Genomic DNA, 57,015 nt, shown 5'->3' on the forward strand with positions numbered 1-57,015 from the left:
CCTGACTCGCAGGCTGGCCCTGCCAATTCTGCTGCTCTGCGCGGGCCCTGCCTTGGCGCACAATCCGATGTGCGAGTGCGCACCGGTTGATGCCGAGCAGATCAAATGCACCGGTGGCTTCTCCGATGGCAGCGGCGCACCCGGCGTGACCCTGGACGTGATCGGCTACGACGAGCAGGTGCTGGTTGGCAGCAAGCTGGGAGACGACTCGACGCTGACCTTCAAGCGCCCCGACGGTGAATTCTACGTGCTGTTCGACGCCGGCCCCGGGCACGTCGTTGAAATCGACCATGCCGATATAGGCGAGCCATGAGCCGCGCCCAGGTGATCCGCCCGGCCGGTGCCGGGCATGAGACGCTATATGTACTGCTGACAGCCCTGCTGATCCTGGCGCTGGCCGCCACGGTGGTAACGCTGCGCGGCGAGCGTGAGGACGAAGTCAGCATCGAGAGCCACCAGATCGACGCTCGTCGCGACCTGACAGCGGCCGAACAAGGGGTATTCACAGACCTGTTGGTGGCGTTCGACGAGATCCGCCAGTTGCGCGAAGAGACCGGTTCCATGCCTGAAGTGGCCAGCCTCGCCGAGGAAGGCCTGCCGCCGTTTGTCAGCGATGCCAGCAGCGTCAGCCGCGGTGGCCATCAATGGCAGTGGGTGGCTGCCGGCGCCTATCTGGGACGCAGCCAGGACAGCGCGGTCGCCGGCAGCTTCCTGCTGATCGTGCCCGCGCAGGCGGATGAACGGGCCGATGTCTGGCTGCGCCGCGACACCGCAGCCGTGATCCCGGACGACCTGCAGCCGGTGGCCCTGATCGCCGCTGGCTGGCAGCAAGTGGTCAGCCATTACGACGCCGGGGTTACCCGTCAACACCGTCACTGAATCCAAGGACTCCTCCATGCTTCGATCCGCCCTCGCCCGCCGCGCCCTCGCCCTGCTCATGGCCTGCGCCCTTCCGGCCCTGGCCCATGCCGAGGCCGGCAAGCCACTGCGCATCGGCATCACCCTGCATCCTTATTACAGCTACGTGAGCAACATCGTCGGCGACAAGGCCGAAGTGGTGCCGTTGATTCCTGCCGGTTTCAACCCGCACGCCTACGAGCCGCGCGCCGAAGACATCAAACGCATTGGCGGCCTGGATGTGATCGTGCTCAACGGCGTCGGCCATGATGACTTCGCCGACCGCATGATCGCCGCCAGCGAAACCCCTGATGTCAAAACCATCGAGGCCAATGCCAACGTGCCGCTGCTGGCAGCGACCGGGATTGCCGCCCGTGGTGCAGGCAAGGTGGTCAACCCGCACACCTTCCTGTCGATCAGCACCACCATCGCCCAGGTCAACAATATCGCCCGCGAGCTGGGCAAGCTCGACCCGGACAACGCCAAGTTCTATACCCAAAACGCCCGTGCCTATGCCAAGCGCCTGCGCAAGCTGCGCGCCGACGCCCTGGCCAAGGTCACCGAAGCGCCCCACGCGGATTTTCGCGTAGCGACCATTCATGCCGCCTACGACTATCTGGTGCGCGACTTCGGCCTGGAGGTCACCGCCGTGGTCGAGCCAGCTCACGGCATCGAGCCAAGCCCGGCGCAGCTGAAAAAGACCATCGACCAGCTAAAGGCACTCGACGTCAAAGTGATCTTCTCGGAGATGGACTTCCCTTCGGCCTACGTCGAAACCATCCAGCGTGAGTCTGGCGTGCGTATCTACCCGCTGACGCACATCTCCTACGGCGAATACACCAAGGAGAAGTACGAAGTCGAGATGCAGCGCAACCTCGATACCGTGGTCCGAGCGATTCAGGAGAACAACGCATGACTGCGGCCGCCAACCTCAGCGTGGCCATGGGCCCGCGCATCGAGTTCGCCGGCATCGACCTCACTCTCGGGCGGACTTCGATTCTGGAACAGGTCAGTTTCAGCGTGGCAGCCGGCAGCGTGCATGCCATCGTCGGCCCCAACGGCGGCGGCAAGAGCTCGCTGATCAAGACCCTGCTCGGGCAGATGCCGCATCAGGGTCAGCTTACCTTGCACTGGCCGGGCGAGCGCGAAGTGATCGGCTATGTGCCACAAGCGCTGGAGTTCGATCGTGGCCTACCTATGACTGTCGACGACTTCATGGCTGCCATGTGCCAGCGTCGACCGGCCTTTCTCGGCCTGTCGCGCCGGGTCCAACCTGCCATCGATGCAGCACTGGCCCGGGTGGGCATGCTCGACAAGCGCAAGCGGCGCATGGGCGCGCTGTCTGGTGGCGAGCGCCAGCGCGTGCTGCTGGCCCAAGGGCTGATCCCCGAGCCGCAACTGCTGGTGCTTGACGAACCCATGTCGGCCCTCGATGAAGCCGGTATCCAGGTGTTCGAGCAACTGCTGCACAGCTGGCGCCAGAGCGGCACCACCGTGCTGTGGATCGAGCATGACCTGGAAGCGGTGCTGCGCTTGGCCGACCGAGTGACCGGCCTCAGCCGCAAAGTACTGTTCGATGCGCCACCGGCCCAAGCCCTGACCCCCGAGCGGCTGCTTGGTCTGTTCTCCGTCCACCCTCGCAGCGAGAGCCTCGCCCGATGAGCTTTGAAGCCTTCCGCCAACTGATCCAGGAATGGGCCAGCGCTGGCTATCTGCCGGAGGCGCTGGCCTACGGCTTCGTCATCAATGCGCTGATTGCCGGGGTGATGATCGGGCCGGTGCTGGGTGGCCTCGGCACCCTGGTCGTGGTCAAACGCTTCGCCTTCTTCTCCGAAGCGGTCGGCCATGCCGCGCTGACCGGGGTTGCCATCGGCATCCTGCTCGGCGAGCCCTACACCGGGCCGTACGGCAGCCTGTTCGGCTACTGCCTGCTGTTCGGCATCCTGCTCAATTTCCTGCGCAACCGCACCGGGCTCTCGCCCGACACCTTGATCGGGGTGTTCCTGTCGGTGTCGCTGGCACTGGGCGCAAGCCTGCTGCTGATGCTCGCGGGCAAAATCAACGTGCACATCCTCGAGAACGTCTTGTTCGGCTCGGTGCTGACGGTCAGTGCTCAGGACCTGCTGGTGCTGGGCATCGTCGCAGTGCTGGTGCTGGCCCTGGCGTTGCCGCTGTACAACCGGATCATGCTGGCCAGCTTCAACCCGCAGCTGGCGGCGGTCCGCGGTGTAGCGGTGAAGACCCTGGACTATCTGTTCGTCGTGCTGGTGACGTTGGTGACCGTGGCTTCGGTCAAGGTCATCGGCGCGATTCTGGTCGGCGCCCTGCTGGTGATCCCGGCAGCGGCAGCACGCCTGGTCAGCCAGTCGCTGAAAGGCTTTTTCTTCATCTCGGTGCTGATCGCTACGGTGAGCACGCTGTGCGGCATTCTGCTGCCGATCGTCTTCGACCTGCCGGTGCCGTCTGGTGCGGCGATCATTCTGGTGGCCGGCGTCTGCTTCGCCCTTGCCGCCCTCGCCCGCGCTCTGGTACCTCGCCTGCAAGGAAACCCGGCATGACTTCTACCCTCAAGCAACTGACTCTGGCCTTGGCCCTGGCGGGCCTGCCCGCGCTGACGCTGGCGGCCAAACCGGCAACGGTCACCGTGCTGACCAGCCTGCCGGTCACCCACAGCCTGGCCACCGCGCTGCTCGAAGGCACGTCGGTACAGCTCAACAGCGCGGCGCCGGCGAACCTGCCAGCGACCCGCCAGCCGTCGTACTTCAGTGGCCGCGGTGGCGCCAGCCTGGACAAGGCCGCGCAGACGGCCGACGCCGCCATTGGCCTGCGTTCGATCTGGCGCGATGACCCGCTCTACCCAATGGCCCGACGCAGCAACATCCGCATCGTCGAGATCGATGCCGCACGCCCGGTAGACGGCGCGCTGCCAGGCATTGCGGTACAGGGAGACAACGCGTTTGCCGGCTATCCATGGCTCAACCCCACCAACATGGGGCGCATGGCCGACGTCGTGGCCAACGATCTCGAGCGTTTGTCGCCGAACGACAAGGCCAGGATCCAGGCCAATCTTGCAGGCCTGAAACGGCAGATGCTGGAACTCAACGCCAGCAGCCAGACACGCCTGGCCGAGGCCGACAACCTCAGTGTGGTGAACCTGTCCGAACGCCTCGGTTATCTGGTCAGCGGGCTCAATCTGGATGTGGTCGATCAGCCGCTGCCGGCGGATGACAAGTGGGATGCCGCGGCGCTCAAGGCCTTGGCCGACACGCTCAAAGGTCAGGACGTGGTTTTGGTGGTTCACCATCGCCAACCCGCTGCCGAAATCGCCGAGGTTATCAAGGCGGCCGGAGCAAAACTGGTCATAGTTGAAAGTGATCCACAAGACAGCGTTGCCGGGCTCAAAGCCAGTGTCGAACAGGTCATCGCCGCTCTGCTCGGCTAGACCTAGTTTCAGGGGCTGTCAACAGCCCCTGAAATGCTCATCCATCAGCGCTTCATACAGCGCTGATAACGCTCATCTACTCGACCTGCGAACCACGCCGTGGTCAGCTTGCGGGTGATCTTCGGGCTCTTCAGCTCGATCCCTGGCAACACCGCGCGCGGCAGCGACTTGCCGGCTTTGGCATCTGCCAGAGCAAATACCTCGCGATACAACTCGCTCTCCTCGAACGCAAGGCTGTCGCCCTCCTCCAGCTGGCTGCGTATTTGCGTGTTGCGCAAGCCCAGCTTCACCCCCAGCTTGCGTGCTGCCTGCTCGGTAGCGCCGGGCATGATCGAGCCCGGTGCAATCAGGTCACCATCGAGCGCCAGGCTGACGCCACTGGCGCGACTCAGCGCCGCCTGAAACGCCGCATTGCGGCTGGCGTACCAACCGGCATTGAAGTCGCCAAAACGGTACAGCTGGCGCGGGTAATGCGCCGGATACCCCAACAGGTGGGCGATGCCGAAGTACATGCCGCCGCGTCGGCTGAACACCTCCTGGCGAATGGCACCCTGATAGCTGTAGGGGTAATTGCTGGCATGACGCTGGGCAAAGTCGATACTGACCTGCATCGGCCCACCGGTGTGCACCGGGTTAAGCCCGCCGAGCAGCGTCTTGCCCAACGGCAAACGTTCGATGACCTCGTCGTACAGCGCGCTGAGCTGCTTCTCGCTGCGCACCGCCGCCAGCCGCTGCTGATACGACTTGCCGTTGCCGGAGGGCGTCAGCAACGCAGCGTCCACCAGCAGCTTGGGGATATGCAGCCGGCCGGCCCGGCGGTCGATCTCGGCGCGGGCGATGCGGCCCAGGTTGGGCACCTGCGGGTCGGCGGTAAAGGTTGATTCCTGCTCGGTCACGGCCAATACCGCGCACAGGTTGCTCTTGCTCGGATCAAGTTGCTGAGCTGTAAACGCCGTCTGGATGTCTTCGGCCCAGCCCTGACGGTCGTTGAGTTGGGCGGGCAGCAGCCGCAGCAGTTGCGCGCGAACCTTGGCCGGGTCTGCTTCGGGAGCACTCTCGCGCTGACCGGCACACCCTTGCAGCAGGGCCAGAATCACCACGCCGGCCCCGGCCAGACGGCGGCTCAGGGTTGTTCTCCGACCATGTAGGTTTTGCTGATATGGCGGAACTGCGGATGGGCAGCGCTGCACATTAGCTCGAACACGACCATCTCGCGGGTGACGATCTGCGCACCGGCAGCACGCATGCGCGCCAGCGCTGCAGCTTTATTCGCCACGGTACGGCTGTCGCAGGCATCCTCGACGACAAAGACCTGCTTGCCCAAACCGAGCAGGCCAAGCACGGTTTGCAGTACGCACACGTGGGTCTCCATGCCGCACACGATCACCTGCTCGCGCTCGAGCAAACTGGCCGGCAGACACTGCGCGGCCACGCAGGAAAAGTGCTGCTTGCTGACCACCTGCGCGGCCGGAGCCGCCGTTGTGAGCTCGGTCAGGGTTGACCCGAGGCCTTGCGGGTATTGTTCGGAGATTACCGTTGGCAGCTGCAGCTCGGCAGTTGCCGCGAGCAACCAGCGCGCTCGCGCCCGGGTACCGGCCGGGTCGCTCATGGCGCCAATCAGTTTTTCCTGGATATCGACGACCAGCAGCGTGGCCTTGAGCGGATCAATCAACATTGCCCATCCCTTGCAGAGGAAAACTCAAGCCTCTCGCAAGCAAGGGAGGACGTCAATCAGGCAGTCAGGCGCAGCGGCTCGAGGACCTCGGTCAGCACGCTCAGCACGCGGTCTTCGTGCTCATGAATGAAGAAGTGCCCACCCGGGAAGTGCTGCAGAGAAAACTCCCCAAGCGTTTCTCGGCTCCAGGCCTGCAACTGATCGGGGCTGGCGCGATCCGTCTCGCCACCGAGCACCCGCAACGGGCAGCGCAGTAATGGCCGCTGGCGATAGGCATAGCGGCCACACAGGAGAAAGTCAGCGCGCAGGATTGGCAAGGTCAGGCTCATCAGTTCCTGATTGTTCAACACCTCCTCAGGCGTACCTTGCAGACTGCGCAGCTCAGCGATCAACTCGGCGTCGCTGCGTGGCTCGCGCCAGCGGTTGCCGTCGTAGTCCTCGCGCCGAGTGGGCGCGGCGGTACCGCAGGCAAACAACGCCAACGGCGGCGGGCAACCCAGCGCCTGCAGCTCGTGGGCCAACTCAAACGCCAGCAGTGCGCCAAGGCTATGCCCAAGCAGCGCGTAAGGCGCGTTGGCTGCCAACCGTTGCTCAGCGGCCAGTTGCCTGGCCAGGCCCAGCAGGTCGGTGTGCAACGCCTCGCCCATGCGCGCACCGCGACCTGGCAACTCCACTGGACGCACCTGCAGCCAGGCAGGCAGCTTGCGCCGCCAGCGGCTATAGACCATTGCACTGGCGCCTGAGTAGGGAAGGCACAACAGGTTGACTACGCTCACCGGCAGACGCTCACTGCGCCGCCGCTGCTGCCATCTTCTGGCGCAGGCTCAGCGGTCGCATGTCGGTCCAGACCTCATCGATGTAGGCCAGGCATTCCTGCTTCAGGCCGCTTTTGCCCGCTGCGCGCCAGCCCGCCGGGATCGCTTTGTATTCAGGCCAGATCGAGTACTGCTCCTCATGGTTGAGCACCACCTGAAAAACGATATCGTCACGGTCGAAAACGGAAGTCATTGCCTGTCTCCTTGGAAGTTGCCCGCCCCAGCACGGTCGGCGCGGGGCGATGGTTGCGGCCGTCTCAACGGCACTGACTTCAAGAGAACGTAAAAGCCCCGGGCAAAATTAGTCACCCGTGGTCTTTGCAAGCGCCGCCAATGCTGTCATACATCCAGTTACATCTGCCCAGCGCTCAAGGAGAACAGCAATGCTCGGTGTGACCGACTACGGCGCCTTCGTCATCGCCTTTCTGATCCTGCTGGCCATCCCCGGTCCTGGCAACTTCGCGCTGATCACCGCTACCGGCAAGGCGGGCATCAAAGGTGGCCTGGCTGCCACGTGCGGGGTGATTCTCGGCGATCAGGTATTGATGTGGCTGGCGGTGGCTGGGGTTGCCACGCTGCTGGCGGCCTACCCCGCGGCGTTCCATGTGGTGCAGTGGGCCGGCGCGGCCTACCTCGCCTATCTGGGACTGCGCATGCTGCTCAGCAAGGCCGGCGGCGCACCGCGCGTCAGCCGCATGGACAGCGGCCATTACCTGCGCCAGACGATGATGATCACCCTGCTCAACCCCAAGGCGATCATGTTCTACATGGCGTTCTTTCCGCTGTTCATCGACCCGGTTCGGCACCAGGGCATGGTCACTTTCGCCTTCATGGCGGTAACCATCGCCGCGCTGACATTGCTTTACGGGCTGGTGGCCGTGCTGCTGACCCATCACCTGGCCGAACGCATGCGCGCCAGCCCCAAACTGTCGAATGTGCTCGAGCGCCTGGCGGGTGCTTGCCTGATTGGCTTCGGGATCAAACTGGCGGCGATGCGCTGACTCAGGCGTCGCGCAACAGGTCGTGCGCATCGAGCAGGCGGAAAGCAACTTCCGGGTTGCGCTCCAGCCCCCGGCGGATGGCTGCGGGGATGGCCTGGCGGGTCTTGCGGCACAGACCGGGCTGCTCGGCCAGTTCGATGAGGATACCGCGCATGGTGCGCACTTCGTTGAAACTGGGAGCAATGTGCACGCGGATGCCAAGCTGATCATGCATCAGCTGCTGCAAGCGGTGCAGATCTTCAAGGCCCTTGAGGTTTTCCAGGCGTTCGAGCAGACGTTTTTCTTCGTGACGGGTCAGGCGCAGGATACGCTGCGCTGCAGGCGATGCGGCTTGCAAGTCATCGCGCCCGCAGTCGCAGGCACCGGGCGGGCAAGGTTGACGTATCGGCTGGCTGGCTGTCATGTGCCTAGCATAGCCGTTGTCACCGAGCCGCAACCACCGCCGTCGCTGATCCGAGAGCGGGCAAATCGATACCCGTGCTCAGATCAGCCAGCAACCTGTCATTGCAACAGATCCTGGATCTTGTCACGCAGCGTATCCAGGTCGAACGGCTTGGCCAGGATCGGCGCCTTGCGCGCAATCGGGCTGCCGGATTCGAGGATCTCGGCTGGATAGCCGCTGATGAAAATCACCTTCAGATCAGGCCGCAGCTTGACCGCTGGCTCGGCGATCTGTACCCCGGAGATCCCACCCGGCAACCGGTAATCGGTGACGATCAGGTCCAGGTGAGGCTTGCGCGCGAGAATCTCGAACGCCTGCTGGCCGTCTTCGGCAACCAGCACGTGGTAGCCCTCACCTGAAAGATAGTCGCGCAAGATCATCCGAATGGCCGGTTCATCCTCGACTACCAGTACAACATCTTGTGCATCTTCGCTCATGACAACGCCTTGGAATTCAGCAAGTTGGCCATCTGACCCCGGGCTTAAGCAGAGGTTGCCTGCGCCTGGTCGGTTTGTTGTGACAGCGCCGTCAGTGGCAGCAGCACGCTGAATGTCGCGCCTTGGCCTACCTCGCTGTCGATCTGGATCTGCCCACCATGGGCCCTGACAATCTGCTCGGAGATATACAGACCCAAGCCCAGGCCTCCGATGGCCTGCTCTGCTGCAACACGCTCAAACTGCTGGAAGATCCGCTGCTGGTTGGCGGCGCTGACGCCGATACCGTGGTCCTGCACCTGCACCCAGGCCATCCCGGCCTGCTCGAACACCCGTACCTGCACCGGTTGCCGTTGACCGTAACGCAATGCATTGGACAACAGGTTGGCTACCACTTGTTCAATCCGAAACTCATCCCACTCACCTTCAACTGTATCGCAGCATTGCAGCTCGATGTGGGTGTTGGAGGCCAGCGCCTGCGCTTCGAAGTTCTCCACCAGGCCGCTGACCAGCTGCGCCAGGTCGAACTGGCGCGGCCGCAGCGACAATTTACCGGTGCGGATGCGCGATACGTCGAGCATGTCCTCGATCAGCCTGATCAGGCTGTTGATCTGCCGCTCGTCGCGCTCGACCATGGCCTGTAGCTTGTCTTCGCTGAATGCAGCTAGGTTGCCTCGCGACAGGTGCATCTTGCGCAGCTGGGTTTCCAGAATCAGCCCGTTCAGCGGCGTGCGCACTTCATGGGACACGATCGACATGAAGTCGTCGCGCATGCGCACCGCGCGCTCCAGCTCGCCCCGCGCCACCTGTAACTGACCGAGCAACACTTCCTGCTCCTGACGGCTGCGCTCCAGGTCCTGCAGCTGGCGGTCGAGCACCTTGCGCTGGCGGTACAGATCGACAAACACCGACACCTTGCTCTTCACCGCCATGGTGTCGAGGGGTTTGTGCAAAAAGTCGACTGCGCCACTTTCGTAGCCCTTGAACGCGTAGTTCATCTCGCGCCCGGCGGCGCTGACGAAGACGATCGGGATGTGCTTGGTTTTTTCCGTGCCGCGCATCAACTCCGCCAGCTCGAAGCCGTTCATGCCGGGCATCTGCACGTCCAGAATGGCCAAGGCAAATTCGTGTTCAAGCAACAGCCCCAACGCGTCTTCGGCAGACTGCGCCTGGTGCACTTCGCGGTCTTCGCCATGGATCAGCGCGGCGAGGGCCAGCAGGTTCTCTGGCAGATCGTCGACGATCAGCAGTTTGGCGGTAATCTGGCTTAACATGCGCTGGTTTCCAGGCTGCCGAGCAATTGCCCGATGCCGCTCAAAGTAAGGATGTAGTCAGGGCTGTGCAGGGCCAATGCGGCCTCCGGCATCAGCGCGACTTGTGCGTCCTGGGGGTCCTGGACCACTGTCCGGCCTCCGCATTGTTTGATGTAGGCGAGCCCGCGCGCGCCGTCTTCATTGGCACCGGTCAGGAGCACACCAAGCAGCCGCTGGCGATAGGCATCGGCTGCCGAGGTAAACAGAAAATCAATCGCCGGGCGAGAGAAATGCACCGGCTCTTCCTGGCTCAGCGACAGGCTGAAATCCTGCTCGACCGACAAATGATAGGCCGGCCCGGCCACGTAGATAAGCCCAGGCTCGATCAACGCCTTGTCACGCGCCTCCCGCACGGGTCGCTGCACCTTGCGCTGCAACACTTCGGCAAGCTGGCTGTGGCGGTCATCCGGCAGGTGCAGCACGCACAGCACCGGCACGGCGAAGCCCTGCGGCAGGCTGCCGAGTACGGTGAACAGGGCTGCGACGCCACCCGCCGAAGCGCCGATCACTACCGCATCGACGCCCGTCATGATTTACGGAAGATCCGTTCAGGTTTGACCAAGGGCTCGAACTGCTCGCTGTAAGCAGAAAAATCCACCGACTCCTTGCTGCCCAGCACCAGAAAGCCGCGGTGGCACAGCGACTCGTGGAACAGCCCAAAGGCGCGGTCCTGCAAACTCTTGTTGAAGTAGATCAGCACATTGCGGCACGACACCAACTGGGTTTCCGAGAACACACTGTCGGTGGCCAGGCTGTGGTCGGCAAAGGTCACGTTGTCTCGCAGGCTGCTGTCCATGATCGCGTTGCCGTAGGCGCTGGTGTAGTACTCGCTGAAGTCCCGGCGGCCACCGGCCTTGCGGTAGTTTTCTTCATAGCCCTGCATGTTCTGCATCGAATAGATGCCCTGCTTGGCTTTCTCCAGCGAATTCGGGTTGATATCGGTGGCGTAGATAATGGTGCGCTCGAGCAGGCCTTCCTCGCGCAGGAGGATGGCCATCGAGTACACCTCTTCACCGGTGCTGCAACCAGCGATCCAGATCTTCAGCGACGGCCAGGTGCGCAACAACGGCACGACTTCTTCGCGCAGTGCAAGAAAATGCCCAGGGTCGCGAAACATCTCGCTGACCGGGATCGTCAGGTACTGCAGCAACTGCATGAACATGCCCGGGTCATGCAGCACCCGCTCCTGCAGCGCCGACACCGTACGGCAGTCGAACTGACGCAGCGCGTGCAGGATGCGGCGCTTGATCGACGCCCCGGAGTAATCGCGGAAGTCGTAGCTGTACTTGAGATAGATCGCCTCGATCAGCAATCGGATCTCGATGTCGGTGTTGCGCTCGCTAGTCAAATTCGCTCCAGTTGCGGCAGCCAGACGCGGATCAGTGAGAACAGCCGGTCCAGATCAATCGGTTTGGCCAGATAATCATTGGCACCAGCCTGCAGACAGCGCTGCTGGTCGTCTTTCATCGCCTTGGCGGTCACGGCAATGATCGGCAGTTTGCGCCAGCGCGCTTGCTGGCGAATCAAGCGAGTAGCCTCGTAGCCGTCCATTTCCGGCATCATCACGTCCATCAGTACCAGGTCGATGTCGTCGTGAAGCTCCAGCTGCTCCAGCGCTTCGCGTCCGTTGCGGCCGATCTCGACGATGGCGCCCTTGTGTTCCAGGGCGCTGGTCAGGGCGAAGATGTTGCGCACGTCGTCGTCGACCAGAAGGATCTTGCGGCCCTCGAACACTTTGTCACGGCTGCGCGCCGTCTTCAGCATACGCTGACGCTCGTTGGACAACTGCGCCTCGACCTTGTGCAGGAACAACGTCACTTCATCGAGCAGACGCTCCGGCGAGCGCGCGCCCTTGATGATGATCGAGCGCGAGTACTTGAGCAGCTCGGTTTCTTCTTCGCGGGTGAGGTTGCGCCCGGTATAGACGATGACCGGCGGGAACGCGCGAATATCTTCAGCCGTCATTCGCTTGAGCAGCTCGTTGCCGAGCATGTCGGGCAGCTTGAGGTCGATGATCATACAGTCATAGATGTTCTCGCGCAGCAGCTCGAGTGCATCCTGAGCCAACGCCACCGCCGTGATTTCGATGTCGTCGTCCCCGATCAGGCGGGCAATGCTCTCGCGCTGCAGGTCGTCGTCTTCAACCAGCAGGATGCGTTTGAGCTTCTGGGTCAGCTTGGCTTCGAGCAGGCCGAACACCTCTTTGAGCTCTTCGCGACTGGTCGGCTTGACCGCGTAACCGACCGCGCCCATGTGCATGGCCGCTTCGACACGGTCTTCGACCGAGATGATATGCACAGGAATATGGCGCGTGCTGGCCTGCTCCTTGAGCCTCTGCAGCACGGTCAGGCCGGAATGGTCAGGCAGGCGCATATCGAGCAGGACCGCATCCGGCAGGTACTGCGCCGCCAGCCGGAAGCCCTCGTCGGCGCTCTGCGCGGCCAGGCAGTTGTAACCCAGCTCATGGGCCAGGTCGAAGAGAATACGGGCGAAGTTCGGCTCGTCCTCGATCACCAGAATGCAGCGCTTGCTGAACGGCGCCAGCTCGCGGTCATCGGCAAACGCGTGGCGCGGCAGCGGTACTGCTGCTGGCACCTGCGGCGCAGCCGGCAACTGATCGACAGCTGGGCGCAGGGTCTGCACCTCGACCGGCTCATCCGACTCATAGCGCTCGGGCATGATCAGGCTGAACACGCTGCCTTGGCCGGGGCTGCTGTCGAGGCTGATCTGGCCACCGAGCAGATGGGCCAGGTCGCGCGAAATCGACAGGCCCAGCCCGGTGCCACCGTAACGGCGATTGCTGGTGCCGTCGACCTGATGGAAGGCGCCGAAAATCGCCTGCTGTTGATCCGGCGCAATGCCGATACCACTGTCGCGCACGGCAAACACCAGGCCGACGCCGGCCTGCTTGCTGATGGTCATGCTGACCTGACCACGCTCGGTGAACTTGATCGCATTTGAAAGCAGATTCTTGAGGATCTGCTCCAGGCGCTGGCGGTCGGTGAACAGCGTCGCCGGCAGCGGGTGTTCGAGCACGACCTGGAAGTCCAGGCCTTTGTCTTTGGCCAGCGGCACGAACATGCTGCGCAGGCCTTCGACCAGGCGCTCGACCTGGGTCGTCTCGGGGCGCACTTCAAGCTTGCCCGCCTCGACCTTGGCGATGTCCAGAATGTCATTGATCAGGTTGAGCAGATCGTTGCCGGCCGAATAGATCGAATCGGCGAACTTGACCTGTTCGGCGGTGAGGTTACCCTCGTCGTTTTCGGCGAGCAGCTTGGCCAGGATCAGCGAGCTGTTCAGCGGCGTGCGCAGCTCGTGGGACATGTTGGCGAGGAATTCTGATTTGTACTTGCTCGAGCGCTGCAAGTCTTCGGCGCGGGCCTGCAGCTCTTGCTGGGCTTCATTGAGCTCGCTGTTCTTGCGATCGAGTGCCTCGGTGCGCTCGGACAAGCTCTCGTTGGTCTGCTCAAGCTCGGCCTGCTGCGTCTCAAGGTGCGCTTGCGATTCCTTCAGCACGCGGGACTGTTCTTCCAGCTCCTCGTTGGCAGTCTTGAGCTCTTCCTGTTGCACCTGCAGTTCTTCGTTGAGCTGCTGGGTTTCGGCCAGCACCTCTTGCAGGCGCTGACGGTAGCGGGCGCTCTCGATCGACATGCCGAGGTTTTCGGCAACGCGCTCGACGATCTCCTGGTCACGCTCGCTCAGCGGGCGCAGGAAGCCAAGTTCGACGACGCCATTGATCTGGCCATTGTCGCGAGTCGGCATCAACAGTGCGCTGCGCGGCAAGCCGCTGCCCAGACCCGAGCTCAGGCGGAAGTAATCTTCCGGCAGCTGATCGAGGCGCACCACGCGCGACTGGCGCACCGCTTCCGACACCAAGCCCTCGTCGACGCCCAGCGCCTGCGTACGCAGTTGCTCCTCGGCGCTCAGGCCGTAACTGGCGACACGGACCAGGCTGCCGTGCTCGTTACGCACATACAACGCGCCAACCACACTGCCCAGGTACGTCGCAAAAAACTGCAGGATGTTGTCGCCCAGCATCGGCAGGGTCAACTGCCCCAGCACTTGCTCGGCTAGCTGGGTCTGGCCATTACGCAGCCAGGCATTGTGTTCAAGGCGTTCATTGGCGCGCTGCTGCGCCTGCATGTTACCTACGTAGCTGTCCGACAACGCCAGCAAATCGCGGCGTCCCAGATACGCCAGCAGGCCGCTGAGCGCGACGATAAACAGTACGAAGGTGGTAATCGCCGTGACGGTAACCGTGTTGACGGTCTGGTTACGGACCTGGCGCAGTTGCTGTTCGTTGCCGATGAAGTCGTCAAACTCTTTGCGTACCTCGTCGGTGATACGCTTGCCGCGGCCGTTGGCGATCGCCTGCTGGAATCCGCCCTGAGTCCGGCGCAGGGTGATCATCTCCTGGCCAAAATCGTTCCAGGCATGCTGCAGCGCGCTCAGCCGATCAATCCGGTCGACCTGCGCCGGGTTGTCTGCCACCAGCTCGCGCAAGCTGTCCAGGCTTGCGAATATACGCGGCCTGGCCACCTCGTAAGGGTCCAGGAACCGCTCGTCACCGGTGATCAGAAACCCGCGCATGCCGGTTTCCATGTCGATCGAAAGTTTCAGCGTTTCGTTGGCATTGCCAATCACGCGGTCGGTGTGTTCGACCCATTGCATGGCCGAGAGCAGGTAGCTGATTACCGCGACAAACGCCACGGCGCCAAGCAGGCCCACGCCAAGTGGCAAGCCGACGTTGCGGCTTAACAGCTTGCGAAAGCTCTGCTGGTCCATAGAAGCTGCTTGAATCATCTGATAACGCCCGAGCGAATTAACCGTTGAATACCGAGGGTGCCGGCACCTGCAAGATGCTGCTGCAGTGTCCCACTGGCGGGTCTGACAGCGAAGTCTAACCAGCTTTGCCATTTATGGCAGGGGCATTTAGCCAGTATTTGAGAACGGGGTGCGCCAATCGTTCCATCTGATTGCAGTGAACGTTATATTGGGAACTTCTGGGCCTGATACGGGCACAGAGTAGAGACACTTATCTGGTACAGGACCGCGACATGCACCCCCTTCTAGTAGTCGAAGACGACGACATCGTACGTATGCTGATGGTCGAAGTGCTCGAGGATCTTGGCTATAAGGTGATCGAAGCAGCAGACGCCACCAGTGCCCTGGTTATCCTCAATGACTCTGCAACGCCGTTGGACCTGCTGATGACCGACGTCGGCTTGCCCGATATGAGCGGTCAGGATCTGGCGGGTAAAGCACGGGAAATTCGCCCGCTGCTACCCGTGCTGTTTGCCAGTGGTTATGCCGACAGCTTGAGCGTGCCGGAAGGCATGCACTCGATCGGCAAGCCGTTCAGTATCGACCAGTTGCGCGACAAGGTGGTGCAGATGATCGGGCCTGCAGACTCAACACAGGCCTGACTCACAGCTAAAAGTCACCTGTCACAACTTGGATGCAGCGGGCCGGGCGCCGTCGATCTGGCTCACTGTAATCAAGCGCTCGCTGGCCGGCACCGGCCTTCCATACAAGAATCCCTGGAAGTGCGAGCAACCCTCGGCGCGCAGCAGTTCCATCTGCTCGGGCGTCTCGACCCCTTCTGCAGTGGTCTTGATCATCAGGCTGCTGGACAGTTCAGTGATGGCGCGGATGATCGACATCGCTTCGCGACTGTCACACATGTCATTGACGAACGACTTGTCGATCTTGATTCGATCGAACGGGAACGAGCGCAGATACCCCAACGATGAATAGCCGGTGCCGAAATCGTCCAGCGAGATCGACGCACCGAGCCCCTTCAGCGCCCGCAGGGTATTGACGTTCTCCTCGCTGTTTCCCAACAGAACCGATTCGGTAATCTCCAGCTCCAGACGGTGAGCGGGTAAGCCCGAGTCCGCCAATGCCAAAGTCACGACGTGCAACAGGTTGCCGCTTTTGAACTGCACGGGCGAGAGGTTGACCGACACCACCTGATCGGTGCCCCAGGTGGCCGCCTCCTGGCAGGCAAGATTCAGCGCGCGGGCGCCTATCTCGTGAATCAGCCCGGTTTCTTCGGCGATCGGGATAAAGTCCATCGGCATGATCATGCCGCGAATGGGATGCTCCCAGCGCAGCAATGCTTCGTAACCCGTGACCGCATGGGTCTGCTGGTCGACGACCGGCTGGTAATGCAGTTGCAACTGGCCCAGGTGCAAGGCAGTGCGCAGGTCGGTTTCAACCAGACGGCGCTGACGGGCGGCATTGTCGAGTTCGAGATGGAAGCACTCATAACGATTGCGGCCGTTGCGCTTGGCCTCGTACAAAGCCATGTCGGCGTAGCCCAGCAGTTGCTCGGCGTGTTCATGGTCATTCGGCGCAATGGCGATGCCGATACTGACGCCAACGCTGAACTGATGGCCTTCGATACGAAATACCGGGGCCATCGCCTGGATCAGGCGACGGGCGGTGACACAGGCGGCTTGCGGGCTGTCCATGCCGTTGAGGACGACAGCGAACTCATCCCCGCCAAGCCGCGCCAAGGTGTCCTGATCGCGCAGTTCACCGCGCAGGCGAGTGCCCAGCGCACGCAGCAGCTTGTCGCCGAAGGCGTGGCCGAGGGAGTCGTTGATGTTCTTGAAGTTGTCCAGGTCCAGGCACAACGCGGCGGTGAGCTTGCCACTCTCCTCTGCGCGCAGCAGCGCCTGCTTCAGGCGTTCATGGAACAACGTGCGGTTAGGCAACCCGGTCAAGGCATCGTGGTGCGCCATATGATGGATCTGCGCATGCGCGGCCAGCTCTTCGGTCGCATCCTCAGCCACGAACAGCACATAGTCCGGCTGGCCATCGCGGTTTTCGCTGAGCGATGCTCGGCTGCGCAAGGTTCGCGGGCCACAGGCCGTATTCACCCGAGTTTCCGAGGCGTAGCCCTTGCTACTGCGCGAACCACGCGTCAACTGCTGCTGGAGGTAATCGGCCGCCTCTGGCTGCAGGCAGTCCTCTGGCAACTGGCCGATCATGCTCGCACCCTGGCCGCCAAACAGACGTTCGGCCTGCTGATTGGCCAACAGGATGCGATGGCTGTCGAGATCCTGGACGATCAGGCTGGCCGGAATGTTGGCGATCACCGAGTCGAGAAAACGCGACAGGTCGGCCATTTCCTGACTATGCTGCTCGGCTAGCTCCTTGGCCTTGAGCAACTCCTGCTCGTAGCGATGCCGCTCGGACACGTCGCGGGTGATCTTGGCAAAACCGAGCAGTTGCCCATCAGCATCGAGCACCGCATCGATGACCACATGCGCACGGAACGCGCTGCCGTCCTTGCGCAGTCGCCACCCCTGCTCTTCAAACCGTCCGGTGCTGCGGGCCAGTTCCAGATTGCGCTGCGGGATCCCGGCAGCGCGATCCTCATGGTCATAGAACAGCGAGTAGTGCTGCCCGACTATTTCCTCGGCGCTGTAGCCCTTGGCGCGTTGCGCCCCCGGATTCCAGTTGGCGACCACGCCTTCGGGCGTGAGCATGTAGATGGCGTAATCCACCACACTCTGAATCAACAGGCGATACATGACGTCGGGATTACTGACTAGCGACATGAGCTTCTCTGATCGGCAACACGCACAAGAAAAGGCCCGACGGGTAGGCCGGGCCGGAGCAGACAATGGCATTATGCCGCGCAGGAGAGTTCTTTGTGAACTTGATCAGAGCCTAGCGGCCGCTTGTGCCCTGCCCTGCGATAGCAGCGACTGCGTCAACCTCTATCAGCATCCCATCAAGCGCCAGACGTGGCACCGGAATTAGCGTGCAGGTGGGCTTCATGTGCTCGCCCCAGGCCTGATCTGCCGCCTGCACCCATTGGCGCAGACGCTCTTCGCTGTGATCAACGATAAGCAAGGTGAGTTTGAATACATCGCCCAGACCGGCACCTTTTGAAGCCAGCGCCAGCTGCAGGTTGAGCAACGCCTGGGCCACCTGCTCAGCAAACAGTGCTGAAAGGTTACCCTGAGCGTTTTCGCCGCCCTGCCCGGCTACATACAGCAGGCAGCTGTCGGAGCGGACCTGAGCAACATGCGAATAAGCATTGGCGCTGGGGTCATAAAGGCTGTCGGGATTGGACAATTGGAAAACGGGGGACATGCGGTCGCTCCATCGAGTGAAAGAACGACCGAGTATCAAACCTCAGGTTAACCCGAGGTCAAGAGGATTATTTTTCTTCCAGCACATGACGGCCTTTGACCGCCCGCGGGCCGCGCCACATCCAGAACAACAGCCCAGGCACTGGCGCGTAGACGACAAAGACGATCCAGAGCATTTTTCGCTCCGCTCGCCGTTCACTGCCGATGATGTTCCAGATCGCCCAGATTTCCAGGGCGATGACCACAGCGGCGACGATGATCCAGATCGTTCCGATTTCCATAAGCGTCCTCCCGTGAGCATGTAATGCTTTGGTCCCGCAGAGGGCGCAAGGGTTCATTCCGATTCGGCCCGTCTCAGGGCTTCGTCACCTGATCCAGCGCACTTTGCAGCGCCTTGGCATCGCTGAACTGCTGTTGTGCTACCACGCGACTGTGGTCCAGTTGCAACCAGAGCACCTGGCCTTCCTGCCCAGGGTAACGGCTGGCGACTTCACCTTGACGATCAAGCATGACCCGGTAGCTGTAGTCACGCATGGCTGGAATGGCGAACAGCTTGCTGATTATAGACGGCATACGCTGGATATCCGCGACGAACACTGCATGCCGCGCCTCCAGATACCCCTTGGGCCGCTCCGCGATGGCCGCCTTGACCAGCTTGGCGCCGTCCATGTCGCGGGCCACAAGCAGAATGCGCGTGTCGTCATCCAGAGTGTAGCTCTGGTCGTGCTGATCCTGCAGGGTCCAGGGCGCGAGTTGATCGCCAACTGCAACGGCATTGGCCACGAGCGGCAGGCAGGCAAGTAACAGGGCGGCGGCGAATTTCATCTGGATTACTCGGATTGACGGCCTGCCAGCATAGAGCATGTCGCCAATAACGACCTCAACTACCACCCCAGCGCCGCCTCTGTTGTCTTTGCCCGGTGCCCGCAGCACACTCACCGCGTCAGCCAGGAAGCGGAGCCGGCAGTGGCCACACCTCGTCAATTCAGCAAGAAGACCAGCACCAGCAACATGTTCCGGACCAAGTCCGCAGATGCCAGTGTGCACAAGCCCTACCAGGTCGATTTCGTCTTGCTCGAACACTTCTCGATGGCCAGTTTCACCGTGGCCATGGACGTACTGGTCACGGCCAACCTGCTGCGCGCCGACAGCTTCGGCTTCACCCCGTTGTCGCTGGATGGCGAACGCGTGCAAAGCGACCTGGGCCTTGAGCTGATCGCCACCGATCTGGATCCGGCAACCCTCAAGCAGGCTGATCTGTTGATCATCTGCGGCGGTTTGCGTACTCCACTCAAGTACCCGGCGCTGGATCGGCTACTGCAGGATTGCAACCATCATGGCCTGGCCTTGGGCGGGCTGTGGAACGGTGCGTGGTTTCTCGGGCGGGCCGGAGTTTTGAGTGACTATGGCTGCAGCGTTCACCCCGAACAGCGTGCCAGCCTGGCCGAGCGCAGCCCGCAAACGCGGATCACCCCGGCAAGCTTTACCCTTGACCGTGATCGGCTGACAGCAGCCAGCCCCAATGGCGCGATGGAATTGATGCTTGGGCTGGTACGGCGCTTGTACGGTGACGCCCTGGCTGAAGGCGTCGAGGAGATTCTATCGTTCTCCGGGGCGCGCTACCGCCAGGTCGGACCTGGCGCGAAAAAATCCATGAGCCTGCACCTGCGCACCATTGTCGAACTGATGGAAAACAACCTCGAAGAGACCCTCAGCCTGGACCAGCTGGCCGCTTACAGTGACCGCTCGCGGCGCCAGATCGACCGCCTGTTCCAGGCGCAACTGGGCACCTCACCGCGGCGCTACTACATGGAGCTGCGCATCACCAAGAGCCGGCGCCTGCTGCAGTACTCGGACCTGTCGGTGATGGAAGTCGCCGTCGCCTGCGGGTTTGTCTCGGTGTCGCACTTCAGCAAGTGCTATGCAGCCTACTTTGGCTATCCGCCGTCGCGCGAGCAACGCCTGGGCGAATAGCTCGGTTCAGGCACGGATATAGCGCAGCACGACGTCACCGATCATCTGTTTGTGGCGCTGCTTGACCTGGTCATCGGTCATGTCGATCTGGAAGATCTCGCTGAAGGTGTGCCGGTTGGAGACCCGGTAGAAGCAGAACGAGCTCATCAGCATATGCAGATCGATGACTTCGATACCCTCGCGGAACACGCCCTCGGCAACGCCGCGCTCGAGCGTGTGACCCAGTGTCTCCAGCACCACGCTGCTCATCTCGCGGATGACCGGTGATTGCTTGACGTATTCGCCATAGTGGATGTTTTCAGTCGAGACGATACGTACGAAGTCGACGTTGTGGTCGTGGTGGTCGAAGGTGAACTCCACCAGCCGGCGGATGGCCTGCTCTGGCGGCAAGGTCTCCAGATCGAGGCTGCGCTCGGTCTTGCGAATGTCGCCATAGAGCTTGACCAGGCACTCGACGTAGAGCTGCTCCTTACTGCCGAAGTAGTAATAGATCATGCGCTTGGAGGTGGCAGTACGCTCGGCGATGGCGTCGACGCGGGCGCCGGCCAGGCCTTGCTGAACGAATTCGCCAATGGCGGCCTGGAGGATGTCCTCGCGGGTCTTCTCCGGGTTGTTCTTGCGCGATTTGCGCACCCCTTCCAGGGCGGGCTCGCCGAGGCTGACTACGGAATCACTCATACCCACTCACAGGCTAATTATTGGAATTGGAGGGATTATCCGTGACTGCTGCGACGCAGGGAAGCACGCAGATGGTCGCATTGGTCAGGTTTCGTGACAGGTGCGCCGGCCGCTGGGCCGGCGCTTGCCTTACAACACAGGTTTGCGTGCTGCCCCGCTGCGGGCCTTGGCCATGGCCGCCAGGCGGACCGCGACGTTGGCTGCGCCGTAACCGGCATACCCACCCTTGCGCTGGATGATTTCGAAGAAGAAACGCTCTTCGAACGGCTCGGTGTACACGTGGAACAGCTCGCCGCCTTGGGCGTCACGGTCGTACAGCACGTTGTAGTAGGCCAGCTCACTGAGGAACTCGTCGTCGAAATCAAACCGCGCAGCGAGGTCGTCGTAGTAGTTCAGGGGGATTTCCAGCAGCGGCACACCGGCGTTTTTTGCCCGCGCCACTTCACTGAAGATGTCGGCACAGTCAAAGGCGATGTGGTGGACGCCCGAGCCACGATAGCTGGACAACGCGTGGGCAATCGCAGTGTTGCGGTTCTCCGAGATATTCAGCGGCAAGCGCAGGGTGCCACACTGGCTACGCAAGGCACGGCTCTTGACCAGGCCGTAGGGGTCGGGCAAGACCACCTCGTCGTCGGCCTCGAAGTCGAACAGGCTCTTGTAGAACAGCACCCAACTGTCCAGCGATTCGGCCGGCAGGGCCAGGGCCATGTGGTCGATACGTTGCAGGCCACCACTGGCGCCGCTGGCGGCATCCAGACGGAAGTCACTGTCGTAGATGGTATGCCCGGCACCGGCCTGCTCGACCAGGTAGATCAGGCTGCCATCCGGCGCACGCACGGCCGGGATCTCGCGCTCGTTGGGCCCGACCAGGCCACGGAATGGCTGGCCACGGTAGGCGGTGGCACGCTGCAAGGCAGCCTGGCCGTCCTTGACCCGCAGTGCGGTGGCGCACAACGAAGGGCCGTGGGCTTCGAAGAAGTTATGCGCGAATGAATAGGGCTCAGCGTTGAGCACGATGTTGATATCGCCTTGGCGCAGCAGCCGGACACCCTTGCTGCGGTGTGCACCCGCCTCGACAAAGCCCAGGCGCTTGAGCCAACCACTCAGACGTGCCCCTACCGCTTCATCGACGGCAAACTCAAGGAACTCGACACCGTCGTAGGTACTGGCTGGCGCCGGGTCAAACAGTACCTCAGGCTCGATCGGCTGGGCCTCACGCTGCAATTGCAGGCGGGTTTTTTCTTCCAGGTACAACAGCGAACGCAGGCCATCGGCAGCGTTCTGCCGGGTAGGTGCAGCGCGGAAGCCATCGTTGAAGATTTCCAGCGACAACGGCCCGCGGTAACCGGTCTGCAGAATCGGCGCGAGGAAGCCCGCCAGGTCCATTTCGCCTTGCCCCGGGAAGCAGCGGAAGTGCCGGCTCCACTCCAGCACGTCCATGGCCAGGATCGGCGCATCGGCCATTTGCACGAAGAAGATCTTGTCGCCCGGAATCTGCCGGATTGCACTCGGGTCGCCCTTGAGCGACAGGGTGTGGAAGCTGTCGAGGATCACCCCCAGCGCCGGGTGATCGGCTTGGCGTACCAGGTTCCAGACCTGCTGGTAGGTATTGACGTGACGGCCCCAGGCCAAGGCTTCGTAGCCAATACGCAGGCCGCGGGCACCAGCATGTTCGGCCAGCAGGCGCAGGTCGTCGACCAGGATCTGCTCATCGCTCAGCGCGTCCGCCTGCACGTTGCTGCACACCAGCACCAAATCCGTGCCCAGCTCCTGCATCAGGTCGAACTTGCGCTCGGCGCGGTCGAGGTTTTTCTGCAGACGGTCGCGGCGGCAGCCTTCGAAGTCACGAAATGGCTGGAACAGGGTGATGGCGATGCCCAGATCGGCGCACATCTGGCGGATCTCGCGCGGGCTGCCGGCGTAATAGAGCAGGTCATTTTCGAAAATCTCGACGCCGTCAAAGCCGGCTGCGGCGATGGCTTCGAGTTTTTCTGGCAGAGTGCCGCTCAAGGACACGGTGGCAATCGAACGCTGCATGCTGGAGTTCCTTGTTATTTGAGAAGCGTCAGCCAAAAAACCCTTGCAGGTGCTTGGCAGAATCGATTATTCGCGGGTAAAGTCCCGCCATCAATGACTTTTGTACGAAACAGTTAGTTTTTGTTCGATTACCGAACAAAAGCGAATTTGGCGAATTGATTCGGTGCTCGAGCCTGGGCAACCATGAATCCAGTTACAGACCATTCGAACTCCTCACTGCCCTGCGAACGTTCAGCGGACCCTGTACCGACAAGCCCAGCGTCACGACATAATAAGTTCAATAACAAGAACAACGGAGACAACAATGGCTCACTCCAGCTCTCAAGCCAAGAAAGCGACCGCCAGTGGGTGGATAGGCTCGGCCCTCGAGTACTACGACTTTTTCATCTACGCCCAAGCCGCAGCACTGATCTTCCCGCAGATCTTCTTCCCGTCGATGGACCCGAAAATGGCCATCATCGCCTCGCTGGCGACTTACGGTGTCGGTTACCTGGCCCGTCCGGTGGGTGCCGTTGTCCTCGGTCACTGGGGTGATACCCGCGGCCGCAAAAACGTTCTGCTGCTGTGCATGTTCCTCATGGGTATCTCGACCATGGCCGTTGGCCTGCTGCCGACCTACCATGACATTGGCATCATTGCCCCGATCATTCTTGTGCTGCTGCGCCTGGTTCAGGGCTTTGCGGTCGCCGGTGAGATCTCCGGTGCCAGCTCGATGATCATGGAGCATGCGCCGTTCGGACGCCGAGGTTACTTCGCCAGCTTCACCCTGCAAGGGGTTCAGGCAGGTCAGGTACTGGCTGCGGCGGTGTTCCTGCCACTGGCGTACTTCATGCCAAGCGAAGCCTTCAACGAGTGGGGCTGGCGCATTCCGTTCCTGCTCAGCGCATTCGTCCTGGTAGCCGGCTTCATCATCCGTAAGGAAGTCCACGAGACCCCGGCCTTCGTCAAGGAAGAGAAGCAGGACAAAATCGCCCGCTCGCCAGTCAAGGAAGCGTTCAAGTACAGCTGGAAGCACATGGTCCTGGTCATGTTCATGGCCCTGATGAACGTGATTCCAGTCGTTGCCACCGTGTTCGGTGCAGCCTATGCGGTGCAGCCGGCTTACGGCATCGGCTTCGACAAGAGCGTGTACCTGTGGATCCCGGTAGTCGGCAACATCGTCGCAGTGCTGGTGATCCCGTTCGTTGGCAACCTGTCTGACAAGATCGGCCGTCGTCCAACCATGATTGCCGGCTGCATGGGCTCGGGCCTGCTGGCTTTCGCTTACCTGTATGCGATCAGCATTCAGAACGTGCCGCTGGCCTTCTGCGCATCGATCCTGATGTGGGGTATGGTCTACCAAGGTTACAACGCGGTATTCCCAAGCTTCTTCCCGGAGCTGTTCAATACTCGCTACCGCGTCTCGGCCATGGCTATCGCGCAGAACATCGGCACCATGTTCACTGCCATGCTGCCAGCGGTATTCGCCGCCATCGCGCCGCCAGGCTCGGAAAACATCTGGCTGGTGGTAGGTGGCTCGGCGTTCTTCATCACCTGCATCTGCGCCCTGGCTGCCTACGTGGCTCCCGAGACGCACCGTCTGGCGATGGAAGACCTCGGCAACCCGAATGCCAAACCGATGGACAAAGATACCTACGAAGCCACCCGCAAAGGCAGCCTCAACACTGCTGCAACTCAGTAAAAACTGCCTGGGGCTGCATGCAGCCCCAGCCGTTTCAAGCGCTGACCACCGCCTGCAAGTTGGCCCACAAGCGTTCGACATGCTCACGCTCGGTGGGCAGCGCCCCTACCGATACCCGCACCATCCACTGCCCTTCCAGCGTTGCCGGCGTGACGTACGCCAACCCCGAACCATTGAGTCGATCAGCCCAGGCCCGGGTATGCGCATCCAGCGCCGCACCTTCCAGCCCGTCCGGGCAGTGACGAATACACAACGTCTGCAACTGCACCGGCGCCAACACCTGCCAATCTTCTGCGGCCTCCACCTGAGCGGCCAGCCAGCGAGCGTTGTCCAGATCGCGGCGCAAGCGCTGCTGCAAGGCCTCCACCCCTTCGCTGCGCAGCATCAACCATAGCTTCAGCGCACGGAAGCGCCGCCCCAGCGGAATGCCCCAGTCACGCAGGTTCTTCACCTCGCCGTCGACCGCCGACTGCAAGTAACTCGGGTTGGTGCTCATCACCCGAATCAGGTGCTGCGGGTCGCGCACGTAGTAAATCGAGCAATCGAAGGCCACCCCAAGCCACTTGTGCGCGTTGACCACGACCGAGTCGGCCAGCTCGATACCGTCCCACATCCAGCGACACTCAGGCAGGATCATCGCCGAGCCAGCCATGGCTGAGTCGACATGCAGCCATAGTTTGTGCGCCTGGCTGATAGCGCCGATCGCTGCCAGCGGGTCCAGCGCAGTGGTGGTCGTGGTACCGGTGGTGGCGACTACCGCGCACGGTTGATTACCCGCCGCCAGGTCAGCCTCGATGGCCGCCTGCAACGCCGCTGGCTGCATGGCGAATTGCTCGTCGGTGGCGATCAGGCGGATGTTCTCGCGACCGAACCCTGCCAGTAAAGCCGCTTTGTCCACCGAGCTGTGGGCGTGGGCGCTGGCATATACGATCAGCGGCTTGGGCTGGCCCTGCAAACCACCACGGGTCAGGGCAAAGTCACTGGCGCGCTCGCGGGCGCAGATCAACGCCACCAGGGTGCTGGTCGATGCAGTGTCCTGGATCACCCCGCTCCACTGCGTAGACAAACCCAGCAATTGTCGCAGCCAGTCGAGGGTGGTTTCTTCCAGCTCGCTCAGGGCCGGGCTGGATTGCCAGGACAAGCCGAGCACGCCCAGGCCGGTACTGAGAAAGTCGCCCAAAACTGACGACAGGGTGCCGTTGGAGGGGAAGTAGCCATAAAAGTCTGGGTGCTGCCAGTGCGACAGGCCGGGCATGACCAGCTTGTTGAAATCGTCGAGGATGGCTTCGAAGGGCTCGCCTTGATCCGGCGCAGCCACAGGCAAGGCGGCTTTCAAATAGCCGGGCTCGACCTGCGCCATGACCGGGCGCTCGGCGATGGTCTGGCGATAGTCGGCAATCAGGTCGATCAGTTGGTGGCCGTGTTGGCGAAATTGTTCGGGGGTCACGCGCGGGCTCCTCGCGGGCTGAGAATGGGCTGCTGTTGCTGCAGTCCAGTCTAGGCGCAGGGCCGTCGCGCAATAACCCCGCCTGGTGCATAGGTACTATGGCGAAGGCGCATGCCCGCCGTGCACACCGAACTGCGACTGACGCCACACTTCGTAGACTCGGTTGCGCAGCCAGCGGTGCTCGGCCGACGCCTGCAAGCGCTGATGCCAGACCACCCAGTAGCGCTGGCTGTGCTCGACAAAGGCTAACCGCCGCCAGGCCAGGCCGTGCAACCGGGCCAGCTGCCGAGCAATGTGCTCGGGCACCGTCACCAGCGCCTGGCTGTTGCCAACCACCTGTACGGTGGCCGAAAAGAACGGCACCTCCAGGCTGATCCGCCGCTGCAGCCCCTGCGCCCGCAGGTGGCGATCAATGAAGCTGTCCTTGTCACCGCCGCCACTGATGCGCACATGCTTGAAGGCCAGATAATCATCCTGGCTCAAAAGCTCACGGGCGGTCAGTGGGTGATCAGCGCGCATCAGGCATACGGCGCGGTCTTCGCCGAGCAGGCGGCCATGAAGGTTGGCCGGCGACTCGTCGAACAGCGTCGTGGCCAGGTCGATCTCACCGCTGGCGAGCTGCGCATACTGCCCTGCCTGCCAGGTACGAAAATCCAGCGACACCCCTGGTGCCTCAACTTCAAGCGCCGCCACCAGCAACGGCAACATATGCTCGGCAACGTAATCCGACGCGGCCAGACAAAAGCGCCGCTCGCACCTCGCTGGGTCGAACACAGCCGGCTCGCGCAGCGCCTGCAAGGCTTCGAGCACCTGGCGCAGCGGCTCGACCAGCGCCTCGGCATGCTCGCTGAGCACGTAACCACGGCCCTGACGGACCAGCAATGGATCATCGAACGCCTCGCGCAAGCTGGCCAACTGCCGGCTCAAAGCCGACTGGCTGACGCCCAGGCGCGCACCGGCATGGCTGAGGTTTTTCAGCTCAAGCAGACAATCGAGGGTCCGAAGATGGGAGAGACTGAGCGAGGCGAAGACAGGATGCATGACGTACCACACAAAAGCAGCGTTGCGCCGCGAAAGGGCCGCAGTGCGGCCCCCGTGCACTGATCAGTCAGTCAGGCCGACGTAGACGTTCTGCACGTCGTCGTTGTCGTTGATCGCTTCGAGGAACGCTTCAACTTCGGCCAGAGCCTCGGCACTGAGGCTGGCAGCACTTACCGGGTTTTTCGGGGTGTAGCCGATTTTTGCCGAAATCACGGTAAAGCCCTGCGCTGGCAACGCCTTCTGTACAGCGTCGACGTCGGTCGTGTCGGTGATGAACAGGGTCGCGCCCTCCTCTTCACCTTCTTCGAAGTCCTGCGCGCCGGCTTCGATGGCGGCCATTTCCGGATCGGCGTCAGCGTTGTCCGGGGTGGCTTCGATCAGGCCAACATGGTTGAAGTCCCAGGCTACCGAACCGCTGGCGCCCAACTGGCCCTTGCGGAACAACACGCGGATCTGGGCGACGGTGCGGTTGACGTTATCGGTCAGGCACTCGACGATCAGCGGCACCTGATGCGGCGCGAAGCCTTCGTAGCTGACGGCGGTGTACTGCACCGCGTCGCCATCCAGGCCTGCGCCTTTGCGGATCGCCCGCTCGAGGGTCTCGCGGGTCATCGAGGCCTTTTTGGCCTGTTCTATCGCCAGACGCAGACGCGAGTTGGAGTCAGGGTCGGCGCCGGATTTGGCAGCGATCTGAATTTCCTTGGCCAGCTTGCCCATGATCTTGCCTTTGGCATTGGCTGCGGTTTCTCTGTGCTTGGCTTTCCACTGTGCGCCCATGTCGACTCTCTACGTTTCAGCGGGCCGGTTCAGGAAGCGACCGGCCAAAGTGGCAGCAGTTTATACGGCCCTCGGCAAAAAATCTCGCGCCTGCAGCGCCAGCCGGCACTGAGGCTTGATCAATATCAGCCTTTGTCGGCTTTGCCGGCGGCTGCGGCATACCTGGCCAGGCGCACGTCCAGCCGCCGTGGCCGCATGCCGCGGTCTTCTGCCCGCTCCTTACGGCGGATCGCATCGCGCACCAGCAGCGAGCCCAGATAACGGATCGGCTCCGGCGGAAACTGCCCCAGTGGGCCTTTGACCAGCCCTGATCGGGTCCAGGGGTTGTCCAGCCCCAAGGCCAGTGACGAGAGAATCTGCCCGCCCATATGACACGGGCCGACGCCACTGCCTGAATAGCCGAAGCCGTAGAAGACATTGCCCTGCCCGTCCAAGCGCCCGAAAAAGGGCAAGCCGGTTACCGAACGGTCCGACGGCCCGTTCCAGCTCGCCGCAATCGGCACCTCGGCCAGCGCCGGGAAGAAGTCGTCGAGCGTCTGGCGCAGCAGCGGCTGGTACGGCGAAGGCTGGTCAAACACCGGCAGCATGCGCCCGCCGTAGGCAAAGGTATTGCCGCCCTTGCCGAGCATCAGCCGGCCGTCGCTGGTGTTGTGGTAGTAATGCACGAAGATGCGCGAGTCGAGCACGCTGATGCCGCTGTCCAGGCCGATCTCATCGAGCAGCTCAGGGCACGGCTCGGTGATCACCATATCGCTGGAGACGATTGCCACGCTGCGCTCGAACTGCGGGAACGCCCGCGCCATCCAGGCATTGAGGCCCAGCACCACTCGATCAGCACGGACCGTTGCATGAGCAGTGCGCACCTGTACCGGTGCGCCATGCTCAAGGCTGGTCATGGCCGTGCCTTCGTATATGCGCACCCCGCGCTGCAACGCAACGCGGCGCAAACCACGCACCAGCCGGCCCGGCTGCACTGTCGCGGCGGCCGGCGAGAACCAGCCTTCAAGATGGCGCGCAGAGCCCGCCCGCTGCTGCACCTGCTCAAGCGCCAGTCGCTCGAAAGAATTGATGCCCTGACGCGCCAGGGCGGCAATCACCGCATCGGTACCGCCCAGTTGCGCGGCGTTGCTGGCGGTGTACAGGGTGCCATCCATGCGGTAGTCGCAATAGATGCCATTGGCTGCGCAATAGTCGCCGATGGCCGCAATACTGCGCTCCGATTCGCGCACCAGGCGCACCGCTTCGGCCGCGCCGAACAAGCGCTCGAGGGTGAAGTACTTGGCCGACCAGGACAACGCACAACCGCCGTTGCGGCCACTGGCCCCGGCGCCGCAGATATCGGCTTCGATCAGCACCACCTCCAGCTGCGGCGCCTGCTCCTTGATCATCAATGCCGTCCACAAGCCGGTGTAACCACCACCGACGATGCACACATCACAGCGGATGTCGGCGCTCAGCGGCGGGCACAGTGCGTCCTGCTCCTGATCCAGGGCTTGTTGCAGCCAGAAGGGTCTCATCGCTTGTGCTTTCCTTTAACTGCGCAGTGGCTTGATTGCCATGCTGGTATTGGGGGCAACGTCGACCACCTGTTCGGCGGCGACCGGGCGGCTGTTCCAGTGCGGCAGCAGCACCAGTGCGGAGAACAGCGCGCAGCCAGCAAATACGATGAATACCGTAACGCTGTCGAAGTAGCCCGGCAGCAAGCCGCCCAGCACCGCGCCCACCGAGCCGCAACCGTTGACGAAGCCTGCGGCGGTGGCACCGGCCTTGGCGCTGCCAAAGTCAATTGCAGCGGCGCCGCTGATCATTGAATCGGGGCCGTACAAGGTCAGGCCCATGACAAACAGCAGGCCCACCACCAGGGCAATGCTGCCGCTGTTCATCGCTGCCATGAACAACGCCAGGGTCACCGTCAACAGCAGCAGGCTGATCACGCAGGCGGGCATGCGCCGGGCGCCGAACAGCTTGTCCGACGCCAGCCCGATGATGATCGGCCCGAGCAGCCCGGCCAGCTCGAATGCGGTGGGAATGATTGCAGCACCCACCTTGCCCACCGACGGCATCTGTTCAAACACGATCACCGGGCCCCAGAGCAAGATGGCATAGCGCGCTGGCTTCAACAGAAAGTAAGCCAGGCCCAGTGTCAGCACCGTGCGATTACGCAGGATCTCGCGCAGCGGTTGCCATACGCTGCACAGGTTTGGCCCTGGGGCCATGCTCTGCGGCTCTGGCTCGACCGCCGGCAGGCCAACATCTTCAGGCTTGTTGCGTTGCAGAAAGAAGAACAACACCGCCACCAGCGCCACCACCACCGCACTGGAGAAAAACGCCGCGTGCCAGGTGCCGATCAAGGTATACGCCCACCAACCGGCAAACGGTGACGCCACCAGCCCGCCAAAGGCGTAGCACGAGCTCCACAGCCCCAGCACCCGGCCGCGCTGCGACGAAGGGAAGAAGCTGCCAAGGTTCTTGCACAACCCCGCCCAACCGGTCGACTGCGCCAGGCCCTGAATCAACATGCAGGTGGCAAAGATCGGGAAGGTTGCGTAGCTGCCCATCACCACCGCCGCCGCCGCTGAAATCAGCAACCCGCCGAGCACTACCACGCGCGGCCCGAAACGGTCGGCAAGCATGCCCCAGGTGAACTGGCCGACTGCGTAGGCAGCCAGATAGATGGCATCGAGGTTGGCCATCGCCGCCTTGTCGAGCATGAAGCTTGGGTCTTCGCCGATGCCCAGCTTGGCCACCGAGAAGGCCTTGCGGGTGAAATAGAAGCCAGCGTAGGCCAGCCAGGTAATGGCGAAAATCTGAATACGCCACCGTTTGATGGCAGCAAGGGTTTGGTTCATGGGAGTCTGACCTCTCGCTCAAGTGTGCCGGCAGAATGTGAAAAAACGCCTGTCTTGTTGTTGTGAGTCGCACTACATGACGGTGGCCATCGTCGGGTCAGATAACAGGGCCGGCTGACATGACCGCGCCGCTGCTATGGCCACCAGCGCGCTGCGTCTTGCTGCGCACTGGAGCTGTCGATCATAGAAACAGTTACTGACTGATAACAAAAATCGATTTATCGTATTTCACACATAAGCTCAGCTTGTAAGTGGAGGCGGTATGTCGGTGTCTCAGGCACAGCTCAAGGCGTTTCATGCGGTCGCTCAACACGGTAGCTTCACGCGCGCGGCGCAAAAGCTGTTTCTCACTCAGCCAGCCGTGTCCGACCAGGTGCGCAAGCTCGAAGAGCGCTTTGGCGTACTGCTGTTTCATCGCAATAAACGCTCGGTGCAACTGACCGACCTCGGCGAGCGGCTGCTGGGCGTGACCCAGCGCCTGTTCGCCTGCGAAGCCGAAGCCGTCGAGTTGCTACAGGATTCGCGTGCATTGCACACCGGCAGCCTGGTGTTGGCGGTGGATGCGCCGGTGCATGTGTTGCCGCAGATTGCCCGCTTCTGCCAGCGTTACCCCGGCATTCAGGTCAAGATCGAGACTGGCAACACCGATGAATCACTGGCGCGCCTGTTCAGCTATCAGGCCGACCTCGCCCTGCTCGGCCGCGATGTCGATGACGAGCGCCTGTACTGCGTGCCAATGCGCCGCGACCCGATGGTGGCGTTTGTGTCGCACAACCACCCCTGGGCCAGTCGCGCCTCGATCAGCCTGGCTGATCTGGACGACACGCCGCTGGTGCTGCGTGAACCAGGCTCGGTGACGCGGCAGACGCTGGAAGAGGAAATGCACCGGGCAGGGCTGCGCATCCGCGCGGCAATTCAGGTCGAAGGCCGCGAAGCTGCGCGCGAGGCGGTGGTAGTGGGGATTGGCGTTGGCGTGGTGTCGGCTGCCGAGTTTGGCGCCGACGCTCGGGTATGTGCGCTGCCGATCGTCGACTGCCAGCGGCACTTGACTGAAACACTGGTCTGCCTCAGCGAGCAACGTACGCGCCGGGTGGTGGCGACCTTTTTGCAGCTGGTCCAGGAAGAGCTTTGAGCCCTCCCTGCCCTACCTGAGCTGGCGCTGGTTTCGCAGCTAGCGAGTAGCAAGCACAAACAAGCGCGGGAACGGCAGCAGCAGCTTGCCATCGCTGGACGCTGGGTAGTCATGCTCCATCGCCTGCAGATACAACTGCAGAAAGTCCGCCTGTTCTGCTTCGTTCAGACGATCCAGGTAAGGTCGCAGTGCCGAGCCTTTGAACCATTCAACCACCGCCTGCGCACCGCCGGCCAAGGGGTGATGGTAAGTGGTGCGCCAGACGTCGACGCGGCTGCACAGCGGGCTGAGCAAGTCGTAATAAAACCCTGCGGTATGCCGCGGCGGCAGCGAGAAGTCAGCGAACTTGTCGGCCCATGGCCCGCGCTTGGCGATCTCGCGAATCTGTCGGTGGGCCGGTTCGTCGATGTTGTCCGGAGTCTGCACCGCAAGGCTGGCGCCTTCGCTGAGCTGGCGGACCAGGTGCGGATACAGCGTGGCGTGCTCGGGGAGCCATTGCAGCGAAGCGTTGGCGAGGATCAAGTCCTGTGGTTCGGCTGCTTGCCAGGTCGCGATGTCGGCAATCTTGCAGCTCACCCTCGGCACACTCAAACGCGGTCGTTTATTGGCCTTGTCGATCATGTCCGGATCACTGTCGAGCGCTGTCACCTGAGCGTCCGGGCAGCGTTGCAACAACACTTCGGTGGAGTTGCCCGGCCCACAGCCAAGGTCGGTAGCGTGACGCACTGGACGCGGCGGCACCGCCGCCAGCAGATCACGCACGGGGCGACTGCGTTCGTCTTCAAACAGCGAATATTGGTTGGCAGACCAGGCCATGGGCGGCTCCTGTAGGCGGCTGAGCGCCTAGCATAAGCCATGTCGAGGGGTTCGCGGTGAGACCCGCACAAACAAACGCGGCCGGCCCCTTGCGGGAACCGGCCGACATCATACAGCGCGTTGCTTAGTGCAGTTTTTTCGCCGAACGGATCTGATGCACAATACCCATCGCCACCACCACACAGGCAGCAATACCGGTCGAAACCACCAGAATCTGGTAATCAGGCATGAACGCCATGGTCACCAGCGCAGCAACGATAAACGCAATCACCAGGTAGGTCAGCCAAGGGAACAGCCACATCTGCAGGCGGATCTCCTTGCCTTCGGCAATCAATTTGCGGCGCATACGCAGTTGGGAGAAGGCGATCACCAGGTACACCAGCAAAGCGATCATGCCCGTGGTGTTCATCAAGGTGTCGAGCACGTCCTTGGGCCGCAGCGTCTCGCTGAAGTTGATCAGCGCGCACACCACTGCCACCGCGCACGAACCGACGATCGCGAACACCGGTACGCCAGTGCCGGCGCGGGTGATCTTGAAGAACGACGGCGCGTCGCCACGCTGAGCCAGCGAGAACAGCATGCGCGAGGCAGTGTAATGGCCCGAGATCAGGCAGCTGCTCACCGAGGTCAACACGACGAAATTCATCAGCAGCTCGGCATATGGCACGCCCAGCAGTTCCAGCGTACGGCGATAAGCGCCATAGCCCGACTCACCCAGGTGCGGGTCATTCCACGGCACCAGGCAGACGATCAGGAAGATCGAGCCGACATAGAACAGGCACACCCGCCAGACCACCGAGTTGGTCGCCTTGACGATCTGCCCGGCCGGGTCTTTCGACTCGGAGGCAGCGATGGTCACGATCTCCGCACCGAGGAAGGCGAACATCACCCCAAGCAACGCACCAATCACCGTGGTAAAGCCGTTCGGCATGAAGCCTTCGGCGGTCAGGTGAGTGATCCCGCGGACCTCACCGAACTGCCAGATATTCAACACCGCCGAGCCACACACGATCAGGAAGCAGACGATCGCAATCACCTTGATCAAGGCAAACCAGAACTCGAACTCGCCGTAGTGCTTGACGTTGAAGAAGTTGACCGTGATCAGCACCAGGGTCGTCGCCAGGACGAACACATTGGTGCTCACCCCCGGGAAGAAGCCGTGCAGGATCTTGCCCGCCACATACGCTTCCCAGGCCATCAGGATGACCCAGTACCACCAGTACAACCAACCGATGGTGAAGCCTGCCCAACGGCCAATGGCACGGTCGGCGTAGGTCGAGAACGAGCCGGTGTCTGGCGAAGACGTCGCCATTTCACCGAGCATGCGCATGATCAGCACCACCAGGATGCCGCCAGCCAGATAAGCCAGCACCGCAGCAGGGCCGGCGCTGTGAATGACACTGCCGGAGCCGACGAACAGTGCGCCGCCGATGACCCCGGCGATCGACATCATCGTCAGGTGGCGCGACTTGAGCGAAGCATTCAGCTTGCTCTCCGGCGCCCCTTTTTCGGATGCGGTAGTTGTAGATGTTGCGTCCATCAGTTGTGTCCCCGTGCTTCTTTTTATCTAAGGAATTGCGTGAAACCCCGATGGCAAGCGGTTTCACCTGTACATCGATACTGATGCGCGCAGGCGCTGTGCGAGGGCACGAGCAGGCCTTCCCTGGCGGCCTGTGGGTCGTGCGAGGCGGGCCTCGAACGAACTGAAACAAAAGGTGTCTGGCGATCTCAGACACCTAATGTAAAAATGTCGCGCTGATAGAGCCATGCACAGTGGCATGAAAGTCGCACTGCACTGTACAGGCCGCCCATGCAATACACCGCGCGACACCCGGCCGACGCCCCGCGTCTGCACACCTGAAGGCACACCCATGCTCGTACTACATCCAGACTCCGCCACCCCGCTGGTCAACCAGATCATCGACGGCTTGCGCGAGTTGATCGACAGCCAGGCGCTCAAACCCGGTGCCAAGGTCCCGTCGATCCGCGCCTTTGCCGCCACCTACTCGGTGAGCACCTTCACCGTGGTCGAAGCGTACGACCGTCTGGTTGCGCAAGGGCTGCTGGTCAGCCGCGGCAACACCGGCTTTTTCGTCAATCGCGCGGCCAGCGAGCAACTCGACAGACCGGCCCACGGCGCCGACAACAACCGGCCGTCGTTCAACGCCGAGTGGTACCTGCAGCAGATTTTCGAAACCCGTCAGTTGCCGTTCAAACCCGGCTGCGGCTGGCTGCCCAACGACTGGATGTACGAAGATGGCCTGCGCCGGGGCATGCGCCAGGTCGCCGGTAGCCCGTTGGAGCTGTCCGGCTATGGCGAGCCGATGGGCCTGCCGGAGCTGCGCACGCTGACCGCGCAGAACCTGCAGCAAGAGCTGTCGATCGTGGTCAACCCGGCGCAGCTGATGCTCACCCACGGCGCCAGCCAGGCGCTGGACCTGGCGGTACGCACGTTGGTGCGCCCCGGTGATGTGGTGCTGGTCGACGACCCAGGCTACCCCAACCTGATGAGCATCCTGCGTTTTCAGGGGGCTACCCTGATCGGCGTGCCGCGCACCCCGGCCGGCTACGACCTCGATCGCCTGGAGCAACTGCTCAGCGAACACCGCCCAAGTGTCTTCTTCACCCAGCCGCACCTGCACAGCCCGACCTGCTCGCGTACGCCGTTGCCGCAACTGCACCGCTTGCTGCAACTGGCCAGCCAGCACGGCTTCCGGCTGGTGGAAAACAACCTGTACGCCGATATGATCGCGGAGCCGCAGCCGTGCCTGGCCAGCCTCGATCACCTGCAGCAAGTCGTATACGTCGGCAGCTATTCAAAAAGCATTTCACCGAACGTGCGGGTTGGTTACCTGTTCGCCAACCCGGAACTGATGCAGCAGTTGCTGCGCCTGAAAATGCGCTCTGGGCTGACCACCTCCCAAGTGATGGAGCGGGTGGTCTACGCGGCGATCATCGATGGCCGCTGGCGCAAGCACCTCAAACGCCTGCGCCAGCGCCTGGCCGAAGCACACCAGGAAGTGGGCCGGCATTTGCACCGGCTGGGCTTCGAGCTGTTCACCGAATCGGACGAAGGCATGTACGTGTGGGCGCGCCACCGGGCCATCCCGGACAGCGCGGCCCTGCTGGATGACGCGCTGGAGCAAGGCATCATGCTCGGCCCCGGACAGTTGTTCATGGTCGACGCCCAGGCGACTGGGTGGATGCGCTTCAACGTCGCGTTCAGCACCGACCCGGCGATGTGGGAGCTGTTGGAGAAGATCCTGGTCAAGCAGGTGCGCCGCTCGGCTATCTAGTGCCAGCGATTGCAGGTGACGATACCCGCTGTGACAATCTGCCCACAGCGGGCAGTCACAAATGATAATGACTCGTAGTAATATTGCGCCCTGCCTCCCACATCACGCGCGATAGCCAATGCCAGCTGAACAACCCACGCCCGCGCCGCGAGTGCTGGTGGTCGATGACCACCGCAAGATCCGCGACCCGCTGGCGACCTACCTGCGCCGCCATGGTTTCGAGGTGCGCACCGCCGCCGACGCGGCCGGACTCTGGCAATTGCTCAAGCAGCAGGCGTTCGACGTGGCCGTACTCGATGTCATGCTGCCCGACGGCGATGGCTTCGAGCTGTGCCAGCAACTGCACCGGCGCTGCAACCTGCCGGTGATCCTGCTGACCGCCCGCGACACCACTGCAGACCGCATTCGCGGCCTCGACCTGGGCGCCGATGACTATCTGACCAAGCCGTTCGAGCCGCGTGAGCTGGTCGCGCGCCTGAACAGCGTGCTGCGCCGGCATCAGGCAACCCAGGCGCGACTCCACGCGGAGCCTGCAGCTACGCCCGCAGCACGCCGCTATCGCTTCGCCGGCTGGCACTTCTGCGCCAGCAGCGCCTCGCTCAGCCGCGAAGGTGCCGAGTCAGTTCAGTTGAGCACCGCCGAGGGCAAACTGCTGCAGGTGTTTCTGGCCCACCCGCATCGCAGCCTGACCCGGCAACGGCTGGTCGACCTGACGGCAGCGCACGACAGCGACATCAGCGAACGCGCCATCGACCGCCAGGTCAGTCGCCTGCGGCGCAAGCTCAGCCATGACCGGCAAACCGCCGAGCTGCTGCGCACCCTGTGGGGCAGCGGCTACTTGCTGGCCGCCGATGTCGAGCTTGAATAGCCTGCGCCGGCTGTGGCCGCAGCGCTTGCTGCACCAGTTACTGCTGCTGCTGTGCCTGGCACTGCTGGCCTCGCACTTGATCGGCATCATTCTGCTGCACCGCCACGGCAGCCTGCTTCATCCGCTGTCCCGGGCAGCCAGCCTGGAGCGCCTGGCAACTGCGTTCAACCTGGCGCGCGACCTGCCCGCAGCGCAGGCCAACAGGATGCTGGCCAAGATGGCCAACCCGGAAACCCGCTTCTGGATCGCGGCAACCCCCGAGGTCAGTGCTTTCGCCGCTCGCCCTGAAGAACAGCGGCTTAGCCGCGACCTGCGCCAGCGCCTGCAGCTATCGCCGGAACACTCGCTGATCGTGCAACTGGAGCGGGTCAACGGCACCGACGCCCGCGCTTATCCGTTCAGTCCTGGCGGTTGGGCGCCACTACGCTTGCGCAGCAGCCTGGCGCTGGGCAACGGCCAGTATCTGAATGCCGAGCAGCACCCCAGCGGTGCTTATCAGTGGGGCACTGTACTGGCTTACAGTTTGCCAATGACCACCCTGCCGGTCTTGCTGGTGATGATGTTCGGCTTTGCCCGTGTGCTGCGCCCGATCAAGGCCCTGGCCAAAGCCACCGAGCGGGTCAGCCGTGGTGAGTGGATTGCGCCGCTGCCGTTAACCGGCCCGCACGAAGCACGCGAGCTGACCCATGCATTCAACACGATGCAGGCCAACCTGGCCCGGCATGTCGAAGGCCGCACCCGCTTGTTGGCAGCGATCAGCCATGACCTCAACACGCCGCTGACCGAATTGCGTTTGCAGGTTGAACTGCTTGACCCCGGCGCCACCCGCGACGACTTGCTGGAAAGCCTGGGCGAGCTGACGGCGATGGTCGGCGAAACCCTGGAGTTCGTGCGCGGCGATGCAGTGCAGGAGGCGACCTGTCAGTTGCGCCTGAACGACTTGCTTGACGAGCTGGACCGACGTTATCGCCTGCTTGGGCAACCGTTGACCTGGGATGTGCAGCAACAGGCCTGGCTAAGCTGCCGACCTTTGGCGCTAAAACGTGCCCTGACCAACCTGATCGACAACGCCTTGAAGCATGGCGGTGCGACCCACGTGACGCTCAGCCGGGCTGACGGCCAGGTCCGCCTGGAGATCACCGATCAAGGTCCGGGGCTGCCTGAGCAGTGGTTGGAAAAAGTCTTTGAACCCTTTGTCCAGCTCGGCCGCGGTGGTGCCGACGCCCGCAGCGGTGGCGGCCTCGGTCTGGGCTTGGCGATCGCCCGTGCCTGCATTCAGGCCCATGGCGGTGAACTGCTGTTGGAAAACCGCAAACCACGCGGGCTGTGCGCGCTGGTGCGGCTGCCGGTCGGCCAAGGCTGACACGCGCAAACGCAAACCGGGCCGGTGTCCGGCCCCGTTTGCTACTACTCTGATCAGAAGTTGTAGGTCGCGCCCATCCACAGCGTGCGGCCATAGTTCACCGTGCCATAGGTCTCGTCGTCCAGACGCTTGTCGGTGATGTTGTTCAGCGAGGCATTCACAGTCAGCGCATGGGTCAGGTCATACGAGCCGCCGATGTCGGCAGTGGTGTAGCCCGGCGCCGATTCGGCAGTGACGGTGTTGCCTGTTTCTTCGCCGTAGTAGCTGAGCGCGGCCCAGGCTTGGGCGCGGTCATTGACCCTCCATTCGCCGCGCAGGTTGGCTTTCTGTTTCGGCGTCAGGGCAAGCGGCGCACCGGCGTTGGCACCGGTCTTCTGCTCGGAGTCGGTGTAGGTGTAGTTGCCTTTGATCAGCAGGTCGGAGCGGATGTCCCACTGACCGGTCAGCTCGACGCCACGGATCACCGCCTTGTCGACATTGACCCGGTCCATGACGATGTAGCCGTTCCAGCGCCGGTCAGTGGTTACGGTCGAGAGCTTGTCCTGAAAGTCGTTGTAGAACAACGTCACGCCTGCCGACAGATCATTGCGGTTGGACCACAGCGCCGACACTTCGTAGTTGGTGCTGGTCTCGGGCTTGAGGTCAGGGTTGCCGAGCATGACGAACCGGTTGCGGCGCAGGTAGGCGTAGCCTTCAACCACGGCGCGCAGCTCAGGGGTCTTGAAACCGCGGGCAACACCGCCTTTGAGCGTCCACTGATCCGTCGCGCGCCAGACCCCGTACACGCGTGGGCTGAAGTGGTTGCCGTATTCTTCGTGGTTGTCCATGCGCAGGCCGCCGGTCAAGGCGAAGGTGTCGGTGACCGACCATTCGTTTTCGGCAAACAGCGCTTTTTGCTGGACCGAGAACTCGTAATCAACCTTGTCACCCAAGCCCTGGTTCCAGTCGGTGACCTGGTTTTCCTGCCATTGCAGGCCAACCGTGCTGACGTTGTAGGTGGTCGGCACGACCAACTTGGCGTCGAGCACGCGGTTGCGGATTTCAGGCTTGCGCCCGTAGATGTCGGTCTGGTCTGGCGTGGCCTTGCCTTCGCGGCTGGTGGTTTCCTGATAGAGGGCGACGTCAGAGGTGGCCCAGCCCCAGCGACCCTGGTGCGACAGCGACCAGTGATCACGGTTGTTCTCTTGCTCGCGGGTGGCCCAGTTGGCACTGACGCCATCACCGTTTTTCAGGCGCGTAACGCCGGCTTCGAGCAGGATGTCGTGGTCGATCGTGGGCGTGAAGGCCAGGCGCGTGGTCAGGTCGCGGTGATCGGCCTTGCTGTGGCCGTTGGTCTGTTCCAGGTCAGCATCGGCCTGGCGGTCCAGGTAGCGGCCCCACACTTGCAGGCCAAGCAGGTCTTCCTTGAGCGGACCGCTCAAGTAGAAAGTGGTTTGCCCGGCGTCGCCCTCTGCGCTGTGCTGACGCGCCGAATAGTCGTAACCGATCGAGCCGCCCCACTCGGGCGAGACCTTGCGGGTAATGACGTTGATCACCCCCCCGATAGCGTCCGAGCCATACAGCGACGACATCGGCCCGCGCACCACCTCAATCCGCTCGATGGCGGCTGCCGGCGGGACAAAGCTCTGCTCGTAACCGGCGTTGCCGTTGACCCGTGATTCACGGGCGCTCTGGCGTTTGCCATCGACCAGAATCAAGGTGTAGTCGCCCGGCATGCCGCGCATCGAGATGTCGCTTTCGTTGGCGCCGCCGTTGACGGTGACACCCTCGACATCACGCACTGCGTCACCGAGGTCGCGGTACGACTTGCGACGCAGGTCTTCGCCGTCGATCACGGTGATCGACGCGGGCGCGTCCTCAACCCGCTGCTCGAAGCCCGAGGCAGTCACAACCACATCTTCAAGGGTCAATGGGACGGGTTCTGGAGGGTTTGTCTGCGCGTGCGCGGCACCCGCCAGAAATACGGCCAACGTGGAGGAACGGCTGAAAATACGACGTGGTGCGCGCATGCAAGTGACCTGTGAATTCCGCTGTAAAAGAGAATCCTAATCAGATGCATTGGCGCAAATGGGACAAAGTGTGACAGCCGCTGTCGACGACCGCGACGCCAAAGGCAGCGTCGAGGTACCACAGCTATGCCTGCAGGCACCTCAAGCACGCTGACCAGCCGATTATTCGGCAGCCTGCAATCCCATCTGCCAGAAGTCCGCCTCAAGCCGTGAGGCCTGGGCAAAGATCGCCGCCAGCTCGGTGAAACGTGACTCGGTCATGCTCCGCGCGGCCAGCTCGTCCAGGTGCTTGCGGGCAGACGCCGCCACGTCTTGATAGGCCTCACCGGCATACTCGCCGATCCATTCGCGGTACGGATGCTGGTTCAGATCACCGATTGCGCCGGCCAGGCGCTGGCCGATTTCGGCGTAGCCGATCACGCACGGTGCCAGCGCAACGTGCAGTTCAAGCAGGTCGCCGGCGGCGCCGCAGTCAAGCACATAGCGGGTATAGGCCACGGTCGCCTGATGCTCGGGGGCAGCTTGAATGTCGGTTTGCGACAAGCCCCAGCGGGCGCACAGGCGCAGGTGCAGTTCAGTCTCGTCAAGAATCGCCGCAAGCCCGGCCTGCGCGGCGCGGATGTCACTTGGCAGGCGACTCTTGTAGGCGGCCAGCGCCCAGGCGCGGGCGAACTGGATCAGGAACAGGTAGTCCTGCACCAGATACTCGCGAAACGCCGCCTGACTGAGGGTACCCGTCTGCATCTGCTGCAGGAAGTCATGCTCGACGTAGCTCGCCCATTGCGGCGCAGCGGCGGCCTTGAGCCGATCAAAAATATCCATGTCAGGCCTCGCCATCGTATACGGCATCGAAGAAGGCCAGTTCCAGCGCAACTGTGCGCAGGTAGAAGTCGCGGCTGAGCTCGGCCTCCTTTGGCCCGACGCGGTCAAGCTCAGCTTGCAGGAACGCGACAAAATCCTCGAAGAACGGGTTGTCATGCAAGGTGATCCACTCAGCGTGGACGAAGTGCTCGGGCAGTGGCTGCGGCGCCTTCTGCGCCCAGTCCAGGTACAACCCCTCGGCCACATTCAGCACCGCCAGCGCTGCCGCATAGGAGCGGCTTGCCGCCGCCTCGGCCATGATCGCCTTGAAGCCTGCGGTGGGCGCACTGTCGGCAGGCTCGTCGCGCTGCGCCGGGCTTACATCGAGGGCCTCGAATGCACGCAGGAAATAGGTGTTTTCGTCACTCGAGATCATCCCGGCAAAACGGCCCAGACGCAGGCGCGCTTCAAAGGTATCGGCTGTGGCAATAGCCGCACCGAGCAAGGTCAGAAAGCTGTCGAGAAAGCGATGGTCCTGAACCAGGTAGCGGACCATGACCGGATCCGCCAGGGAACCATCACATAGTTGTCGCACGAAGCGGTGGCCAACGGCAGCCGACCAGGTCGGTTCGCTCTGCTCGCGCAAATAATGGGTAAAACGTTCGCTCATGCTGCTGTCCTCTGGGAGGTGGCAGCGAGGCCAGGCGGGTGGTGCATGGTGCGGCCTCGCAGTGAGGCCGGCGCAAAGGCAGGTCGGCTGTCCCATCCCTTCGCCGGCATGATCCGGATCAGGTGCTAAGGGTCACCGCGCTGCATCTTGCCAGCGGTTTCTCAGCCCGTCTCCGGGCTCCCCTTGGTAGCGCTCAGGTATACCGCAGACGCAGGCCAGTTGTCACGGCACGTTGGCTGCAAGCCCAGCAAAAGGTATGCTAGGCGAACATAGCCAATTGCCACCACTAGAGCCGTGCAGTGATCGCGCGCCAAGGAACCCGCTTTGCCCAGCAACCCCACGCGCCAGACCATCGCCCGCCAGTGGCAGTTGCTCAAACTGCTGCCTGACCGCCACCCGGGCATGAGTTCCAATCAGTTGCAGCAGGCCCTACACCAGGTCGGCCATGGCACCAGCAAGCGCACGGTCGAGCGTGATTTGAACGAGCTGACCGAGCTGTTTCCGGTGCGCTGCAACAGCAAGGGCACTCCATATGGTTGGTACTGGCAGGCCGAGCTCAGCACCGAGCTGCTGCAGCAGCCGCAGCCCAGCGATCGTTGCATGGCGCAACCGATCACCTTGCGGGCCTGGGTGACGCCGGGGCTGGCGCGGCAGTTGGCAGCGCAGCCGCTGTCGGACGACATGTTGCTGGAGCCGCTTGCCGAAGGCGACGCCAGGTTGGTGGCCACGGTTGCCTATGACCAGGCCCTTTTGAGCTGGCTGCTGGCGCATGCCGGCTCGATCAAGGTGAGTGCCCCGGACAGCGTGCGTGAGGCTCTGCTCGAAAGGCTTCATCAAGCACTGCTGTTGCACGAAAGCGGCTAAGTCAGCGCTGCGAGTACGCTCGCAAGCATCCTGGATCTGCGATTAACGCGGCACAAATCATTGGCGCCAGCGCTAAACGTCACCGGAAACGGCGGCGAGTTAAGTCAACTTGATAGACTGACTTGTCGTCGGGGTTGGGTTTCCAGCGCTGAACAACACGGCGCATCGTTTTAGGGCTGCTCAGCAGCCCTAAAACTCACAGCCACAGCGTTACCACCTGCCCAAACCTCCTTGCCATAGGCTACTGTTCCCCCTTGCGCGTCGTTCAAGCCAAGGAATCCCTATGCCGCATCGCCTGTTACTGCCGCTATTGCTGCTGTGCCCGCTCGCCTCTGCCGCCGATGCACCGCAAAAAGACGCCACCAGCTTCACCCGCCAAAGCAATCAACAATGGTTGCAGCGCCTCCCCTTCAACGACCGCGCCGATTTCGACGCCGCTCAGCGCGGCTTGATCGAGCGCTTCGATGGCCGCATCGACAATGCCGACAGCCAACCGGTGTGGGACCTGCAGCGCTACGCCTTCATCAACGGTGAAGCGCCTGCCACCGTCAACCCAAGCCTGTGGCGCCAAGCCCAACTGAACGCCATCGCTGGCCTGTTCCAGGTCACCGAGGGCATCTATCAGGTACGTGGTCTGGACCTCGCCAACATGACCCTGGTCGAAGGCGACAGCGGCCTGATCGTGATCGACCCGCTGCATTCAGTAGAAACCGCCCGCGCTGCCATGGAGCTGTACTTCAAGCATCGCCCGCGCAAGCCTGTGCTGGCGGTGATCTACAGCAACCCGCAGGTGAGCAGCTATGGTGGCGTGCGCGGCGTCGTCGACCCCGCCGAGGTCAAGGCCGGCAGGGTTCAGGTGCTGGCACCGCGCGGTTTCTATGCGCAGGCCATCAGCGAGAACGTGCTGGCGGGCCCGGCGATGCAGCGCCGCGCCGAATACCTGTATGGCAACGCCCTGCCCCGCGGGCCTCGCGGCCAGGTCGATGCAGGCCTGGGCAAAGACATATCCAGCAACGCCACGATCAGCCTGATCGCCCCCACGCGGGAGATAAGCAAAGCGCTCGAGACCGTGCGCATCGATGGCATCGACATCGAATTCCAGCTCACCGCAGGCCAGGACGCGCCGGCACAGATGAACCTCTGGCTGCCGCGCTTCAAGGCGCTGGCCATGGGCGAGAACGTCGCCCACAGTCAACTGAGCCTGCTCGACCTGCGTGGCGCGCCGGTGCGCGATGCCAGAAGCTGGTCGCGCTACCTCGACCAGACCTTGGTGCGTTACGGTGAGCGGGCCGAGATCGTCCTCGGCCAGCATCACTGGCCAACCTGGAGCGGCGCGGCAGTGCGCGAGTACCTTGCCGACCAGCGTGACCTGTACGCCTATATCGATGGCCAGACGCTACGCCTGATCAATCAGGGCCTGACCCCGGACGCAATTGCCGCGCAACTCGCCACGCTGCCCCCGCGCCTGGCCAAGCGCTGGTACAGCCGCGATTACTACGGCTCGCTCAGCCTCAACGTGCGTGCGGTCTATCAACGCTACATGGGAAGCTACGACGGCAACCCCGCTACCCTCGACCCACTGCCACCGAGCGACACCGGCCGGCGCTATGTCGAAGCCATGGGCGGCGCCAACCAGGTGCTGAGCCTGGCGCGCAAGGCATTTGCTTCAGGTGATTACCGCTGGGTCGCCGAGCTGACTCGGCAATTGATCTACGCCCAGCCCGGTAACAGCGCAGCACGTCAGCTGCAGGCCGATGCGTTCGAGCAGCTCGGCTACCAGAGCGAGAACGCTACATGGCGCAATGCCTACCTGAGCGGCGCACAGGAGCTGCGCGACGGTGTTGCCGCAAGCCCAGCCCCCGGCAACGTCGATGACATGGTACGGGCCCTGGCAGCGCCACTGTTCTTCGATCTGCTCAGCGTGCGCCTCGATGCGCAAAAGGCAGCCGAGCAGGACCTGACCATCAACTGGCGCTTCACTGACCTGGGTGAAGATTATGCGCTGACCGTGCGCAACGGCGTGCTGACCCACCGCGACCGCACGCGCCACCGCCGTGCGGATGTCGAGGTCAGCATGAAAAAAGCCACACTCGATCGTATCGCCTTGAAGCAGACCGGCTTCGTCAAAGAGGTCACAGTGGGTGATATCAGCATCAGCGGCGAGCGGATCAAGTTCCTGCGCCTGATGTCCGGGCTGGAAGATCCGCAGGGGCGCTTCGAGCTGGTCGCGCCTTAAGCGCGGCGCTGGGCCGTAGCCTGCTGGCTGCGGCTCAGGCATGCGTAACCAAGGCCCAATACACCGATTGCCAGTGCACCGAGCAAGGCCAGCAGCAGCTGGCTGTAGCTGGCAATGGTGGCTGGCAGGCCGACGAACTCGCGGTAAGCGAGAATCTGCGCCTCGCCGTCAGCGTGGCGAATGCTCAGGCCGCCCTGTCGGATCTGCGAGTAGTCCGAATCGAAGTACACCCATACCTTGCAGTCTTCGCGCCCGCCGATGGTGGCGATGTCGATCAGGTTGGTGGCCGCCTGCGGGATGATGTCGTTGCCGTCATCGTCGCGCACCTGCACCAGGCCCTTGGCCGGCAAGCGAATCTGGACGTTCCTGAGTGGCGCTTCGCGGGTGTTCTTCAGCTCTATCACCAGGCCGGTACGATGGTCGACCAGGCCTGCCTCGAACGGCTTGGCAAACAACGCCAGATACGGCGCCTGGGCCGCGTCCACCAGCTTGTCGACCTGCTGATTGCTCAACTGGCCCTGGCTGATATCGCTCATCTGCCCGTGCAAGCGCTCGTAGCGCAGCATGTCGTTGGCCGTACTGATGCGTTCGCTGAACTGGCTTGGGTAGGTCAGGTAGGAATAGGTAAGCCGCGCTTCCAGGGCTGGGTCCTGCTTGAATGCCAGATACAGGCCGCCTGCACAGGCACCAGCGACCAGCAGGCCAACGAGGGCTTTACCGACTTTTTCCCAACTCACCTGGGCGTTTCCTTATTTCGCTGTAGGGGCGATGCAAAATCGCCGGCCAAGCGTGCCACTGATCGCGCTCAGGGGCAAATGCGAATTAGACCGATCGCCAGCCATCGCCCACGCAGATAAGCCTGCGCGGGCGATGGTCAGGATCAAGCCAGGCGCTGCACCTGGGCCGGGGTGCGGCGCATCAGCACTTTGCCATTGCGCACTGAAACCAGTGCGTAACCCTGGCTGCGGACCATCTCGTAATCATCCGGCGCCGACAGCACCAGCAGATTCGCTGGCCGTCCGACCTCCAGCCCATAGCGCTTGCCAAGATTGAGGGTGCGCGCGCTGTTGTCGGTGATCAGGTCGAGCGAGCGCTGCAGGTCTTCGTAGCCGAGCATGTGGCAGATGTGCAAGCCGGCCTCGAGAATGCGCAGAATGTTGCCATTGCCCAGCGGGTACCACGGGTCGACGATCGAGTCCTGGCCAAAGCACACGTTCATCCCGGCGCGGTCGATTTCGGCGACGCGGGTCAGGCCACGGCGTTTGGGGTAGGTGTCGAACCGGCCCTGCAGGTGGATGCTCTCGGTCGGACAGGAAACAAAGTTGATGCCCGACATTTTCAGCAAGCGGAACAGCTTCGAGCAGTAGGCGTTGTCATACGAACCCATTGCCGTGGTGTGGCTGGCGGTAACCCGCGCACCCATGCCGCGCACCCGCGCCTCCTCGGCCAGCACTTCAAGAAAGCGCGACTGCGGGTCGTCGGTCTCGTCACAATGTACATCCACCAGGCAACCGCTGCGCTCGGCCAGGTCCATCAGAAACTTGATCGACGACACGCCCTGATCACGGGTGTTCTCGAAGTGCGGGATACCGCCCACCACATCCGCGCCCATCGCCACCGCCTCGGTCATCAAGGCGCGACCATTGGCGTACGACTCGATGCCCTCCTGCGGAAACGCGACAATCTGCAGGTCGATCAGGTGGCGCACTTCTTCGCGCACTTCAATCATCGCCTTGAGTGCGGTCAGCTTGGGATCGGTGACGTCGACATGGGTACGCACATGCTGGATGCCGTGATCGACCAGCATGCCGATGGTCTTGCTGGCGCGGGTCTTGGTGTCTTCATGGGTATTGAGCTCTTTGCGCTCGGCCCAGCGCTCGATGCCCTCGAACAAGGTACCGCTCATGTTCCAGTTGGGCTCGCCAGCGGTGAGGGTGGCATCGAGGTGAATATGCGGCTCGATAAAGGGCGGCACCACTAGGTTGTGCTCCGCGTCGATATCACTGGCGTTATTCAGCGCCAGCGGCCCGCTCTGCGCCTGGATCGCAGCGATGCAATCGCCTTCGAGTTCGATGCGAAACAGCCCGTCCTTGCCACGCAGGCGTGCATTGATGATGTTCATGGTTCTACTCCTTGCCCTGGGCTGCGGTCATGCGCCATATGAGCATAGCGACCGCAGCATTCATACGAAAAAGCGGATCATCGAGTGATTGTCCGCTCAGTTGTTCGATTCTGCCGATGCGTTGATTGATGGTGTTGCGGTGCAGGCCCAAGCGCGCGGCGGCCTGCAAGGCGTTGCCGTTGGCGCCCAGCAGGGCATCGAGGGTGTGCAACAACGCATGGGGATGCTTGCGCCCGGTTTCGATCAGGCGACCGAGGGTTTGGCTGACGAAGCTGTCGATCAGGCCGCGGTCGCTGATCCCCTGCAACAGGCGCAGCACGCCCAGCTCGCTGAAGTCGCACAGGCCGCTGGCCGGGCGCAGGTGCTGGGCGACGTCGAGCGCCTGACGGGCTTCGTTGAGTGCCTGGCGATAGTGCGCGCAATCCTCGGCCAGGCAGGACATGCCCAGATATACCCCGGTGTCACCGGCAATAACCCGCAATTGCTGATGCAACTGCGCCAGCCCACCGCGCAGGTTCGGCACGTCAGGCAGCAATAGCACGAACAGATCGCCCGGCAACTGTGCCGTGACAGCGCCAGGCTGGGTGCGACACCATGCTTGCAGGCAGTCTTCCAGCGCTTGCTGGCTGGCCTGCCAGAGGCGCTCGGCTTGCTCCGGAGCATGCTGTTCGAATACCTCATCGCCTGCCAGCCGCAGCGCCACCAGCCGCCGCGGCTCGTCCAGCGCCAGCTGCAAGTGCGCGGCGCGTTGCCGGGCGATGGCCAGGCTTGGATAATCGCCGGTCAGCAATTGCCCGATGATGTCATCCCGCGAGCGGCGCGCTTGCGCCATCTGCACCAGCGCCGTACCGATCAAATGGGTCACCACCACCATCTTCAGCGCGTAGGGCTGCTCGATCAAGCTCAGGCCCAGTTGCTCGGCGCGTTCGATCACCTTCGGTGGAATCTGCTGAATGAAGCTGCCACCAGTGAGGATCACCAGACCGGCGATGCCCACCGCGTCGCCATCCTCGACCAGGCTCAGCAGATTGGCCTCGCCGCGCGGGTGATTGATGCCCGTAACGAACACCAGTTCACCGCCCATCACCCATTCGGCAATACCCTCGTTCTCGGCCACGTAGGGCCAGCGCACCCGCCGCTGCAGGTTGCGTTGGCCGGCGCGCACGGTCATCTGTGCAAGCCCGGGCAGGCGCAGAATTTCTTCCAATGCCAGGCTCACGGCTCGACCTGCGCCAGCACCCGCCGCCGACCGCTCAGCTCAAGCAGGACGATATAGCACAGCGCCGAAGCGCCAATTCCCACCAGCGGCGCGACCCACGGCGAGCTGTAGGCCAACAGCGCACCGACGGCGTAGGCAGTCAGCCCCTTGAGGTTGTAGCGTGGCAACTGAACCGAGGCCAGCGCCGGGTACTTGCCGCGGTGGCGGTACCAGAAATCAGCCATGATCACCCCGCCGACCGGCGGAATGATCGAACCCAGCAGCACCAGAAACGGGATCAGCAGCTCGTACATGCCGCCAATCGCCAAGAGGATGCCCAGCCCCGCCGCGACCAGAGTTGCCGTGCGCCGGCGTTCGCTGCGCAGGAGATGGCAGGCCGCTGCCGAGACGTTGTAGATGGTCGGCCCCTGGATGGTCCACAGGTTGAGGCAGAGCATGATCACTGCAGCGAACGACAAGCCCTGCAGGATCATCACCTCGACGATATCGGCCTGCTGATAGACCATCGCGCACCATGCTCCCGCCACCACCATCAAGCCATTGCCGAGCAGAAAACTGACCACACTGGCGGTCACCGCGACCCGCCCGCTGCGCGACAGGCGCGTCCAGTTGGTGGCTTGAGTCGCACCGCTGGCGAAGGTGCCAAAGACCATGGTCACCGCCGCTGAAAACGTCATCGCCTCGTGCGGCACCACCGCAGCCAGGCCAGCAAAACCACCGGCGTCGCCGGTAGCGATGTACATCGACACCAGCAACAGCACGAACATCAACGGCACCGACACCCGCGACAGCAGGTCCAGGCCCTTGAAGCCAATGATCGCGGTAATGCTGAAACCAAGACCGAACAGCACCATCAGCGGCACAGTGAAGCCCTCAGCCAGGCCCAGGATTTTCACCAGCACGATCGCCACCGTCGCGGTGCCCCAGGCGTACCAGCCCAGCTCGGCGAAACCCAGCAGGAAGTCCGATAGCCGGCTGCCCGCCTCGCCAAAGCAAAAGCGCCCCATCAATACCGTGTTGAGCCCGCTGCGCGAGGCGATGAACGCCAGGCTCGCGGCGTACAACGCCAGCAGTGAGTTGCCGATGGTGGCGATCCACAGCATGTCGACGAAATTGAACGCCATGCCCAGCTTGCCGCCGGCGAACATGGTGCCGGTGAAGAAGGTGAAACTAAACAAAACCATGGCGATCGGCAGCAGGCCCTTGCGGGCTGACTGCGGGGCTTCGGATAACGGGAATTCGCTGGGCGCGCTCATCGATGCTGCTCCGGGTAGTGGATGGAGCAGCTAGAGCAATATGCGGGCCGCTTCGAAGGGGCCGCTGATCTCGCAAAAAGCGTGCGTCTGCCACAATGATCACTGTGCAGTCAGCACACTTTCTTCAACATGACGGCCTCAGGCGTGTGCTTTATGACTCATCCCAAGGCAACCCTGCACCATTCAGGCGCATTGCTATGGGAAGTTGGGAAACGAGCGTTGTGCTGTCCAGCCACTACGAGATGATCTGGAATCAGCAGACCACCAGTGTCAGCAAGCTGGTTTCCGGGGCCTGAGTATTAGCCACGCTGGCACCGCCCTGGGTAAATATTGTTTATCTACGATCGTCGATTGTCAGGCGATAGCGGCAACGGCATGATGCCCGCCGAATTGCTCAAACAAGGAACGTCCCCGTGCAAACCTCAGCATCATCGCTGCCCTCAGCGGTAGCCCCTGCGCCGTCACGCTATAACGTCTTCAAGCGTCTTGGCATGCTGGCCCTGGCGCTCATCATTTACCTCGCCGCAAGCGTGCTGGTTGTCCTGCCCGACCCGTCCGCGCCCCTCACCAGCCAGAAGCTGATCAACTCGGTAGGCTATGCCGCGATCGGCCTGTTGGTGCTGCTGTGTTTGCAGTACCGCAAGCAAGGCCTCAGGCAGGTGATCCTCGGCCAGCACTGGCGGCGCCCGTTGCTGTTCGGTCTGATCGCCATGGTCGGGACCTACACGCTGTGCGCGCTGCTGATGCACCTTTTGCAGATACCCCGCGAAAGCTTCATGGTGCACTTCTACGACGGCCTAGGCCCGGCCCAGATCGCCCTGCTCTGCCTGACCTTGGTGCTGTTCCCGCCGGTCGCCGAAGAGCTAATGTTCAGGCACTACGTGATGCGCGTGTTTCCGCTGGACAGTGGCCGCTTCTGGCAGTGGACCGCGATCGTGGTCAGCACGTTGGTGTTTGCTGCGCTGCACAACCAGTACGACAACCTGATCACCTTGGTAACGCTGGTTGCCGTCGGTTTGATCCTCGCCATCGCACGTATAGCCAGCGGCGGTTTGCTGGTGCCGGTGTTACTGCATGCCTCGGCGGAGGTGGTGGCGATTTCGATCAATTATCTGCAGATGGATTGACCGCCGGCTGATCGCGCCAGGAAGTCTGAACGTTGAACATATTCGCCGCTTTGGCAGGAAACGGCTCTATGTAAATGGCGGCCAGTCCCACATGCTTGATGGCCTGGCCGCCGAGGCGCGCTTTCACTCGGCACCAGGCGGAATGCCATCCTTGTTCTTGTCCTTGAGCCGAGCCTTTTCCTCTTCGGTGGAATGAGCCGGCACCTGGCTGTCTTTCTGGTCGTCTTTTGGATCGGTCATCGCAGTTTCCTCAGTGTGTGGTCGTTGGGCAGTCCACGTGCCGAGCAGTTCAGATTGAGCAGCCCAGCCAACTCAATCCATGGACAACGCCACGCCCTTCAGTGCTAACCTGCCGCTTCAAGTCGCCATCACCGGATCAGCCATGAGCTTAAACTGGCACTCAGGACCAATCACCCGCGCCACCCCATTGGACGCTCAGTACCGTAACACCCAGAAGGTCCGCCAATTCCTGATTGCCGAATGCGGCGAAGCCTTCAAATTCGACCGTACGTTCATGGCCTGGATCAAGAGCGGCGCGCCAGCAACCATGGGCGATGTCGCCGACGAGTGGTTGCGTACCCATGCCTGAAGCCAGCCGGCCATAAGGCTGACTGAGCACAACTGCAACATCTCGCCTTCTTCTATCGTTGCCCTCACCTTTATCGGTTCTGACAGCACCATCTGCGGCGCGCAATTTGAACAAGCATCACGCTATTATCGCTCGACACACAGCGAGCCGATGATGTCCGACATGCAGCTTGCCCAGGTGATCGCCACCTCACTGTGAGATCGAGCACGGCGCTCATTGCGCCTGCTGTAACGTTACCGTGCTGCCGCCAAGCCCACCGCCGAGTGGGCTTTTTTACGTCTGAATGAAGCTCCGATCACGCCTTCGGCGAGCAAGAAGCATCAACGTGCTCAGTAAAGTATTTGTCAGTTTTGTGTAAACAAAATTGGGCAATTACTTTTAAATGGTTCTCATTTGCGATACCGTCCGACCCCGATTGCATTCTGCCTCTTGAATCCAACCGATCGACAAGGACTGTTCCACGATGCCACGCCCACCGTTCTGCCGTGCCCTGCTCACCCTGGCGCTGATCGCCGCAAGCCCTGTTCAGGCCGAAGAAACCCTCGAGCTAGAGCCGCTGCCTGCCACTGAACTGCAAGCTTCGTTCGTCACCGCTAGCGGCGGCGGCACTGATGTGCGCGATGCCCCGGCCAGCGTCAGTGTCATCACCCGCGAAGAGATCGAACGCCAGCCGGTGTACGACCTCAACACCCTGCTGCGGCGTATCCCCGGTGTGACCGGCGGCTTTGGCCCGGTGGGCGAGCAATCGAAGATCAAGCTGCGCGGCCTGGACGACAAGTACACGCTGATTCTGGTGGACGGCAAACGCATCGGCAGCTCCGCCGACACCAACTACCGCCGCGACCTGGGCCGCCAGGACATTAACTGGATCTCACCGAACATGATCGAGCGGATCGAGATCGTGCGCGGGCCGATGTCGTCGCTGTACGGCTCGGACGCCATGGGCGGCGTCATCAACATCATCACCCGCAAGGTTTCCCGTGAGTGGAGCGGCTCGCTCCACGCCAACACAACCATCCCGGATGACTCCGACCGCGGCCAGACCAACCAGACCAGCGTCAACCTGTCCGGCCCGATCACCGAATCGCTAGGCCTGCGCCTGGGCGCCAACCTCACCCGGCGGGCGGCCGACGAAGTCGAACCGCGGGTCGATACCCTCGGCGACTTCGTCTACAACGACGGCGCTGGCGGGGCCAAGGACCACAGCGTCAACGCCCTGCTCAACTGGCAAGTCAACGACAACCACCAGCTGTCATTCGAAGCCACCCAAGGCGTGGAGCGCTCCTGGTCGTCGAAAAAGACCTTCGGCGACTGGGACGAAACCATTGGTGAAGGCTTTGGTGCTGCCCGCCTGACCCGAGACAGCTTCATCATCTCGCACAACGCGGACTGGGGCTTTGGCACCTCGCGGATCGACGCCTACCTGAACAAATTCAAGAACGACATCAGCTGGGGCAAGGCCAGCTCCGAGGAAAAGATCGTCGAAGGCAGCCTCAACATCCCGTTCGATCTGCTGATCAACCAGCGCCTCACCGTTGGCGGGCAATGGAAGCGCGAGCAACTGACCAACACCGACACGCTGGGTACCGTCCCCGTCGATTATCAGGGCAAGCCAGTCAGCGGTGCGGACCTTGAGGGCGACTACTCGGCGCTGTTCATCGAAGACGAACTGTTCCTGCTCGACAACCTCTCGCTGACCTTGGGCAACCGCTTCGACCACAGTGACGAATATGGCAACCACAACAGCCCGCGCGCCTACCTTGTCTACCACCCGCACCCGGACTGGACAGTTCGCGGCGGCGTGTCGCGAGGTTTCCGTGCGCCAAGCCTGAAAGAAGGCAGCGCCGGTGCGGCAACCAACTCCGGCGGTCGCGGCTGCACGTCGCTGCGGCCGCTGGGGTACGTCACCGGCGAATGCTGGATGGCCGGCAATCCAAACCTGCGCCCGGAAATCAGCACCAACAAAGAAATCGGCGTGTCCTTTGACCACGGCGGTTGGGAAGCAGGCCTCACCTACTTCCACACCGACTTCAAGGACAAGATCGAATACGCCCCGCTGGGCAACTTCCAGGGCCGCTGGTGGACCATGCTGGAGAACGCCGACAAAGCCCGCACCCGCGGCTGGGAAGGCAGTAGCAAAGTCCCCCTGTGGGAAAATGCCAGCTGGCGCACCAACGCCACCTACATGCTCGAAAGCCGCAACCTGTCGACCGGCCGCGACCTGATCAGCGCGCCAAAACTGTCGCTGTTCAGCGCCATCGACTGGCAGATCAGCGATCGCCTCGGCACCGAGCTGTCGGCGCAGCATGTGGGCAAGCAGCGCGGTTTGGGCACTGACTTCGTCAAGTCGTACACCACCTATGACTTGAGCGCCAACTGGGCGGCGACCAACTGGCTGTCACTCAATGCCGGCGTGCAGAACCTGCTCGATGAAGATCCGCGGGATGAGTCGACCAGCTTTTACGTGCCGGGTCGGGCGTACTTTGTCGGGATTACGACTTTCTTCTGAAGCATGCCTGCTTTCAAACAGGTGGGTGGCAGCTATACGCGGGTTGACAGACCGAGGATGAGGGAACTCGGCGCACACGAGGTGCCCCACGTACAGCCGCCATAAGCGAGCACGTGATTCAATCATCAGTACAGCCTGTCAAAGCCGGTCGCAGCATTTGCGGCGACGGCATGAGGCTAGATGCGCTGAGGTTGGCCTGTAAGAGCTTAAAGGCGCTGGGAATATGTTTGGGAAATGAACTACAGGGAAGCAGGAAAATCAGCCTTTGGACATGATTTGACGCGGCCTGAAACAGGTTTTATTGTCCGGTAATACGTTGTTTCCAAAAGCCTCTGAGGCACTGATGCTCCCTGACTCAGCATTCTATACAGCACGCGGAAGACGCATAGCTCGGCTGCGTGGCAAAGTTGGGCTGTGCATGGTCGCAGCACTCTCCTTCCTCGCCGGCATGACTGACGCAGTCGGGTTCACCGCAACAGGTGATTTCGTATCCTTCATGAGCGGCAATACCACCCGCCTTGCGGTTTCAATTGGTGAGCGGGACTACAGCTCCATCCTCACCATCAGCACTCTGATCGGCGCGTTCATCGCTGGCAATGCCATCGGCGTGATCGTCACGCGCCTGGTCGGCCGCCGCTCCTGGCCGTTGCTGCTCTGCGTAGGCGCCCTGCTCTGCCTGGCGGGTTCGACCCCTATACCGCTGTTCTCGCTGGTGTGCACTGTCATAGCCATGGGCATGATCAATGCCGTGGTCGAGGAAGTGAATGGTTTGCCGATCGGGCTGACTTACGTCACCGGCGCCCTGTCACGCTTCGGCCGCGGGCTTGGCCGGTGGTTGATGGGTGAGCGCAAGCCGGGCTGGCGGGTGCAGCTTGTGCCTTGGATGGGAATGCTGCTGGGAGCAGTTGCCGGCGCGCTGCTGCAGGGGTATCTCGGGATCACAGCTTTTGTAATCAACGGGCTTCTGGTGTTTGCACTCGCCGCGTCCTCGCTAGCCATCCCACGTCGCTGGCAGCGGAACTACATGCCCAGGTAGCTCCAGAGTTTCAACAAGACGATGTTTAACCCGCGGCCTCTACGCCCTATGGCGGGACACGCATCAGAACAGAATGCAGCCCATCACAATTTAGAATTGCTAGGGACACCTGACTCGTTTAATGCTTCCACTATTGAGGCTATAGGAGGAAGCCACATACAGCGTTACCACCTGAGCTCTCTCAGCGAGGAAGCCTTCGCACCTAAAGCCGCATGAAACGTTTGTCGTGAAACAAATGTTCTCATTCCTTACCTTGTAGAGATCACGCGGCCAAGAGCGGCAGTCGTCCTTGCCTCCGAGCGGACATGACATCTGTTCAATTTCGCCAGCAGCCACGATCTCAGAGCCGGGAAGCTGCCTCATGTCCCCGAAAGCAAAGACTTGAGCGCTTGCGAGGCTGATCAACAGCGAAGCGCAAAAGCGGATGAAAGATATGGAGTGTCGTTTTTGAATTTGCTCATCAACTTTTGTCATGAAGCTCAGCCGGCCAAGCGCTCATGAACCACATGATTCCTGGAATCATCACGTAGACCCAATACGTGCTTGGGTAAATGCAGATACCGACAGCCCAGACGGCAAGCAACGTTCCGCCCGCTCCCCGACGTCGCCGCGGCGTAAACCACTCCTGAAACGCTTTATGCCTCTCCCGCCAGCCCATGACCACTCTCCTTGTTTGGTAAGCGGAAGGATATCATCCCTCAAGTGATGAGTGCCTCCCCCGCACAGGCGGCGCCTGCATGCCCGCCAGAAGGTGATGACCATGTACGCTTTGGGCCACATTAACCCAGAGGGCACTGCCGCTGTGCATGGTCGCAGCGCTCTCGTTCCTCATTACCGGTGCACTGCTGCAGGGCTATCTCGGTATCACCGCTTTTGTGATCAAAAGGTTGTAGGCCAGTCATCGCGGCATAACCACAGCGATGACTGGCTGCACCCAGCACTTGGCTGGCAGGCTGATTAGCCCACGGGCAACTCTCCCGTCACGATCGCGGTAACGATAAAGATGCCGAACAGCGGCAGCGACCATTTGAAGAACTCTTTCTGGTATTGCCCGAACGTCATCTCGGTCCGGTTCATCAGCAGGAACAACCAGGCTACCGTAGGGCTGGCATAACGCAGCGCCTGCCCCATGAACGAGGCAACACCAATTTCAGTAGGAGTGATGCCGAACTGGTAGGCAATCGGCGCTACTACCGGCAGGATGCCGAAATAATAGGCGTCCACCGGCAATGCGTAGCAGGCGATCGCCCCCAGGAAGGCGAACATCAGGGCGGTATGACTGCCCATTGATTCGGGGATCAGACCCGCGATGCTTTGCGCGACCGCAGCAGCCATGCCACTGCCGTTGAAGATGCCGAGAAAACAGCCTGCCGCCATGATGATCGACGCAACTGCGATGGCATCGCCACCGTTGGCAGTGATACGGTCACGTTGCTCGGTGGCGCTGTAGTTCACCGCCAGAGCGATGGCGGTGCCGAGCATGAATACGATTGCCCCACTCGCCCAGCCTGCCAGCAGGGTGACCAGCATGCCGATGGTCAGGGCCAGGTTGAACAGAAACAGTTTAGGCCGCTTGAACTCACGGTCGTTCTCCTCGATCACCGTGACCATTTCCTCAATCTGCTGCGGCGTGACGATGGCCCGCTCGCCCGGTATGAAACCTAGCCGAATGCGCTCCTTGCGCCCCATCAGATAGGCCATGAAAAACACATAAATGAATGACACGCCAAGGATCGGCAAAATTGCCACGAACAGCGTGTTCACCTCCACGTTGAGCACTGCGGCAGCACGCGCCAACGGCCCGCCCCAGGGCAGGCAGTTGCCAAGTCCGCAAGGGAGAATGATGAGCATGGCCAAGTTCGACAACTTCAAGCCCATTTGTCTGTAAAGCGGCAGGAAGGCGCTGGTGATGATCAAGATGGTAGTGGTGCCATCACCATCGAGGGTTACCACGGAAGAAGTGAAAGCCGTGACCAGGATGATCTTCAATGGATCGCCATTGGCCTTGCGGATCAGGTATGTGCATAACGGATCGAACAGACCCACATTCATCATCAGGCTGAAGTAAAGAACTGCGAACAGGATCATCACCGTCGGGTTGACGGTCCCCAGCGACACCTTGCCTTCTGCGTTGACGGTGTAAAACAGGCCTTCCCTTACCCAGGTGACTAGCGTATCGAACGGCACACCGGAGGCCATGCACGCCAGCGCACCGACAATAAGCGAAACGACGATCAGCCCGGTGAATGGGGAAAGCTTTTGCTTGATAACGAGGATCAGGAACGAAACGATCAACAAATAGCCGAGAGCGGTAAGCATTCGGGCATCTCCCAATTTTATTCTTATAGTGCGGAAACGGTGTATCAGTAGAGCCTCTTGGACTCCCTTGAATGCATCAGCGCCCGATCAGCAGTTCAGTCACCCAGGCCGGCGCGAGCTCTGGCAGCGGCTGACCGTTAGCCCTACGACGGGCGTAATCATCGATGAC

The 57,015-nt window shown here is 62.1% G+C and carries 52 protein-coding genes, 1 pseudogene and 1 riboswitch (2 of these 54 running past the window's edge); of the genes and pseudogenes, 21 read left to right on the forward strand and 32 right to left on the reverse strand.

Features of this window, described 5'->3' with window-relative positions; all coding sequences use genetic code 11:
- The 6 genes in view from K3F44_RS09030 to K3F44_RS09055 are tightly spaced (at most 16 nt apart) and all read left to right on the forward strand, a layout consistent with a single transcriptional unit that may run on beyond the window.
- A protein-coding gene (locus K3F44_RS09030) for a hypothetical protein (RefSeq protein ID WP_101320278.1) crosses the window boundary here: on the forward strand, positions 1-313 show its 3' portion. 8 nt of this gene lie to the left of the window's left edge; only the last 313 of its 321 coding nucleotides appear in the window; its start codon lies beyond the left edge, outside the window; the stop codon is at positions 311-313.
- A complete protein-coding gene (locus K3F44_RS09035; protein WP_220633849.1) occupies positions 310-879 on the forward strand; it encodes a DUF6162 family protein in 570 nt (189 codons plus the stop codon). Before K3F44_RS09030 ends, K3F44_RS09035 begins: the two co-directional genes overlap by 4 nt.
- A 16-nt stretch (positions 880-895) precedes the next feature.
- Positions 896-1,813 carry a metal ABC transporter substrate-binding protein gene (locus K3F44_RS09040; RefSeq protein ID WP_101320284.1) on the forward strand — a complete coding sequence of 306 codons (918 nt, stop codon included), beginning with the start codon at positions 896-898 and terminating at the stop codon, positions 1,811-1,813.
- The gene (locus tag K3F44_RS09045) at positions 1,810-2,559 is read left to right on the forward strand and encodes a metal ABC transporter ATP-binding protein (RefSeq protein ID WP_181087343.1); all 750 of its coding nucleotides are present in this window, start codon (positions 1,810-1,812) and stop codon (positions 2,557-2,559) included. Before K3F44_RS09040 ends, K3F44_RS09045 begins: the two co-directional genes overlap by 4 nt.
- On the forward strand, positions 2,556-3,455 hold the full coding sequence (locus K3F44_RS09050; RefSeq protein ID WP_101320288.1) for a metal ABC transporter permease: 900 nt from the start codon (positions 2,556-2,558) through the stop codon (positions 3,453-3,455). The genes K3F44_RS09045 and K3F44_RS09050 overlap by 4 nt, the downstream gene beginning before the upstream one ends.
- The gene (locus K3F44_RS09055; RefSeq protein ID WP_220633850.1) at positions 3,452-4,339 is read left to right on the forward strand and encodes a metal ABC transporter solute-binding protein, Zn/Mn family; all 888 of its coding nucleotides are present in this window, start codon (positions 3,452-3,454) and stop codon (positions 4,337-4,339) included. The genes K3F44_RS09050 and K3F44_RS09055 overlap by 4 nt, the downstream gene beginning before the upstream one ends.
- A gap of 44 nt (positions 4,340-4,383) precedes the next feature.
- Here K3F44_RS09055 and K3F44_RS09060 read toward each other — a convergent pair whose 3' ends face one another.
- The 4 genes from K3F44_RS09060 to K3F44_RS09075 are packed head-to-tail and all read right to left on the reverse strand — an operon-like array spanning position 4,384 to position 7,022.
- Complete coding sequence (locus K3F44_RS09060; protein ID WP_310794632.1) at positions 4,384-5,439, reverse strand: DUF1615 domain-containing protein; 1,056 nt, start codon at positions 5,437-5,439, stop codon at positions 4,384-4,386.
- Positions 5,440-5,462: 23 nt separating this feature from the next.
- On the reverse strand, positions 5,463-6,014 hold the full coding sequence (locus K3F44_RS09065; protein ID WP_220633852.1) for an isochorismatase family protein: 552 nt from the start codon (positions 6,012-6,014) through the stop codon (positions 5,463-5,465).
- Positions 6,015-6,070: 56 nt separating this feature from the next.
- Positions 6,071-6,790: a thioesterase II family protein gene (locus tag K3F44_RS09070; protein WP_220633853.1), complete on the reverse strand. Its 720-nt coding sequence runs from the start codon at positions 6,788-6,790 to the stop codon at positions 6,071-6,073.
- 10 nt (positions 6,791-6,800) lie between these two features.
- Entirely contained in the window at positions 6,801-7,022 is a 222-nt protein-coding gene (locus K3F44_RS09075) for an MbtH family protein (protein WP_101320296.1), read from the reverse strand.
- A gap of 190 nt (positions 7,023-7,212) precedes the next feature.
- Between K3F44_RS09075 and K3F44_RS09080 the strand changes: the two genes are divergently transcribed.
- Positions 7,213-7,830, forward strand: coding sequence for a LysE family transporter (locus tag K3F44_RS09080; RefSeq protein ID WP_103437747.1), 618 nt, complete (start codon positions 7,213-7,215; stop codon positions 7,828-7,830).
- A 1-nt stretch (position 7,831) separates the two neighbouring features.
- Here K3F44_RS09080 and K3F44_RS09085 read toward each other — a convergent pair whose 3' ends face one another.
- From K3F44_RS09085 to K3F44_RS09110, 6 genes are all read right to left on the reverse strand, one after another.
- Positions 7,832-8,233, reverse strand: a complete 402-nt coding sequence (locus K3F44_RS09085; protein ID WP_101320300.1) for a hypothetical protein — start codon at positions 8,231-8,233, stop codon at positions 7,832-7,834.
- Between the two features lie 98 nt (positions 8,234-8,331).
- A complete protein-coding gene (locus K3F44_RS09090; RefSeq protein WP_101320302.1) occupies positions 8,332-8,709 on the reverse strand; it encodes a response regulator in 378 nt (125 codons plus the stop codon).
- Between the two features lie 44 nt (positions 8,710-8,753).
- Positions 8,754-9,980 (reverse strand): hybrid sensor histidine kinase/response regulator, encoded by a 1,227-nt coding sequence (locus tag K3F44_RS09095; RefSeq protein WP_101320304.1) that lies wholly within the window; start codon positions 9,978-9,980, stop codon positions 8,754-8,756.
- Entirely contained in the window at positions 9,974-10,549 is a 576-nt protein-coding gene (locus K3F44_RS09100) for a chemotaxis protein CheB (protein ID WP_150568939.1), read from the reverse strand. Before K3F44_RS09100 ends, K3F44_RS09095 begins: the two co-directional genes overlap by 7 nt.
- Positions 10,546-11,367, reverse strand: coding sequence for a protein-glutamate O-methyltransferase CheR (locus tag K3F44_RS09105; RefSeq protein ID WP_101320309.1), 822 nt, complete (start codon positions 11,365-11,367; stop codon positions 10,546-10,548). Before K3F44_RS09105 ends, K3F44_RS09100 begins: the two co-directional genes overlap by 4 nt.
- A complete protein-coding gene (locus K3F44_RS09110; RefSeq protein WP_220633854.1) occupies positions 11,364-14,822 on the reverse strand; it encodes a response regulator in 3,459 nt (1,152 codons plus the stop codon). The genes K3F44_RS09105 and K3F44_RS09110 overlap by 4 nt, the downstream gene beginning before the upstream one ends.
- Positions 14,823-15,076: 254 nt before the next feature.
- Here K3F44_RS09110 and K3F44_RS09115 point away from each other — a divergent pair, with 254 nt between their 5' ends.
- Positions 15,077-15,445, forward strand: coding sequence for a response regulator (locus K3F44_RS09115; RefSeq protein WP_181106665.1), 369 nt, complete (start codon positions 15,077-15,079; stop codon positions 15,443-15,445).
- 21 nt (positions 15,446-15,466) lie between these two features.
- Here K3F44_RS09115 and K3F44_RS09120 read toward each other — a convergent pair whose 3' ends face one another.
- The 4 genes from K3F44_RS09120 to K3F44_RS09135 form a co-directional block, all read right to left on the reverse strand.
- Positions 15,467-17,590 carry an EAL domain-containing protein gene (locus tag K3F44_RS09120; protein ID WP_220633855.1) on the reverse strand — a complete coding sequence of 708 codons (2,124 nt, stop codon included), beginning with the start codon at positions 17,588-17,590 and terminating at the stop codon, positions 15,467-15,469.
- A 112-nt stretch (positions 17,591-17,702) separates the two neighbouring features.
- A complete protein-coding gene (locus K3F44_RS09125; protein ID WP_188036241.1) occupies positions 17,703-18,131 on the reverse strand; it encodes a RidA family protein in 429 nt (142 codons plus the stop codon).
- A gap of 67 nt (positions 18,132-18,198) precedes the next feature.
- Complete coding sequence (locus K3F44_RS09130) at positions 18,199-18,411, reverse strand: PLDc N-terminal domain-containing protein (RefSeq protein ID WP_101320321.1); 213 nt, start codon at positions 18,409-18,411, stop codon at positions 18,199-18,201.
- Positions 18,412-18,484: 73 nt separating this feature from the next.
- Complete coding sequence (locus K3F44_RS09135; protein ID WP_220633856.1) at positions 18,485-18,955, reverse strand: FAD/FMN-containing dehydrogenase; 471 nt, start codon at positions 18,953-18,955, stop codon at positions 18,485-18,487.
- A 141-nt stretch (positions 18,956-19,096) separates the two neighbouring features.
- Between K3F44_RS09135 and K3F44_RS09140 the strand changes: the two genes are divergently transcribed.
- Positions 19,097-20,104 (forward strand): GlxA family transcriptional regulator, encoded by a 1,008-nt coding sequence (locus K3F44_RS09140; protein ID WP_101320326.1) that lies wholly within the window; start codon positions 19,097-19,099, stop codon positions 20,102-20,104.
- 6 nt (positions 20,105-20,110) lie between these two features.
- Here the strand turns inward: K3F44_RS09140 and K3F44_RS09145 are convergent, their stop codons facing one another.
- Together K3F44_RS09145 and quiC are read right to left on the reverse strand one after the other, a co-directional pair.
- Entirely contained in the window at positions 20,111-20,782 is a 672-nt protein-coding gene (locus K3F44_RS09145) for a TetR/AcrR family transcriptional regulator (RefSeq protein ID WP_181106673.1), read from the reverse strand.
- A gap of 129 nt (positions 20,783-20,911) precedes the next feature.
- Positions 20,912-22,819: a 3-dehydroshikimate dehydratase QuiC gene (gene quiC / locus K3F44_RS09150; protein ID WP_101320331.1), complete on the reverse strand. Its 1,908-nt coding sequence runs from the start codon at positions 22,817-22,819 to the stop codon at positions 20,912-20,914.
- 304 nt (positions 22,820-23,123) lie between these two features.
- On the opposite strand from quiC, the gene K3F44_RS09155 reads away from it, so the two are divergent.
- Positions 23,124-24,500: an MFS transporter gene (locus K3F44_RS09155; RefSeq protein ID WP_150568932.1), complete on the forward strand. Its 1,377-nt coding sequence runs from the start codon at positions 23,124-23,126 to the stop codon at positions 24,498-24,500.
- A 34-nt stretch (positions 24,501-24,534) separates the two neighbouring features.
- Here the strand turns inward: K3F44_RS09155 and K3F44_RS09160 are convergent, their stop codons facing one another.
- From K3F44_RS09160 to K3F44_RS09180, 5 genes are all read right to left on the reverse strand, one after another.
- Positions 24,535-25,947 carry a DOPA decarboxylase gene (locus tag K3F44_RS09160; RefSeq protein WP_220633857.1) on the reverse strand — a complete coding sequence of 471 codons (1,413 nt, stop codon included), beginning with the start codon at positions 25,945-25,947 and terminating at the stop codon, positions 24,535-24,537.
- A gap of 96 nt (positions 25,948-26,043) precedes the next feature.
- Positions 26,044-26,988 carry a LysR family transcriptional regulator gene (locus K3F44_RS09165; RefSeq protein WP_220633858.1) on the reverse strand — a complete coding sequence of 315 codons (945 nt, stop codon included), beginning with the start codon at positions 26,986-26,988 and terminating at the stop codon, positions 26,044-26,046.
- A gap of 63 nt (positions 26,989-27,051) precedes the next feature.
- On the reverse strand, positions 27,052-27,765 hold the full coding sequence (locus K3F44_RS09170; RefSeq protein WP_101320340.1) for a YebC/PmpR family DNA-binding transcriptional regulator: 714 nt from the start codon (positions 27,763-27,765) through the stop codon (positions 27,052-27,054).
- Positions 27,766-27,890: 125 nt separating this feature from the next.
- Positions 27,891-29,282 (reverse strand): FAD-dependent oxidoreductase, encoded by a 1,392-nt coding sequence (locus K3F44_RS09175; protein ID WP_150571771.1) that lies wholly within the window; start codon positions 29,280-29,282, stop codon positions 27,891-27,893.
- Between the two features lie 15 nt (positions 29,283-29,297).
- Positions 29,298-30,614 (reverse strand): MFS transporter, encoded by a 1,317-nt coding sequence (locus tag K3F44_RS09180; protein WP_101320344.1) that lies wholly within the window; start codon positions 30,612-30,614, stop codon positions 29,298-29,300.
- 262 nt (positions 30,615-30,876) lie between these two features.
- Between K3F44_RS09180 and K3F44_RS09185 the strand changes: the two genes are divergently transcribed.
- The gene (locus tag K3F44_RS09185) at positions 30,877-31,746 is read left to right on the forward strand and encodes a LysR substrate-binding domain-containing protein (protein WP_101320347.1); all 870 of its coding nucleotides are present in this window, start codon (positions 30,877-30,879) and stop codon (positions 31,744-31,746) included.
- A 39-nt stretch (positions 31,747-31,785) separates the two neighbouring features.
- Here K3F44_RS09185 and tam read toward each other — a convergent pair whose 3' ends face one another.
- Both tam and K3F44_RS09195 read right to left on the reverse strand, forming a co-directional pair.
- Positions 31,786-32,562 (reverse strand): trans-aconitate 2-methyltransferase, encoded by a 777-nt coding sequence (tam, locus tag K3F44_RS09190; RefSeq protein WP_101320349.1) that lies wholly within the window; start codon positions 32,560-32,562, stop codon positions 31,786-31,788.
- Between the two features lie 124 nt (positions 32,563-32,686).
- A complete protein-coding gene (locus K3F44_RS09195) occupies positions 32,687-34,102 on the reverse strand; it encodes an amino acid permease (protein ID WP_101320351.1) in 1,416 nt (471 codons plus the stop codon).
- Positions 34,103-34,433: 331 nt separating this feature from the next.
- On the opposite strand from K3F44_RS09195, the gene K3F44_RS09200 reads away from it, so the two are divergent.
- From K3F44_RS09200 to K3F44_RS09210, 3 genes are all read left to right on the forward strand, one after another.
- On the forward strand, positions 34,434-35,858 hold the full coding sequence (locus tag K3F44_RS09200) for a PLP-dependent aminotransferase family protein (RefSeq protein ID WP_150568928.1): 1,425 nt from the start codon (positions 34,434-34,436) through the stop codon (positions 35,856-35,858).
- 118 nt (positions 35,859-35,976) lie between these two features.
- A complete protein-coding gene (locus tag K3F44_RS09205) occupies positions 35,977-36,726 on the forward strand; it encodes a response regulator transcription factor (protein ID WP_220633859.1) in 750 nt (249 codons plus the stop codon).
- Positions 36,727-36,751: 25 nt separating this feature from the next.
- Complete coding sequence (locus K3F44_RS09210; protein ID WP_220634167.1) at positions 36,752-38,089, forward strand: ATP-binding protein; 1,338 nt, start codon at positions 36,752-36,754, stop codon at positions 38,087-38,089.
- Between the two features lie 53 nt (positions 38,090-38,142).
- On the opposite strand, the gene K3F44_RS09215 is transcribed toward K3F44_RS09210, so the two are convergent.
- The 3 genes from K3F44_RS09215 to K3F44_RS09225 form a co-directional block, all read right to left on the reverse strand.
- A complete protein-coding gene (locus tag K3F44_RS09215; RefSeq protein ID WP_220633860.1) occupies positions 38,143-40,098 on the reverse strand; it encodes a TonB-dependent receptor domain-containing protein in 1,956 nt (651 codons plus the stop codon).
- Between the two features lie 162 nt (positions 40,099-40,260).
- On the reverse strand, positions 40,261-40,920 hold the full coding sequence (gene tenA / locus K3F44_RS09220) for a thiaminase II (protein ID WP_220633861.1): 660 nt from the start codon (positions 40,918-40,920) through the stop codon (positions 40,261-40,263).
- A 1-nt stretch (position 40,921) separates the two neighbouring features.
- Positions 40,922-41,569 (reverse strand): TenA family protein, encoded by a 648-nt coding sequence (locus K3F44_RS09225; protein ID WP_150568925.1) that lies wholly within the window; start codon positions 41,567-41,569, stop codon positions 40,922-40,924.
- Between the two features lie 78 nt (positions 41,570-41,647).
- A riboswitch (TPP riboswitch) is annotated at positions 41,648-41,763 on the reverse strand.
- 130 nt (positions 41,764-41,893) lie between these two features.
- Here K3F44_RS09225 and K3F44_RS09230 point away from each other — a divergent pair.
- Both K3F44_RS09230 and K3F44_RS09235 read left to right on the forward strand, forming a co-directional pair.
- Positions 41,894-42,433 (forward strand): WYL domain-containing protein, encoded by a 540-nt coding sequence (locus K3F44_RS09230; protein ID WP_220633862.1) that lies wholly within the window; start codon positions 41,894-41,896, stop codon positions 42,431-42,433.
- A gap of 283 nt (positions 42,434-42,716) precedes the next feature.
- On the forward strand, positions 42,717-44,669 hold the full coding sequence (locus tag K3F44_RS09235; RefSeq protein ID WP_220633863.1) for an alkyl/aryl-sulfatase: 1,953 nt from the start codon (positions 42,717-42,719) through the stop codon (positions 44,667-44,669).
- Here the strand turns inward: K3F44_RS09235 and K3F44_RS09240 are convergent.
- The 4 genes from K3F44_RS09240 to codB all read right to left on the reverse strand — a co-directional run bounded on the left by K3F44_RS09240 (position 44,666) and on the right by codB (position 49,266).
- The gene (locus tag K3F44_RS09240; RefSeq protein ID WP_150568923.1) at positions 44,666-45,406 is read right to left on the reverse strand and encodes a hypothetical protein; all 741 of its coding nucleotides are present in this window, start codon (positions 45,404-45,406) and stop codon (positions 44,666-44,668) included. The two genes, K3F44_RS09235 and K3F44_RS09240, sit on opposite strands and share 4 nt — an antisense overlap.
- Before the next feature lie 143 nt (positions 45,407-45,549).
- Entirely contained in the window at positions 45,550-46,791 is a 1,242-nt protein-coding gene (gene codA, locus K3F44_RS09245; RefSeq protein WP_220633864.1) for a cytosine deaminase, read from the reverse strand.
- Positions 46,792-46,795: 4 nt separating this feature from the next.
- Positions 46,796-48,010 (reverse strand): PucR family transcriptional regulator, encoded by a 1,215-nt coding sequence (locus K3F44_RS09250; RefSeq protein ID WP_220633865.1) that lies wholly within the window; start codon positions 48,008-48,010, stop codon positions 46,796-46,798.
- Complete coding sequence (codB, locus tag K3F44_RS09255) at positions 48,007-49,266, reverse strand: cytosine permease (RefSeq protein ID WP_220633866.1); 1,260 nt, start codon at positions 49,264-49,266, stop codon at positions 48,007-48,009. The genes K3F44_RS09250 and codB overlap by 4 nt, the downstream gene beginning before the upstream one ends.
- Positions 49,267-49,679: 413 nt before the next feature.
- Between codB and K3F44_RS09260 the strand changes: the two genes are divergently transcribed.
- From K3F44_RS09260 to K3F44_RS09280, 5 genes and pseudogenes are all read left to right on the forward strand, one after another.
- Positions 49,680-50,393: a CPBP family intramembrane glutamic endopeptidase gene (locus tag K3F44_RS09260; protein WP_220633867.1), complete on the forward strand. Its 714-nt coding sequence runs from the start codon at positions 49,680-49,682 to the stop codon at positions 50,391-50,393.
- Between the two features lie 382 nt (positions 50,394-50,775).
- Positions 50,776-50,982 carry a DUF6434 domain-containing protein gene (locus K3F44_RS09265; RefSeq protein ID WP_101320380.1) on the forward strand — a complete coding sequence of 69 codons (207 nt, stop codon included), beginning with the start codon at positions 50,776-50,778 and terminating at the stop codon, positions 50,980-50,982.
- Between the two features lie 60 nt (positions 50,983-51,042).
- Positions 51,043-51,180, forward strand: a pseudogene (locus tag K3F44_RS09270) (DUF2388 domain-containing protein); the annotation flags it as partial.
- Between the two features lie 265 nt (positions 51,181-51,445).
- Positions 51,446-53,491 (forward strand): TonB-dependent receptor domain-containing protein, encoded by a 2,046-nt coding sequence (locus tag K3F44_RS09275; RefSeq protein ID WP_220633868.1) that lies wholly within the window; start codon positions 51,446-51,448, stop codon positions 53,489-53,491.
- 343 nt (positions 53,492-53,834) lie between these two features.
- The gene (locus K3F44_RS09280) at positions 53,835-54,527 is read left to right on the forward strand and encodes a YoaK family protein (RefSeq protein ID WP_101320384.1); all 693 of its coding nucleotides are present in this window, start codon (positions 53,835-53,837) and stop codon (positions 54,525-54,527) included.
- 957 nt (positions 54,528-55,484) lie between these two features.
- Here K3F44_RS09280 and K3F44_RS09285 read toward each other — a convergent pair.
- Both K3F44_RS09285 and K3F44_RS09290 read right to left on the reverse strand, forming a co-directional pair.
- A complete protein-coding gene (locus K3F44_RS09285; protein WP_101320388.1) occupies positions 55,485-56,846 on the reverse strand; it encodes a CitMHS family transporter in 1,362 nt (453 codons plus the stop codon).
- A gap of 76 nt (positions 56,847-56,922) precedes the next feature.
- Positions 56,923-57,015, reverse strand: the 3' end of a protein-coding gene (locus K3F44_RS09290; protein ID WP_101320390.1) for an RraA family protein. The gene runs 612 nt beyond the window's last position; only the last 93 of its 705 coding nucleotides appear in the window; its start codon lies off the right edge, out of view; its stop codon occupies positions 56,923-56,925.

The organism is Pseudomonas sp. S07E 245 (assembly GCF_019599025.1).
Lineage (GTDB): Bacteria > Pseudomonadota > Gammaproteobacteria > Pseudomonadales > Pseudomonadaceae > Aquipseudomonas > Aquipseudomonas shirazensis.

Coding starts and splice junctions, on each gene's coding strand:
- K3F44_RS09085 (WP_101320300.1), bottom strand. CDS start 8,233: ATGACAGCCAGCCAGCCGATACGTCAACCTTGCCCGCCCGGTGCCTGC.
- K3F44_RS09135 (WP_220633856.1), bottom strand. CDS start 18,955: ATGAAATTCGCCGCCGCCCTGTTACTTGCCTGCCTGCCGCTCGTGGCC.
- K3F44_RS09095 (WP_101320304.1), bottom strand. CDS start 9,980: ATGTTAAGCCAGATTACCGCCAAACTGCTGATCGTCGACGATCTGCCA.
- quiC (WP_101320331.1), bottom strand. CDS start 22,819: ATGCAGCGTTCGATTGCCACCGTGTCCTTGAGCGGCACTCTGCCAGAA.
- K3F44_RS09265 (WP_101320380.1), top strand. CDS start 50,776: ATGAGCTTAAACTGGCACTCAGGACCAATCACCCGCGCCACCCCATTG.
- K3F44_RS09180 (WP_101320344.1), bottom strand. CDS start 30,614: ATGAACCAAACCCTTGCTGCCATCAAACGGTGGCGTATTCAGATTTTC.
- K3F44_RS09090 (WP_101320302.1), bottom strand. CDS start 8,709: ATGAGCGAAGATGCACAAGATGTTGTACTGGTAGTCGAGGATGAACCG.
- codA (WP_220633864.1), bottom strand. CDS start 46,791: ATGAACATCATCAATGCACGCCTGCGTGGCAAGGACGGGCTGTTTCGC.
- K3F44_RS09110 (WP_220633854.1), bottom strand. CDS start 14,822: ATGATTCAAGCAGCTTCTATGGACCAGCAGAGCTTTCGCAAGCTGTTA.
- K3F44_RS09185 (WP_101320347.1), top strand. CDS start 30,877: ATGTCGGTGTCTCAGGCACAGCTCAAGGCGTTTCATGCGGTCGCTCAA.
- K3F44_RS09235 (WP_220633863.1), top strand. CDS start 42,717: ATGCCGCATCGCCTGTTACTGCCGCTATTGCTGCTGTGCCCGCTCGCC.
- K3F44_RS09045 (WP_181087343.1), top strand. CDS start 1,810: ATGACTGCGGCCGCCAACCTCAGCGTGGCCATGGGCCCGCGCATCGAG.
- tam (WP_101320349.1), bottom strand. CDS start 32,562: ATGGCCTGGTCTGCCAACCAATATTCGCTGTTTGAAGACGAACGCAGT.
- K3F44_RS09055 (WP_220633850.1), top strand. CDS start 3,452: ATGACTTCTACCCTCAAGCAACTGACTCTGGCCTTGGCCCTGGCGGGC.
- K3F44_RS09075 (WP_101320296.1), bottom strand. CDS start 7,022: ATGACTTCCGTTTTCGACCGTGACGATATCGTTTTTCAGGTGGTGCTC.
- K3F44_RS09115 (WP_181106665.1), top strand. CDS start 15,077: ATGCACCCCCTTCTAGTAGTCGAAGACGACGACATCGTACGTATGCTG.
- K3F44_RS09165 (WP_220633858.1), bottom strand. CDS start 26,988: ATGCATCCTGTCTTCGCCTCGCTCAGTCTCTCCCATCTTCGGACCCTC.
- tenA (WP_220633861.1), bottom strand. CDS start 40,920: ATGGATATTTTTGATCGGCTCAAGGCCGCCGCTGCGCCGCAATGGGCG.
- K3F44_RS09275 (WP_220633868.1), top strand. CDS start 51,446: ATGCCACGCCCACCGTTCTGCCGTGCCCTGCTCACCCTGGCGCTGATC.
- K3F44_RS09050 (WP_101320288.1), top strand. CDS start 2,556: ATGAGCTTTGAAGCCTTCCGCCAACTGATCCAGGAATGGGCCAGCGCT.
- K3F44_RS09035 (WP_220633849.1), top strand. CDS start 310: ATGAGCCGCGCCCAGGTGATCCGCCCGGCCGGTGCCGGGCATGAGACG.
- K3F44_RS09120 (WP_220633855.1), bottom strand. CDS start 17,590: ATGTCGCTAGTCAGTAATCCCGACGTCATGTATCGCCTGTTGATTCAG.
- K3F44_RS09130 (WP_101320321.1), bottom strand. CDS start 18,411: ATGGAAATCGGAACGATCTGGATCATCGTCGCCGCTGTGGTCATCGCC.
- K3F44_RS09065 (WP_220633852.1), bottom strand. CDS start 6,014: ATGTTGATTGATCCGCTCAAGGCCACGCTGCTGGTCGTCGATATCCAG.
- K3F44_RS09080 (WP_103437747.1), top strand. CDS start 7,213: ATGCTCGGTGTGACCGACTACGGCGCCTTCGTCATCGCCTTTCTGATC.
- K3F44_RS09155 (WP_150568932.1), top strand. CDS start 23,124: ATGGCTCACTCCAGCTCTCAAGCCAAGAAAGCGACCGCCAGTGGGTGG.
- K3F44_RS09225 (WP_150568925.1), bottom strand. CDS start 41,569: ATGAGCGAACGTTTTACCCATTATTTGCGCGAGCAGAGCGAACCGACC.
- K3F44_RS09215 (WP_220633860.1), bottom strand. CDS start 40,098: ATGCGCGCACCACGTCGTATTTTCAGCCGTTCCTCCACGTTGGCCGTA.
- K3F44_RS09170 (WP_101320340.1), bottom strand. CDS start 27,765: ATGGGCGCACAGTGGAAAGCCAAGCACAGAGAAACCGCAGCCAATGCC.
- K3F44_RS09200 (WP_150568928.1), top strand. CDS start 34,434: ATGCTCGTACTACATCCAGACTCCGCCACCCCGCTGGTCAACCAGATC.
- K3F44_RS09145 (WP_181106673.1), bottom strand. CDS start 20,782: ATGAGTGATTCCGTAGTCAGCCTCGGCGAGCCCGCCCTGGAAGGGGTG.
- codB (WP_220633866.1), bottom strand. CDS start 49,266: ATGAGCGCGCCCAGCGAATTCCCGTTATCCGAAGCCCCGCAGTCAGCC.
- K3F44_RS09205 (WP_220633859.1), top strand. CDS start 35,977: ATGCCAGCTGAACAACCCACGCCCGCGCCGCGAGTGCTGGTGGTCGAT.
- K3F44_RS09280 (WP_101320384.1), top strand. CDS start 53,835: ATGCTCCCTGACTCAGCATTCTATACAGCACGCGGAAGACGCATAGCT.
- K3F44_RS09125 (WP_188036241.1), bottom strand. CDS start 18,131: ATGTCCCCCGTTTTCCAATTGTCCAATCCCGACAGCCTTTATGACCCC.
- K3F44_RS09195 (WP_101320351.1), bottom strand. CDS start 34,102: ATGGACGCAACATCTACAACTACCGCATCCGAAAAAGGGGCGCCGGAG.
- K3F44_RS09100 (WP_150568939.1), bottom strand. CDS start 10,549: ATGACGGGCGTCGATGCGGTAGTGATCGGCGCTTCGGCGGGTGGCGTC.
- K3F44_RS09285 (WP_101320388.1), bottom strand. CDS start 56,846: ATGCTTACCGCTCTCGGCTATTTGTTGATCGTTTCGTTCCTGATCCTC.
- K3F44_RS09040 (WP_101320284.1), top strand. CDS start 896: ATGCTTCGATCCGCCCTCGCCCGCCGCGCCCTCGCCCTGCTCATGGCC.
- K3F44_RS09175 (WP_150571771.1), bottom strand. CDS start 29,282: ATGAGACCCTTCTGGCTGCAACAAGCCCTGGATCAGGAGCAGGACGCA.